The 56,474-nt window shown below is 72.5% G+C and carries 56 protein-coding genes and 2 tRNA genes (2 of these 58 cut by a window edge); 26 read left to right on the top strand and 32 right to left on the bottom strand.

Features of this window, described 5'->3' with window-relative positions; translation table 11 throughout:
- From FB454_RS18180 to FB454_RS18160, 4 genes are all read left to right on the top strand, one after another.
- Window positions 1–671, top strand: partial view of a helix-turn-helix domain-containing protein gene (locus FB454_RS18180; protein ID WP_030271678.1) — the 3' portion only. The gene continues 208 nt to the left of window position 1, outside the view; the window shows 671 of its 879 coding nt (coding positions 209–879); the start codon falls outside the window, past its left edge; its stop codon occupies window positions 669–671.
- Window positions 664–864, top strand: coding sequence for a DUF397 domain-containing protein (locus tag FB454_RS18175; RefSeq protein ID WP_030271680.1), 201 nt, complete (start codon window positions 664–666; stop codon window positions 862–864). The genes FB454_RS18180 and FB454_RS18175 overlap by 8 nt, the downstream gene beginning before the upstream one ends.
- Before the next feature lie 232 nt (window positions 865–1,096).
- Complete coding sequence (locus FB454_RS18165) at window positions 1,097–1,303, top strand: DUF397 domain-containing protein (RefSeq protein ID WP_030271682.1); 207 nt, start codon at window positions 1,097–1,099, stop codon at window positions 1,301–1,303.
- Between the two features lie 83 nt (window positions 1,304–1,386).
- A complete protein-coding gene (locus FB454_RS18160; RefSeq protein WP_145754795.1) occupies window positions 1,387–2,526 on the top strand; it encodes a site-2 protease family protein in 1,140 nt (379 codons plus the stop codon).
- A gap of 61 nt (window positions 2,527–2,587) precedes the next feature.
- Here the strand turns inward: FB454_RS18160 and FB454_RS18155 are convergent, their stop codons facing one another.
- Entirely contained in the window at window positions 2,588–3,814 is a 1,227-nt protein-coding gene (locus tag FB454_RS18155; protein WP_145754797.1) for an FAD-binding protein, read from the bottom strand.
- A gap of 67 nt (window positions 3,815–3,881) precedes the next feature.
- On the opposite strand from FB454_RS18155, the gene FB454_RS18150 reads away from it, so the two are divergent.
- The gene (locus FB454_RS18150; RefSeq protein WP_145754800.1) at window positions 3,882–4,295 is read left to right on the top strand and encodes a hypothetical protein; all 414 of its coding nucleotides are present in this window, start codon (window positions 3,882–3,884) and stop codon (window positions 4,293–4,295) included.
- A gap of 292 nt (window positions 4,296–4,587) precedes the next feature.
- Here the strand turns inward: FB454_RS18150 and FB454_RS18145 are convergent, their stop codons facing one another.
- Window positions 4,588–5,517: an LLM class F420-dependent oxidoreductase gene (locus FB454_RS18145; protein WP_145754803.1), complete on the bottom strand. Its 930-nt coding sequence runs from the start codon at window positions 5,515–5,517 to the stop codon at window positions 4,588–4,590.
- Window positions 5,518–5,604: 87 nt separating this feature from the next.
- On the opposite strand from FB454_RS18145, the gene FB454_RS18140 reads away from it, so the two are divergent.
- Entirely contained in the window at window positions 5,605–5,913 is a 309-nt protein-coding gene (locus tag FB454_RS18140) for a metalloregulator ArsR/SmtB family transcription factor (protein WP_186461614.1), read from the top strand.
- A gap of 3 nt (window positions 5,914–5,916) precedes the next feature.
- On the top strand, window positions 5,917–6,447 hold the full coding sequence (locus FB454_RS18135) for an SRPBCC family protein (RefSeq protein ID WP_145823206.1): 531 nt from the start codon (window positions 5,917–5,919) through the stop codon (window positions 6,445–6,447).
- 9 nt (window positions 6,448–6,456) lie between these two features.
- On the opposite strand, the gene FB454_RS18130 is transcribed toward FB454_RS18135, so the two are convergent.
- Both FB454_RS18130 and FB454_RS18125 read right to left on the bottom strand, forming a co-directional pair.
- Window positions 6,457–6,840, bottom strand: a complete 384-nt coding sequence (locus FB454_RS18130) for a hypothetical protein (protein ID WP_013287882.1) — start codon at window positions 6,838–6,840, stop codon at window positions 6,457–6,459.
- Window positions 6,841–6,920: 80 nt separating this feature from the next.
- Complete coding sequence (locus tag FB454_RS18125; protein WP_145754812.1) at window positions 6,921–7,682, bottom strand: GNAT family N-acetyltransferase; 762 nt, start codon at window positions 7,680–7,682, stop codon at window positions 6,921–6,923.
- Between the two features lie 158 nt (window positions 7,683–7,840).
- On the opposite strand from FB454_RS18125, the gene FB454_RS18120 reads away from it, so the two are divergent.
- Both FB454_RS18120 and FB454_RS18115 read left to right on the top strand, forming a co-directional pair.
- A complete protein-coding gene (locus FB454_RS18120) occupies window positions 7,841–8,308 on the top strand; it encodes an SRPBCC family protein (protein WP_145754815.1) in 468 nt (155 codons plus the stop codon).
- Between the two features lie 369 nt (window positions 8,309–8,677).
- Window positions 8,678–9,112, top strand: coding sequence for a hypothetical protein (locus tag FB454_RS18115; RefSeq protein WP_047892035.1), 435 nt, complete (start codon window positions 8,678–8,680; stop codon window positions 9,110–9,112).
- Window positions 9,113–9,256: 144 nt separating this feature from the next.
- Here the strand turns inward: FB454_RS18115 and FB454_RS18110 are convergent, their stop codons facing one another.
- Both FB454_RS18110 and FB454_RS18105 read right to left on the bottom strand, forming a co-directional pair.
- Complete coding sequence (locus tag FB454_RS18110) at window positions 9,257–9,742, bottom strand: hypothetical protein (RefSeq protein WP_047892036.1); 486 nt, start codon at window positions 9,740–9,742, stop codon at window positions 9,257–9,259.
- On the bottom strand, window positions 9,739–10,245 hold the full coding sequence (locus FB454_RS18105) for a SigE family RNA polymerase sigma factor (RefSeq protein ID WP_013475583.1): 507 nt from the start codon (window positions 10,243–10,245) through the stop codon (window positions 9,739–9,741). The genes FB454_RS18110 and FB454_RS18105 overlap by 4 nt, the downstream gene beginning before the upstream one ends.
- A gap of 136 nt (window positions 10,246–10,381) precedes the next feature.
- On the opposite strand from FB454_RS18105, the gene FB454_RS18100 reads away from it, so the two are divergent.
- Window positions 10,382–11,173 carry an AAC(3) family N-acetyltransferase gene (locus FB454_RS18100; protein WP_145754818.1) on the top strand — a complete coding sequence of 264 codons (792 nt, stop codon included), beginning with the start codon at window positions 10,382–10,384 and terminating at the stop codon, window positions 11,171–11,173.
- A 24-nt stretch (window positions 11,174–11,197) separates the two neighbouring features.
- On the opposite strand, the gene FB454_RS18095 is transcribed toward FB454_RS18100, so the two are convergent.
- Window positions 11,198–11,638 (bottom strand): hypothetical protein, encoded by a 441-nt coding sequence (locus FB454_RS18095; RefSeq protein ID WP_235437459.1) that lies wholly within the window; start codon window positions 11,636–11,638, stop codon window positions 11,198–11,200.
- A gap of 19 nt (window positions 11,639–11,657) precedes the next feature.
- On the opposite strand from FB454_RS18095, the gene FB454_RS18090 reads away from it, so the two are divergent.
- On the top strand, window positions 11,658–12,182 hold the full coding sequence (locus FB454_RS18090; protein WP_235437460.1) for a hypothetical protein: 525 nt from the start codon (window positions 11,658–11,660) through the stop codon (window positions 12,180–12,182).
- Here the strand turns inward: FB454_RS18090 and FB454_RS18085 are convergent.
- Window positions 12,114–12,497 carry a hypothetical protein gene (locus FB454_RS18085; protein ID WP_186461613.1) on the bottom strand — a complete coding sequence of 128 codons (384 nt, stop codon included), beginning with the start codon at window positions 12,495–12,497 and terminating at the stop codon, window positions 12,114–12,116. The two genes, FB454_RS18090 and FB454_RS18085, sit on opposite strands and share 69 nt — an antisense overlap.
- Before the next feature lie 335 nt (window positions 12,498–12,832).
- The gene (locus FB454_RS35430) at window positions 12,833–13,108 is read right to left on the bottom strand and encodes a hypothetical protein (RefSeq protein ID WP_278090924.1); all 276 of its coding nucleotides are present in this window, start codon (window positions 13,106–13,108) and stop codon (window positions 12,833–12,835) included.
- Between the two features lie 13 nt (window positions 13,109–13,121).
- Between FB454_RS35430 and FB454_RS35425 the strand changes: the two genes are divergently transcribed.
- Window positions 13,122–13,454, top strand: a complete 333-nt coding sequence (locus FB454_RS35425; protein ID WP_278090925.1) for a hypothetical protein — start codon at window positions 13,122–13,124, stop codon at window positions 13,452–13,454.
- A 1,136-nt stretch (window positions 13,455–14,590) separates the two neighbouring features.
- On the opposite strand, the gene FB454_RS18075 is transcribed toward FB454_RS35425, so the two are convergent.
- Window positions 14,591–15,658 (bottom strand): helix-turn-helix domain-containing protein, encoded by a 1,068-nt coding sequence (locus tag FB454_RS18075; RefSeq protein WP_047892040.1) that lies wholly within the window; start codon window positions 15,656–15,658, stop codon window positions 14,591–14,593.
- Window positions 15,659–16,239: 581 nt separating this feature from the next.
- On the opposite strand from FB454_RS18075, the gene FB454_RS18070 reads away from it, so the two are divergent.
- The 5 genes from FB454_RS18070 (at window position 16,240) to FB454_RS18050 (ending at window position 18,711) form a co-directional block, all read left to right on the top strand.
- On the top strand, window positions 16,240–16,650 hold the full coding sequence (locus tag FB454_RS18070) for a helix-turn-helix domain-containing protein (protein ID WP_474568981.1): 411 nt from the start codon (window positions 16,240–16,242) through the stop codon (window positions 16,648–16,650).
- On the top strand, window positions 16,596–16,907 hold the full coding sequence (locus FB454_RS18065) for a hypothetical protein (protein ID WP_486481563.1): 312 nt from the start codon (window positions 16,596–16,598) through the stop codon (window positions 16,905–16,907). Before FB454_RS18070 ends, FB454_RS18065 begins: the two co-directional genes overlap by 55 nt.
- Before the next feature lie 187 nt (window positions 16,908–17,094).
- Complete coding sequence (locus tag FB454_RS18060; protein WP_145754821.1) at window positions 17,095–17,886, top strand: hypothetical protein; 792 nt, start codon at window positions 17,095–17,097, stop codon at window positions 17,884–17,886.
- A gap of 114 nt (window positions 17,887–18,000) precedes the next feature.
- On the top strand, window positions 18,001–18,498 hold the full coding sequence (locus FB454_RS18055; protein ID WP_047892043.1) for a DUF5956 family protein: 498 nt from the start codon (window positions 18,001–18,003) through the stop codon (window positions 18,496–18,498).
- Between the two features lie 18 nt (window positions 18,499–18,516).
- Window positions 18,517–18,711: a hypothetical protein gene (locus FB454_RS18050; protein WP_145754824.1), complete on the top strand. Its 195-nt coding sequence runs from the start codon at window positions 18,517–18,519 to the stop codon at window positions 18,709–18,711.
- Window positions 18,712–18,758: 47 nt separating this feature from the next.
- On the opposite strand, the gene FB454_RS18045 is transcribed toward FB454_RS18050, so the two are convergent.
- The 4 genes from FB454_RS18045 to FB454_RS18030 form a co-directional block, all read right to left on the bottom strand.
- Window positions 18,759–18,835 (bottom strand) — tRNA-Ile (locus FB454_RS18045).
- Window positions 18,836–18,959: 124 nt separating this feature from the next.
- The gene (locus FB454_RS18040; protein WP_145754826.1) at window positions 18,960–20,195 is read right to left on the bottom strand and encodes an NAD(P)/FAD-dependent oxidoreductase; all 1,236 of its coding nucleotides are present in this window, start codon (window positions 20,193–20,195) and stop codon (window positions 18,960–18,962) included.
- Window positions 20,188–22,323: an MMPL family transporter gene (locus tag FB454_RS18035; protein WP_145754829.1), complete on the bottom strand. Its 2,136-nt coding sequence runs from the start codon at window positions 22,321–22,323 to the stop codon at window positions 20,188–20,190. Before FB454_RS18035 ends, FB454_RS18040 begins: the two co-directional genes overlap by 8 nt.
- Window positions 22,324–22,499: 176 nt before the next feature.
- Window positions 22,500–22,572, bottom strand: a tRNA-Asn gene (locus FB454_RS18030).
- Window positions 22,573–22,839: 267 nt separating this feature from the next.
- Between FB454_RS18030 and FB454_RS18025 the strand changes: the two genes are divergently transcribed.
- Both FB454_RS18025 and FB454_RS18020 read left to right on the top strand, forming a co-directional pair.
- Complete coding sequence (locus tag FB454_RS18025) at window positions 22,840–23,226, top strand: hypothetical protein (protein ID WP_013287896.1); 387 nt, start codon at window positions 22,840–22,842, stop codon at window positions 23,224–23,226.
- 96 nt (window positions 23,227–23,322) lie between these two features.
- Window positions 23,323–24,507, top strand: coding sequence for an ROK family transcriptional regulator (locus FB454_RS18020; protein ID WP_145823205.1), 1,185 nt, complete (start codon window positions 23,323–23,325; stop codon window positions 24,505–24,507).
- A 4-nt stretch (window positions 24,508–24,511) separates the two neighbouring features.
- Here FB454_RS18020 and FB454_RS18015 read toward each other — a convergent pair whose 3' ends face one another.
- The 17 genes from FB454_RS18015 to FB454_RS17935 form a co-directional block, all read right to left on the bottom strand.
- The gene (locus FB454_RS18015) at window positions 24,512–25,522 is read right to left on the bottom strand and encodes a sugar phosphate isomerase/epimerase family protein (RefSeq protein ID WP_145823204.1); all 1,011 of its coding nucleotides are present in this window, start codon (window positions 25,520–25,522) and stop codon (window positions 24,512–24,514) included.
- 172 nt (window positions 25,523–25,694) lie between these two features.
- Entirely contained in the window at window positions 25,695–27,803 is a 2,109-nt protein-coding gene (locus FB454_RS18010; RefSeq protein ID WP_013287899.1) for a ThuA domain-containing protein, read from the bottom strand.
- Between the two features lie 17 nt (window positions 27,804–27,820).
- Window positions 27,821–30,655 (bottom strand): RICIN domain-containing protein, encoded by a 2,835-nt coding sequence (locus FB454_RS18005; protein WP_013287900.1) that lies wholly within the window; start codon window positions 30,653–30,655, stop codon window positions 27,821–27,823.
- 275 nt (window positions 30,656–30,930) lie between these two features.
- On the bottom strand, window positions 30,931–31,998 hold the full coding sequence (locus FB454_RS18000) for a polyprenyl synthetase family protein (RefSeq protein ID WP_145823203.1): 1,068 nt from the start codon (window positions 31,996–31,998) through the stop codon (window positions 30,931–30,933).
- Complete coding sequence (locus FB454_RS17995; RefSeq protein ID WP_145823202.1) at window positions 31,995–33,389, bottom strand: alkaline phosphatase family protein; 1,395 nt, start codon at window positions 33,387–33,389, stop codon at window positions 31,995–31,997. The genes FB454_RS18000 and FB454_RS17995 overlap by 4 nt, the downstream gene beginning before the upstream one ends.
- Entirely contained in the window at window positions 33,386–34,573 is a 1,188-nt protein-coding gene (gene eboE, locus FB454_RS17990; protein WP_145823201.1) for a metabolite traffic protein EboE, read from the bottom strand. Before eboE ends, FB454_RS17995 begins: the two co-directional genes overlap by 4 nt.
- The gene (locus tag FB454_RS17985; RefSeq protein ID WP_013287904.1) at window positions 34,573–35,424 is read right to left on the bottom strand and encodes a TatD family hydrolase; all 852 of its coding nucleotides are present in this window, start codon (window positions 35,422–35,424) and stop codon (window positions 34,573–34,575) included. The genes eboE and FB454_RS17985 overlap by 1 nt, the downstream gene beginning before the upstream one ends.
- A gap of 1 nt (window position 35,425) precedes the next feature.
- Window positions 35,426–36,031: an EboA domain-containing protein gene (locus FB454_RS17980; RefSeq protein WP_145823200.1), complete on the bottom strand. Its 606-nt coding sequence runs from the start codon at window positions 36,029–36,031 to the stop codon at window positions 35,426–35,428.
- A gap of 34 nt (window positions 36,032–36,065) precedes the next feature.
- Window positions 36,066–36,962 (bottom strand): sugar phosphate isomerase/epimerase family protein, encoded by an 897-nt coding sequence (locus FB454_RS17975; protein WP_013287906.1) that lies wholly within the window; start codon window positions 36,960–36,962, stop codon window positions 36,066–36,068.
- A complete protein-coding gene (locus FB454_RS17970; RefSeq protein WP_013287907.1) occupies window positions 36,959–37,867 on the bottom strand; it encodes an SCO3242 family prenyltransferase in 909 nt (302 codons plus the stop codon). Before FB454_RS17970 ends, FB454_RS17975 begins: the two co-directional genes overlap by 4 nt.
- A complete protein-coding gene (locus FB454_RS17965) occupies window positions 37,864–39,012 on the bottom strand; it encodes an inositol-3-phosphate synthase (RefSeq protein WP_013287908.1) in 1,149 nt (382 codons plus the stop codon). The genes FB454_RS17970 and FB454_RS17965 overlap by 4 nt, the downstream gene beginning before the upstream one ends.
- Before the next feature lie 210 nt (window positions 39,013–39,222).
- Entirely contained in the window at window positions 39,223–40,395 is a 1,173-nt protein-coding gene (locus FB454_RS17960) for a Gfo/Idh/MocA family protein (RefSeq protein ID WP_369752285.1), read from the bottom strand.
- A 53-nt stretch (window positions 40,396–40,448) separates the two neighbouring features.
- On the bottom strand, window positions 40,449–41,501 hold the full coding sequence (locus FB454_RS17955; RefSeq protein WP_013287910.1) for a substrate-binding domain-containing protein: 1,053 nt from the start codon (window positions 41,499–41,501) through the stop codon (window positions 40,449–40,451).
- A gap of 93 nt (window positions 41,502–41,594) precedes the next feature.
- A complete protein-coding gene (locus FB454_RS17950; RefSeq protein WP_145754862.1) occupies window positions 41,595–42,683 on the bottom strand; it encodes an ABC transporter permease in 1,089 nt (362 codons plus the stop codon).
- On the bottom strand, window positions 42,680–44,248 hold the full coding sequence (locus FB454_RS17945) for a sugar ABC transporter ATP-binding protein (RefSeq protein ID WP_145754865.1): 1,569 nt from the start codon (window positions 44,246–44,248) through the stop codon (window positions 42,680–42,682). The genes FB454_RS17950 and FB454_RS17945 overlap by 4 nt, the downstream gene beginning before the upstream one ends.
- Window positions 44,245–45,423, bottom strand: coding sequence for an ROK family protein (locus tag FB454_RS17940; RefSeq protein ID WP_013287913.1), 1,179 nt, complete (start codon window positions 45,421–45,423; stop codon window positions 44,245–44,247). Before FB454_RS17940 ends, FB454_RS17945 begins: the two co-directional genes overlap by 4 nt.
- 208 nt (window positions 45,424–45,631) lie before the next feature.
- A complete protein-coding gene (locus FB454_RS17935; RefSeq protein ID WP_091331000.1) occupies window positions 45,632–46,723 on the bottom strand; it encodes a YihY/virulence factor BrkB family protein in 1,092 nt (363 codons plus the stop codon).
- 1,027 nt (window positions 46,724–47,750) lie between these two features.
- Here FB454_RS17935 and FB454_RS17930 point away from each other — a divergent pair.
- The 5 genes from FB454_RS17930 (at window position 47,751) to FB454_RS17910 (ending at window position 54,792) form a co-directional block, all read left to right on the top strand.
- Window positions 47,751–50,042, top strand: a complete 2,292-nt coding sequence (locus FB454_RS17930; protein WP_013287915.1) for a TRAP transporter fused permease subunit — start codon at window positions 47,751–47,753, stop codon at window positions 50,040–50,042.
- Window positions 50,018–51,037: a TAXI family TRAP transporter solute-binding subunit gene (locus FB454_RS17925; protein ID WP_013287916.1), complete on the top strand. Its 1,020-nt coding sequence runs from the start codon at window positions 50,018–50,020 to the stop codon at window positions 51,035–51,037. The genes FB454_RS17930 and FB454_RS17925 overlap by 25 nt, the downstream gene beginning before the upstream one ends.
- A 64-nt stretch (window positions 51,038–51,101) precedes the next feature.
- Complete coding sequence (locus tag FB454_RS17920; protein ID WP_013287917.1) at window positions 51,102–53,438, top strand: sensor histidine kinase; 2,337 nt, start codon at window positions 51,102–51,104, stop codon at window positions 53,436–53,438.
- Complete coding sequence (locus tag FB454_RS17915) at window positions 53,435–53,827, top strand: roadblock/LC7 domain-containing protein (protein WP_013287918.1); 393 nt, start codon at window positions 53,435–53,437, stop codon at window positions 53,825–53,827. The genes FB454_RS17920 and FB454_RS17915 overlap by 4 nt, the downstream gene beginning before the upstream one ends.
- On the top strand, window positions 53,824–54,792 hold the full coding sequence (locus FB454_RS17910; protein ID WP_013287919.1) for a TAXI family TRAP transporter solute-binding subunit: 969 nt from the start codon (window positions 53,824–53,826) through the stop codon (window positions 54,790–54,792). Before FB454_RS17915 ends, FB454_RS17910 begins: the two co-directional genes overlap by 4 nt.
- A 15-nt stretch (window positions 54,793–54,807) precedes the next feature.
- Here FB454_RS17910 and FB454_RS17905 read toward each other — a convergent pair whose 3' ends face one another.
- On the bottom strand, window positions 54,808–55,347 hold the full coding sequence (locus FB454_RS17905; RefSeq protein ID WP_013287920.1) for a GNAT family N-acetyltransferase: 540 nt from the start codon (window positions 55,345–55,347) through the stop codon (window positions 54,808–54,810).
- 78 nt (window positions 55,348–55,425) lie between these two features.
- Here FB454_RS17905 and FB454_RS17900 point away from each other — a divergent pair, with 78 nt between their 5' ends.
- Together FB454_RS17900 and FB454_RS17895 are read left to right on the top strand one after the other, a co-directional pair.
- Window positions 55,426–56,349 (top strand): ABC transporter ATP-binding protein, encoded by a 924-nt coding sequence (locus FB454_RS17900; RefSeq protein ID WP_013287921.1) that lies wholly within the window; start codon window positions 55,426–55,428, stop codon window positions 56,347–56,349.
- Between the two features lie 36 nt (window positions 56,350–56,385).
- Window positions 56,386–56,474, top strand: the 5' end (the start) of a protein-coding gene (locus tag FB454_RS17895) for an ABC transporter permease (RefSeq protein WP_013287922.1). Its footprint extends 703 nt past the window's final position; the window shows 89 of its 792 coding nt (coding positions 1–89); its start codon is at window positions 56,386–56,388; its stop codon lies beyond the right edge, outside the window.

Here is a 56,474-nt window from a genome sequence, read left to right as displayed (position 1 = left end):
TTGCCCTGACGGCAGCCACCAGAGAGAACAAGAACTGGTGGCACGACTATGTCGGCTCGGGCCTACCGCGCTGGTTCCAGCTCTACATCGGGCTCGAAGCTGCCGCATCCACCATCCGGCAGTACGAGGCCGAACTGGTTCCCGGCTTGCTCCAAACACGCGCCTACGCCGAGGAGGTCTTCCGAACGCCTGGCGGCTCGATCGACGCGAAGGACAGCAGCGAGCGTCAGCGGGCGGTCCAACTGCGCGTCGAGCGGCAGGCGCTTCTCACCCGGTTCTCCGCGCCGCAACTCAGCGTGATAATCAACGAGGCCGTGTTGCGTCGACGAGTCGGCAGCGCCACGATCATGGCCGAACAGCTTCACCAGATCCTGAAGGCAGCAGAGCTACCCAACGTGACCGTCCAAGTTGTGGAATTTTCCGCCGGGCTGCATGCCGGGGCCATGGCGGGAGCCTTCTCGATCTTGGACTTCCCGAAGGACAGCAACGGCAAGGAGCTGGAACCACCGGTGGCTTACCTGGAGGCAGCGACCGGCGCCATCTACCTCGACAAGCCGCACGAGATTGCCGCCTACGACACCATCTGGGCCGACATGACGAGCCGCGCCCTCACCGAGTCCCGATCGAAGAGTCTGATCCAGCAAGTCGCAGAGGAGTACTCCCGTGCCTGACCTGACCGGCGCAGTCTGGCGCAAGTCGAGTCGCAGCAACAACGGTGGCAACTGTGTCGAGGTCGCCGACGGCCTGCCCGGCGTCGTGGGGCTACGTGACAGCAAGGAACCCGCCGGCTCGGCCCTCGCCTTCCCGCCTAGCAGTTGGACCGCCTTCATCCGGGCCGTCAAGAACGAGACGCTCGGCCAGTGACCGGCCGTCTCGGCTGGTGGCAGGCGTACGACGACGTGCTGCCGGACGATGCGGACCGGCCCGGCCGCACCATCCAGATCCTGATCTTCGGCGCGGACGAGTGCGGGTCGATGGGCAGCACCTTAAGCGTGCTGACCTTCCCGAGCCGGCCGATCCGGGGGTCGTCTACGTCGAGACCCGCGCGGGTAGCCTCATCCTGGGGGCGATCGACGAGCTGTGAGAGGACGCGCGGGTGGAAGAGGTCAACCAGGCGGCGGTGACCTGGCGCAAGAGCACCCGCAGCAACGGCTCTGGAAACTGCGTCGAAGTCGCCGACGGCCTGCCCGGCGTGGTCGGGCTACGCGACAGCAAGGACCCCGCCGGTCCGGCCCTCGCCTTCGACCGGGCAGCCTGGTCGACCTTCATCGCGAGCGTCAAACAGCGGTCCTTCCGCCGCTGACGCCCTGAGGGCTCTGCCCTGGTGCCCTGTGAGATGCCACCCGGCCCTGGTGTGCGGGTGGGTCCGCCGGGTATGACGGGAACATGAGGGCGAGTTTCCGTCTGGGCCGGATCGCGGGCGTACCGGTCGGCGTCAACTGGAGTGTCCTGGTCATCTTCGTGCTGATCGCGTGGGCGCTGTCGGCGAGCCTGTTCCCATCCTCGTACCCCGGTCACTCCCCCGTCGCCTACTTCGCGGCCGGTCTGGCCGCCGCCGTGGTCTTCTTCCTCGGCCTGCTCGCCCACGAGGTGGCGCACGCCGTGGTCGCCAAGCGCAACGGCATCGAGGTCGAGGGCATCACGCTGTGGCTGTTCGGCGGCGTCGCCGAGCTGAAGGGCGAGGCGAAGGACCCGGGCGCCGAGCTGCGGATCGCCGGGGTCGGGCCGCTGGTCAGCCTGATCATCGGCGTGTTCTTCGCGGCGATCGCGGTAGCGGTCGCCGCCGCGGGCGGGCACGGGCTGCTGCTCGGCGCGCTGGCCTGGCTGGCGGGCATCAACGTGCTGCTGGCGATCTTCAACGTGCTGCCGGCCGCCCCGCTGGACGGCGGGCGGCTGCTGCGCGCGGCGGTCTGGAAGTTCACCGGCGACCGGACCAAGGCGTCCGTGGTGGCGGCCCGCGCGGGCTGGGTGCTCGGCGTCGTGCTGATCGGGCTCGGGCTGTGGCGGTTCTTCACCGGCGCCGGGTTCGGCGGGCTGTGGCTGGCGCTGATCGGCTGGTTCCTGCTCGGCGCCGCCGGCCAGGAGGAACGCGCCGCACGGATGGGCGACGCGCTGCGCGGCATCCGGGTGGGCGACGTGATGACGCCGCAGCCGCAGACCGCGTCCGGCGACCTCACAGTGGCCGACTTCGTCGACCACTACCTCTTCGCGTACCGGCACTCCGCGCTCCCACTGACCGTCGACGGCAGGCCGGTCGGCCTGGTCACGCTCGATCGGGTACGCAGCATCCCGGCGGACCGCCGCGCGTCGACCACCCTGGCCGAGGTGTCCTGCCGGACTGACGAACTCGTGCTCGCCCGCCCGGAGGAGCAGCTCACCGACCTGCTGCCCCGGCTCAACGAGTGCACCGACGGCCGGGCGCTCGTGGTGGTCGGCGACCAGCTGGTCGGCATCGTCTCGCCCAGCGACATCAGCCGGGCGGTGCAGCGTGGCAGCCTGCGCCAGCAGGTGCCGGCCGGGCGCTGACCCGCATGAGTGACCGCACCGAGCGAAGCGAGGGCCGGGAGCGCATGCCCAGTCGGCGCCGTCAGTCCCGGGGGAAGTAGCGGTCCATCTCGGCGGTGCGGAACTTCCCCTTCGGGTCGAACTCGCGCAGCAGCGCGGCGAAGTCGGCGTGCCGGGGGTACGCGGCGGCGGGATCGCGGTCGAACAGCTTCCCCCAGTGCGGGCGCGGCGCGAACGGGGCGAGCCGCGTCTCCACCTCGGCCAGCACCGGCGCCACCGCCACCGGGTCGCCGATCCAGGTGAAGTGCAGCGCCAGCGAGTGGCGCCGGTAGTTCGGGCTCAGCCACAGCTCGTCGGCGGCGATCGTCCGCAGCTCGCAGATCTGGAGCACGGCGGCGATCCGGTCGGCGACCGGGTCGAGCGCGGCGAGCGCCGCCGCCGCGTCGTCCCGGGCCACGTGCCACTCGGACTGCAACTCGTCGCCGCTGCTCGGGGTGAAGCCGAGCCGGAAGTGCGGCAGCCGCTCGTGCCACGGCCCCGGCTCGCCGAGCTGCGCCGTGCAGTGCTCCGGCGACATGCCGGGCACCGGGTGCCGGGGGGAGTCGGCCGCCTCCGTGTCCAGCCAGTCGGCGGGCGGCGGCGCCTGGTCGGCGTACTGCTTCACCCACACCTGGTCGAAACGCTCCGAACGCCACGAGGTGAAGACGCTGACGCTGTACTCGGCGTCGAGCGCCTCGTCCAGCGCCGCGCGGGGCAGGCCGAGCCGGACGTATTGCCGGATCTCGTACGTGGGCACCACGTCGAGCGTGAGCCGGGTGACCACGCCCAGCGCGCCCAGGTTGACCACCAGCCCGGCGAACCGCGGGTCGGCCCGGTCGACGGTGATCAGGTCGCCGTCGGCGGTGACCAGTTCCAGCGCGGCGACGGCGGCGGCGAGGTTGCGGTTCCGCACGCCGGAGCCGTGGGTGGCGGTGGCGACCGAGCCGGCCACCGAGATGTGCGGCAGCGAGGCGAGGTTCGCCAGCGCGTACCCCTGAGCCTGCAGCGCGGTGGCCAGGTCGCCGTAGCGGACGCCGGCCGCGACGGTGACGGCGCCGCGGTCCGGGTCGAGCGCGACGGCGGGCGGCAGGCCGTCCAGCGCGATCTGGGTACCAGTGGTGTCGCCGAGCCGGTTGAACGAGTGGCCGGTGCCGACGGCCCGGACCAGGTCGGCCTCCGCGACCAGCCGGCGCAGGTCGTCGGTCGAGGTCGGCCGCGATCGGGTACGCGCCGACCAGCTGACGTTTCCGGCCCAGTTGGTGTCCGTCATGCGCTGCATCATGCGCCATCATGCGCCCGCAGGGTTGCCCCGGCCACTCGGCGGGAATCCTGGCGGGATGAGCAGCTACCGCGACCCGAGCCTCCGCGGCGACGTGTACCCGTCGGAGGAGGAGATCGACCCGACCGGCGTGGACCCCGACGCCGCGGAGATGCCGCCTGCCGCCGTGGGGATGCCGCCTGCCGCGGCCGGGGCGGGGCCCGTGGGGACCGCGCCGGTGCCGGGGCCCACGCCCGAGCCCGAGCCGGACCCGGTGCCCCATCCGGGGCCGCCGCCGCGCCAGGTGTCGGGCCGGTCGATCGTGACCCGGCACCTGGACGGTTCCGTCGAGGTGGTGACCGACCTCGACGGCGACGGCGTGGCCGACGTGGTGCAGGTCGACCTGGACGGCGACGGTGTGCCCGACGTGACGTACCTGGACAGCGACCGCGACGGCCGCCTCGACACCGTCCGCCGCGCAACCCCACGCTGACGCGCCCGGCGCTCACGCGACTCGGCGACGATCTTGGAGTTCTGGCGCCCACACCGTTGATCATGCAGTTGCTGCCCCGACAAGAGCCGTAAATCCGGCACTGAAAGGGCCGCAACCGCAAGATCGCGGGGTTGCGGCGGTGGTGCGGGAGTGCCTCCCGTAACGCGAGATAGTCGTTTCGCAAGGTGGGACCGATGGAGATCTTGGTAAGAAAGGGCCCCTATGGGGGCCGTTTGGTACCAAGATCTCGACGGGATCCGGGAGGCGCGACGGGCGGCGGGCAGGGGCCGGGTCAGATCTTGGGCATCACCTCGGCAGCTACCAGCTCCAGGTGGTCCAGGTCGCTCACGTCGAGCACCTGGAGGTAGGCGCGCGAGCTGCCCGCCTCGGCATACCGGCCGAGCGTCTCGACCACCTCGGCGGGCGTGCCGGCGGCGCCGTTGGCGCGCAGTTCGTCGGGGTCACGGCCGATCGCCTCGGCGCGGCGCTTCACCTCGGCCTCGTTGCGGCCGCAGCAGAGCACGAGCGCGTTGGACCAGGTCATCGTGGACGGGTCGCGGTCGATCCGGGCGCACGCGTCGCGTACCCGCCCGAACTGCGCGACGGTGTCCTCGACCGAGGCGAACGGCAGGTTGAACTCGTCGGCGTACCGGGCGGCCAGGCGGGGTGTGCGCTTCGGGCCCATGCCGCCGAGCAGGATCGGCGGGCGGGGGCGCTGCACCGGCTTGGGCAGCGCGGGCGAGTCGCTGACCGGGTAGTACGTGCCGGGGAAGTCGAACGTGGAGCCCGCCGGGGTGGACCAGAGCCCGGTGATGACGGCGAGTTGTTCCTCCAGCCGGTCGAACCGCTCCCCCAGCGACGGGAACGGGATGCCGTACGCGGAGTGCTCCTCGGCGTACCAGCCGGTGCCGATGCCCAGCTCGACCCGGCCGCCGCTCATCTGGTCGACCTGCGCCACGGTGATCGCCAGCGGGCCCGGCAGCCGGAACGTGGCGGCTGTCATGAGCGTGCCGAGCCGGATCCGGGTGGTGTCGCGGGCCAGCCCGGCGAGCGTGGTCCACGCGTCGGTCGGGCCGGGGTCGCCGCTCACCGAGCCCATCTTCAGGTAGTGGTCGGAGCGGAAGAACGCGGCGAAGCCGGTCTCCTCCGCGCGGCGGGCCACAGCGAGGAGCTGGTCGTATGTGGCCCCCTGCTGGGGCTCGGTGAAGATCCGCAGTTCCATCCCCCGAGCATATGGAGCCGGCCGGGCCGGGGCAGCGCGACCTGTCATTCCTTGCCAGGCATATAACTGATGAGGCATATTGCAGGGGTGACCGTCGACGCCTTCACAGTGCTGGCCGAGCCGTCCCGGCGCCGCATCCTCGACCGGCTGCGCCGGGCGGAGAGCAGTGTCGGCGAGCTGGTGGACGCGCTGGGCATGAGCCAGCCGGCGGTCTCCAAGCACCTGCGGGTGCTCCGCGACGCCGGCCTGGTCACCTGCCGTACTGCCGCGCAGCGGCGGATCTATCGGATCGACACCACGCCGCTACGGGTAGTGGACGACTGGCTCGGGCCGTACCGGTCGATGTGGACCGCACACCTCGACGCCCTGGAACGCCATCTCGACAGTCAGGAGTGACCGATGGACCGCGACACGTTCCGTCCCGGCCCGCCCGCCCGGGTGCATCTGGAACCCGCGAACGACAGGTGGGACCTGGTCTTCGTCCGCGCCCTGCGGCACCCGCCGGAGACGGTGTGGGCCGCGCTCACCGACCCGGATCGGCTCGCCGAGTGGGCGCCGTTCCTGGCCGACCGCGACCTGGGCCGTACCGGTGACGCCGTGCTCAGCACCGTCGACGGCGACCAGACCCACCCGGCGGCGGCCCGGGTGCTGCGCGCCGACCGGCCGCACCTGCTGGAGTACACCTGGGGCGACGACAGGCTCCGCTGGGAGCTGACCGCGACCGCCGACGGCACCACGCTCACGCTGCGGCACCGGGTCGGCGGTCCGGACCTCGCCCCGATGACGGCCGCCGGCTGGCACCTCTGCCTCGACGTCGCCGCGCACCTGCTCGACGGCGACCCGGTCGGCCCGATCCGGGGCGCGGAGGCGAAGGACTTCGGCTGGGCGGAACTGCGCGACGCGTACGCCGAACGTCTGGACCGCGACTGACGACGCCCGTCACGCGGTCCGGCGGCGCAGCCACCCGGCGGCGCCGCCGACCAGCGTCGTCCCGATGGTCGTGCCGATGGCCACCAGCGCCGCCCCGACCGCCCACAGGCCGGTGTCGTCGGTCGAGGCGGCGTGCACCGCCCACGGGACGGTGAACGCCACTGTCATCACCGTTGCCACCAGCCAGATGTTCAGCCACCAGCCGCCTACCGCGGCCAGCGCGCCCAGGGTCAGCACCGCGGCGGCGACCTGCCAGACCGCGTACGGCCCGCTCATGTCGCCGGTCTGCGGGTCCACGGTCCAGCCGGACTCCCAGCTCAGCCACGCCACCCAGGCACCGGCCGTGGCCAGCGCCAGGAGCAGACCGCCGAGCAGCGTACGTCTCGTTGTCACGCATTCGATCCTGCCCGGCCGACGGGCCGGGCGAATGAGCACGCGTACTCGGTTCGCCACCTCGGGACGCATCGAGCGGGCTACGCGTCGGGGATGCGGACCGTGAGCACCCGGGTGAGGACGCGGAAGCCGACGGCGTCGTACATGCGGCGGGCCGGGTTGCCGTCGACCACCGACAGGCCGACTGACGGCAGCCCGACCTCCCGCGCGCCGCGCAACGCGTGCACGAGCAGCGCCCGGCCGAACCCGCGCCGCTGTGCGCGGGGCGCCACGCCCAGGTTGAGGATCCAGACGCAGTCGTCGTCGGTCCACGGCACCGGCCCGGCGCACAGCACGTGCCCGGCGCTGCGGCCGTCCGGGTCGATCAGCCGGGCCGAGGCGGGCACCAGGGGTGGCACCGGCTCGCCGGTGTCGAACATCGCCCGTACCTCGTCGGTGTCGCTCGGCTGCCAGCGGCCGTCCGGGTGGTCCGGGCCGTACGCCGCGTCCAGCCCTTCGGCGAGGTCGTCGTCCCAGCCGGGGGCGCCGAGCGACCAGCCGTCCGGCAGTGCCACCGGTTCGGGTACGCCGGTCAGGTCGTGTCGCATGTCGGTGGCGGCCCGGTCCAGCTTGAGCCCGTCGGCCACCAGTGCCGCCGCCAGCGCCTCGTCCGGCGTCTCCAGCCGGTGCCCGGCGAGGTCGCGCCGCACCTGCGCGACGAGCCGGGTGAGCGGCGCCTCGGGCAGCGGCCGGACGTCGGCCGCGACCGCGGTGCCGTCGTCGTCCCGCAGCCGCATTCGGGCCAGCGGCGTGTCGTCGTCACCCAGCAGCAGCGAGTCGTGGAGGTGTTGTCGTACCGGCATTCGCGGCAGCGTACCGGGCGCGCCCCGCTCCCGCTCCCCGCCGATCTTGGACTTGTGGCGCCTGAATCGCCCTTCTCAGCCGCATTCGTTCACGACCACAACTCCAAGATCGACGAGGAGCACCCGCGGGCGGGAGGGCGCGGGCCTAGGGTTGGGGGGTGAGCAGGATCGACCGGGGCAGCAGGACGATCGCCGCACCACCGGCGGCGGTGTACGACGCGCTCGTCGACCGGGCCGCCCTGGAGGCATGGTTGCCGCCGGACGGGATGCGCGGGCGGATCGAGCGCTGGGATCCACGGCCGGGCGGCGGGTTCCGGATGGTGCTCACCTACCTCGACCCGGCCGGCAGCCCTGGCAAGACGTCGGACGCGACGGACGTGGTCGACGTCGGGTTCGCCGAACTCGTACCGGCGCACCGGGTGGTGCAGACGGCCGTGTTCCAGGCCGACGACCCGGCGTACGCGGGCACCATGACCATGACCTGGCACCTCACGGCGGCCGGCGACGGCACCGCTGTGACGGTCACCGCCACCGGTGTGCCGCCGGGCATCGACCAGAGGGTGCACGAGGAGGGCATCGCGTCCTCGCTGGCGCACCTGGCCGCGTACCTCGAACCGGGCGGCTGACCACGACGGAGGCCGGGAATGGCGGCGGCTTTTGCGGGTAGCCGCCGGCGGTGACCGGGCAGCGTGCGGGGCGCGGCGGCCGGCGGGGGTCGTCGCGGCGCGCCGGCCTGGACGCGGAACGGTTCGACGAGGCGTGGGAACGCGTGAACGAGCGCGGCCGCGCGGCCGGGCGGGACCGGATGCAACAGCTGCGGATCAAGTCCGTACTCGCCGTGCAGGCCGGACTTGCGGCGGCGCTGGCCTGGGCCGCCGCGCGCTGGCTCACCGGCATGCCGAGCCCGATCTTCGCCCGCGGACGCGGGCGTGCAGGTGCATGTCGTGCCGTCCGTCGTCGTGCACGGCAGCGCTGCGCTCGGCTAGGGTGCGCCTGTGGCAGTGACGGCAGCGGGCGTCTTCCGGCGTACGCCGCAGGAGCGGGCCGACCAGCGACTCGCCTGGGATCGCGCCGACCAGCCGTTCTTCGCCGCCGGGGCCTGCCACATCCTGGCCTGGGTGTGCCGGGACACCTACCCGGATCGGCCGATCGGTCTCGCGGGGTTGCGGTTCGCGGGTCAGAGCCAGGTCTTCCACGTGTACGCGACCTGGGCGGACCGGGCGTTCGACCACGCCGGCTGGAACCCGGAGGCGGATCTGCTCGCGGCCAACCGGGAGTTCGAACGGCGCCCCCTGGAGCGGATCGCGATCGTCGACGATCTCGCCACCTTCTGCCGGGAGCACTTCTCCCGCATGCCACACCAGTACTGGGGTGATCCGCTCCCCCGCGCCCGCGACTACGTGAACCGGCACGCCCCGCCGTGGGAGTGACGCCGAACGTCGGTAGGGCCGTCTCCACCCGGCTCGGATCGGTCGGGCGTACCCGCATGGACTGACCGCGCCGAGGGCCGGGCCCGCCACGGTCGGGGCGGGCCCGGCCCTCGCACCGGCCCGGAGGGTGCCGGCGTACGACGGTCAGCGCCTGATGGGGCTGGGCGACGGAGCCGCACCGCCCGGCGGGCTCGTGCCCTCCGGACCCAGCGGGACGGGCGACGGCATCGCACCGCCCGACGGGCTCGTGCCCTCCGGGCCTACCGGGACGGGCGACGGTGCGCCCGGGCGAGTCGGGTCCGCGCCGTCCGGCATCCGCCGGCCGTCCGGGCCGACCGGGACGGGCGACGCCAGGCCCGGCGGGGCCGGAACGGGCTCGGTCCGGTCCGGCTGCGGGGCGCTCGTGCCCGGCTGCGGCGAGATCACCGGGTCGTCGCCGCGGCCGGCGTAGGCGAACGGCGCCCCGATCACCAGCACCGCCAGGATGCCCGCCGCACCTGCCGCCACCGTGTTGCGTCGACGGTTACGCACGCGCCGTTCCGCCCTGGTCAATGAGTCCTGCACAGTCGGTGCCTCCTCGGCGATGTCGGTGAGGGTGGAGCGGAGCAGACCTTCGAACGGATCACTCATCGCCGCATCTCCAGAAGCTCGCTGTCCGGCAGGATCTGACGCAGTCGGGTGACCGCCCGGTGGGTCCGGCTGCGCACCGTCCCGACCGAGCAGCCCAGCAGTTCGGCGACCTGGGCCTCCGGCAGGTCCTCGTAGTAGCGCAGGACCACGACGGTGCGCTGCGCGGGCGGCAACTCCCACAGCGCCGCCCGCAACGCCAGCCGGAGATCCGTACCGCCGGCCGGGTCGGCCACCACCGGCTCCCGCACACCGGCCGGGGACTCCCGACGACGGCGCAACCGCCGCCACCAGCTCACCTGCTCCCGGTACATGACGGCACGGAGGTAGCCCTCCGGGTCGGCGTGCCGGATGCTCCGCCACTTCGGAATGATCTTCGACAGCGCCGACTGGAACAGATCCTCGGCACTGCTGCGGTCACCGGTGAGCAGGTAGGCGACCCGTATCAGCGCCGGGGCACGGCTCGCCACGAACTCGGCCAGCACCGCCCGCTCGTCCTCGTCCACCGCACCACCCTCGTCTCCTCGTTCACCAGTGACAGACGCCGGACGGCACCGCCGCTATCCCGGGATCGGCGAAACGGTTTCCGCGGGCGTCGGCACCGTCCCCGGTCCAGGCTCGGCCCCGCCTACACTGCGGCGGGTGGACCAGGCCGCACCGCACACCGTCAGCTCGATCGCGTACGACCTGCGCGTGCTCGGCATCGCCCCGGGTGACGTTCTGCTGCTGCACTCGTCGTACCGGAGTCTCGGGTTCGTCGCCGGTCGCACCGAGGCGGTGGTGCGGGCGCTGCTGGCGGCGCTCGGGCCGGAGGGCACCCTCGTCGTGCCGACGCACACCCCGGAGAACACCGACCCGGCCGAGTGGCGGCATCCGCCCGTACCCGAGGCGTGGTGGCCGGTCATCCGCGAGCAGACGCCCGGCTTCGACCCGGCGTGCACGCCGAGCCGGTGGATGGGCGCCGTCGCCGAGACGGTACGCACCTGGCCGGGCGCCCGCCGCAGCGACCACCCGCAGGTGTCCTTCGCCGCGCTCGGCGCGCACGCCGCCGACGTCGTGGAGGGACACCGCCTCGACGACGCGCTGGGCGAGCACTCACCGCTCGGCGCGGTGTACCGGCTCGACGGCAAGGTGCTGCTGCTCGGCTGCGACCACAGCTCCAACACCTCGCTGCACCTGGCGGAGTGGCGGCAGGCGTCGCCGCCGCGGGCGGTGACGGGCTCGGCGGTACGGCTGCCGGACGGCACGAGCCGGTGGACCACGTGGACAGACGTCGTCACCGACGAGGACGACTTCGACCGGCTGGGCGCCGACTTCGAGGCGACAGGCGGCGCGACGACCGGCCAGGTCGCCGGCGCGACGGCACGGCTGATGCGCCAGCGCACCCTGGTCGACTTCGCAACCGCCTGGATGGCCACGAACCGCGCGCACTGACCGCGCCTGCGGCGCGCCGCGCGCTCAGTCCGGCGGCTTGGGGGCGAAGGGGTTACGGCGGGGCTGGCGTAGTTCCCACTCCGCCGGGCAGAGGTGGGTCCACGCGGCTCCCGTCACCGATCGCCGGTCGGGCAGCTCGTCGCCCCAGGCCGGCAGGCGGTTCTCGACCTGCCGGACATAGCGCTCGTAGACGACAAGCTCGCGGTACTCCGGATCGTGCCGCCAGAGCGCGTACGGCTGCTCGCGCAACCAGTCGCATGCCGCGTCGCCCTCGGCGACCAGATCCGCGGTCGGCGGCAACACCGCCAGCGGCCGATCGTTCCGCCGGTCGCCGTACTGCTTCAGGTACGCCAGGTATCCGCTCTCGTCCCGCGGGTGGGTCGCGTGGACGCCGACGACGGTCACCGGCAAGGCGAGCAGCGCGGTCACGGCCAGTGCCGACACCACCCACAGGCGTCTGTTCACGCGGCAACCATAGACTGCGGTGCATCTGTCCGCCGCCCCCTGGCAGCGGCGCGCCACGCCTACGATCTCGCGCATGAAATCGCCGCGCCTGCGCCTTCTCAGCTGCCTCGCCGTGCCGTTGCTGGCAGCCTGCGGCGCCGAACCGTCCGAGATGGTGGCGGAGGTGCCGCCGACGTACACCTGCTGCGAGGACCTGGACGTCGACAAGCCGTATCAGCCTGGCCAGACCGTGACCGTCCACTGGACCGTCGAGTCCCCGGACGAGCCGGGCTCCGCCTCGCCGCAGGTCGAGCTGGCCGCACGGCTGACGGGTCCGTTCGGCACTGTGGACGACCTCAAGGCCGCTTCGGCGGTCCCGGGGCTGGTCACCTTCACGGCGACACCGGTCCGGCCGACCGGCACTCCGGGCGAGCGTCCCGCCAGCACGATCGTGATCGGCCCCGATGCCAAGCCGGGCTTCTACGACCTGGTCACCTCAGTGATCGACGGAGGCAACGCCACGTCCAGTGGCAGCAGCATCGTCCGGGTCGTGCCCGAGCAATGAGCGCCGGCTTCCAGGAGCAGGCATCTCCCGAGGCGGCCCCGGCTCGGCGCGGCACCAACCGCCTCGGAACTCCACTCCGGGGATTCCCTCGATCAGGCGGCTGATGTCGACCACCGCCCCGAGAGAGTCGGCGACGCTGCCGCGCAGTTCTCCGACCGCCGATTCGAGATCGTCGTCTTCCGTGCGCCACTCGACATCCGCATCTCGCAGCTCGGCCACTGCGCGATCGGTGAGAGCCTCCGCGTCAGTGACCAGGACGTCGACTCTGCAGTACAGGTGCAGAGCGAACGGCGTCGAGGCGTGCGGGTTCTCCATCCGGTCAGCATGCCGAAGCAGGCGTGAGTTGGGTAGAGCGCTCCCGACGGGCCCGGCCCTCGCCGTGGTAGAGGTCCGCCCGGTCCTGGAAGCTTATGACCCGGGCGAGTTCATCAGTGGGATGCGCGGGGCCACCCACTCGGCCAACCCGCGCCGTAGCAGGAACCGCTGATCCGAAGTGAGATCAACCGTTACGACGTCAGCAGCGCTCATGCGCGCGATTGTCACCCGGGCGGTCCATCTGGTTGATGGCCGCCACTGCGTCCGACATGTATCGTCACGCTCCCGCAAGATCGCGAGATGGGATACGACGTGACGGTACGACGGTTCGGGCTCTACGTGGCGGTCGCTGCGATGCTGCTCACCGCCTCGGCGTGTGGCCGCGCCGACGAGACGCCGGGCACGCCCACCGCCGTGGCGGCGAGCACCGCTACGGAGTCACCCACTCCCATGCCCTCGGCGCCGACGGCCACACCGAGCCTCGCGCCCGAGCCCTCGCAGACCTCACGGTCCTCGGGGACTCCCCGGTCCTCGACGGCCCCCGCGGCCGCGCCCACGACCAGGAAGGCCACGCAAGTGGCCACCGCCAGCAGCAAGGCGGCCTGCACCACCGTCAGAGGTCCCTTGGAGAAGGCCATCGCCGGGCTGATCACCCTGGTCGGGGTCGCCTCCAGTTCGACAGTGGAGGCCGAGCTCGTCAACGCCCGGGCGGAGGCGTCCACCCGATTGGTCAACCTCGAGGCGGTGGCGAACAGGGTGGCCGGCGAGCAGACCGACCGCACGCTGCGGAAGAAGTTCCAGGTGCTCACCATGGCCGCAGGCCGGAAGGACGTCGAGGTCCGCTCGATCAAGCCCAAGCTCGAATATGCGGAAGCGATCGTGAAGGTGGCGAGCGACACGGGCGACCTGGAGAGCGCGGTCGACAAGCTCGAGCCGACCTGCGGCAGGTACTGGTAGCTCGGCTGAGCAGGGCGTCTCGCGTGGCAGGGCGGGCGGCATCGAACGCATCCCGCCTTTCGGTACGGTGACGCTTCACGGGTCGCGCCCCAACCGTCGAAGGCCTCGCCGTTCAGGAGGTGACGCGCGTGCGATGGACCAGCCGCATGTTGTGGTGGCCGATCAGCGTCTGCCTGATGGTGACGCCAGCAGCCTGTACGTCCTCAAGCGGTTCCGGCCAGGGTGAGGCCCGACCACCCGCACCAACTGCATCTCTGGGTACTGACCCGAGCGCGTCCCCGTCAACTGACGGGAGCGCCAGGCAGGAGTCATGCACTGTATCGGTGGATGCGATGCAGGAACCGCCGGCGGGTTATCGGCTCGTGGGAGAGGACGTCGCGGTACCTGACCGGCCTGTGCTTCAAGCAGAGGAATCGGGGCAACCGGACCCGGCAGCCCGGCTGTTCGCCAAATGGGGATTGGTCGTACGCGGCGGCGCAGTGATCGATCTTCGGGTGGCATCCGGCTGGGAGGACAGGGCGCGTCTCGGATGGGGCTCGTCAGTGGTGCCGGCCGTGCGCGCCCGTGTGCGCGCCTGCGCACCTGTCGACGACCAATCTCAGTGGCTGGCCTTCGTCGGCGGCACGTGGGTTGCGCGGGCGACCTGCCTACCGCTCACAATTCGGTCGCGGGGGCAGACGGCGCAAGTACAGCTAGGTATCGGTGTCCCGTGCGACGGAACCGACCCGCCAAGTTCCTAGGAAGGCTTGCCAGGAACTTCGCTGTAAGGCGGATCTCCTCGTCGCAGTCGTAGACCGGCCTCAGTGCGGACCGAGAGCGTCGGACCGGACCTCGACGCGGTGCGTGCGGGTCGCCACCAGCATGGCCGACCAGGGAAAACGGGTGGTGGGGCGGGCGGGGTTCGAACCCGCGACCGAGGGATTATGAGTTAGATTTCCCGCGTGATCGCTAGTCCGAAGACGTGTTGAGGGGTGCCTATCCGTCCTGGTGGGCACCCTTCACCGTGGTTCCCCATCTAGCCCCGTGACGATCAATCCGGAGGCGTCCGGGCTCACACCGGGCTCACACCGGGCTCACGTTAGGCCCCCACGCCGGTCGGCTGAGTGCTCTCAGCCGCAGTGAGCTCCGCCTCGCTGTCAGGCTCGCTCGACCTCGCGCAGCATCAACGCGAGGCTCTGTGACCGCCGCTCGGCCGGGAGCGCGTCCCAAGCCCGCCGGGCGTACATGACGCCGCCAGCCTTGTCGCCGGCCTTTGCCATCGTCAGCCCCCGATGTAGCTCGATGTGCGTCGCGAAGCGCGGGAGCCCTGCCGGCCGTGTCCGGTCGGCCTCCTCTTGAGCCTCGCTTCCAGGTTCCGGCATCCCCAAGCGGGCGTACAGCATGCTACGGAAGGTCGCCATACGCCATGGCGGAACGGCGGTGTCGGAGATTTCCCCGTCCGGTGACGCGACGTGATCGAAGACGCGGCGCGCTTCGGTGTCAAGCGCAATCGCGCCGGCCTGGTTGCCGCGCCCCGCCGCGACGTGCGCGCCGGCCATGAGGGCTTGGACGCGGCCGAGCGAGGGCCGGTCGGACAGGGCTAGGGCCTGGTCGGCGTACCGCCGGGCCGTTGGAAGCGCCGCGCCTTCGTAGGCGAGTGCGATAGCTGCCCTGCCTCGAACCCATACGCGGACTCCAAGGTCGTCGGACCGGTCCGCCGCCGTTGCCGCTAGGTCGTACCAACGGATCGCTTCAGCCGGGTTGGGTGTGGTTTTCCCATAGGTGACCAGGGCTCGCGCGGCGTGCGACCACATGTGCGGCGTGTCGAGGTGCTGTTGAAGGATCACGAGGTCATTCGCAAGTCTGACCTGGAGAACGGCCGCTCCTACAGCCATGTAGTCCCGGCCGTACTGGTCAACCCGCTCGCGCCAGTCCTCCTCGGCCCCTCGGCCATCAAGTGCGGCGGTGAAGCCAGCTCGGATGAGTTCTCCAGCCACGACCGGACCCACGACGCCGGCTGCGAGTCCGAGTACTTGTCGGCGGTTCACGTCACCCTCCCCGAGCGCCCGCGCATAGGCGAGCACGATGTCAGGGGTCGCGGCCCTCCGTCCTGCCTCCACGTTGCTCAGGTGCGAAGCCGAGTAGCACGAGCGGGCCGCCACCGAGGCCAGCGTCGCGCCGGCCTCGGTACGAGCCTGCCGCAACTGCGCGCCAAGGTCGTCCACGGGGTCCCCCTGTTGAAAGCCTCTGAAAGCATCGACCTCCTTCCGAGCGTAGTCCGCTGATTGCAGGCTGAGACCAGACGGCCGACGCGACGGGAGGTAGAGCAACGTGCCTCGATGGAAGTGGTTTCGGCGCAAGCAGAACCCCGGAGATGCCTCAGAGCGCTCGGCGCGTGCGCAATGTAGCGGTCTACATGTCGGCCGCGTCCGTTCAGCGCCCGGCTGGAACGGTCCCACAATGCTGCTGGATGATCGGCCCTTGCTGACGCGGGGTGGCATGTGGCGGGCTGATCAGGCGGGCCGCCGGTCACGTGGAGATCGGCGGTGAACGTGGGAACGCCGCTGCCTGAACCCCCTTTCGCCGTGATGATGGCGGGTTTCGTCGTTGACTTCCATCACCGAGATGCGTGCTCTCGGTGCCAGCCGGACGGCAGTTGTGCTCGGCTCAGTCGCGCGGGCGAAACGCTGCTGGCGTGGAGAGCCAGGAACGGGCAGACGGCCGGCTTACTGCCGGCGCGTAGCGCTGCGGAGTACGCGCCGGCTCGGCCGCCGGGTCGTCTGTCGCATGAGGGTGGTGGGCGGCGGTGACCCTTTCTGTGGTGGCCGCGCTCGCCGCTCCTCAGCGCCTGGAGGCGGTCCCGTTGGAGGTGGTGGCGGACTCACGCCGGGTGTCGGGGCGTGCTCTGGCAGAGTCGCGGCGGTCGGCGGGGGTGACACAGGAGCGGTTGGCGCTCTTGGTGCGGCGGTCGCGCAGCAGCATCGCCAACATCGAGGTAGGGCGCCAGGTCGCGCCACGCGAGTTCTGGATGGCCTGTGACGTGGCGTTGGGATGCGAGAGTGCGTTGGCCGCGTGGGGCCGCACGGACGCCCTGCTGCGTCGGCTGAGGGAGCAGAAGAAGGAAGCGCAGATTCGGCAGCTCCTCGCCCAGCCGCCTCCTGGATGTGTCTGTCGGGAACTGCATCGGCTGTTGGCGGAGTCGGGGTGGTCGTCGTGACGCGCCGGCCGCATTCGCCGCTTCGGCCGATCCGGCTGTGTCGTGCCTGCGGCCATCCATGGCCGCGTGGGGACGCGAAGCTTGCGCTCTTGAGTGAGTACGAACGGAACAGGGTGAGCCTGTTCGTGTACCTGGCCGGGACGCTGGGTGATGCGGCGGACGACCTCGCCAAGCTGCGCGCCGAGGTGCCGAGTGCGAACGAGCTGTTCGATCGCTTTTTGGGGTGGCCGAAGTTACAAAAGAGGGAGCGAAGCTAGGCCGACCGAACAGGCCGAACGCGATTTCACCGCCGGGTCCGATCTCGCCCGTGCGGCAATTCCGCTTATGTATATTGATTGATGTTGGTGAATGTCAGTAAAGCGACGAAGCATTGATTGACCGTTCTAGATGTCGCAAGAATTCTCACGACCGCATTAACCGGCAGTTTGCGTGAGAGGAGAAAGCGTGAACATCCGTAGCCTCAGAAGGGGCGGCGCAATCGTCGCCGGCCTTCTCGCTGTCGTGCTCGGCGTCACGGCGGTGGAAGCTCCGGCGGTGGCCGGCGCGAGCGGGAAGAACACCTACGACGGCGCTCAGAAGGTGCTCGCGCCGTGCATCGCGCTGGCCATGCAGCAGAAGTCGCCGGATTGGGTCTGCACGAGCGCCGGTCTGGCCAGCACCCGCCGTGACCCCAACGGCACCCCCGTCACCACCTACACGCCCGTCGCCGCGACGATCGCCCCGGCCCCCGATCCCGTGTCGGTCCTCGCGGACGACTACGACACCTGGTGCGAGAGCAGCGGCACCTGTCACCGGATCATCGACGCCTCGCGCTACATCGGCGAGACGAAGGGCAACGCCACCTACGGCGACAGCAACGGGGTTATCGGCAGTTTCGACGTGATCATCCGCAACAGCCTCCAGGGTCGGCGCGGCCGGTGGACCGTCTCCCTGATCTGGGACTACGGCCCGTCGCTGACCTTCAGCGACTCCTGGATCAACTGCTACGAGGTCATCGACAACTGGCCGGACGCCGACTGCGGCGACCACGCTCTCTACCCGGGCCGAATCAGTGGCACGAACTGGCGCTGGAACAGCTCGACTCTCTACGGCAACTTCCTGGTCAACCCCAAGCCGTACTACGCGGCCTTCAACACCGACTTCACCCCCGGCGGCTACTCCGTGCGCACGCTGCCCCCGCTGGAGACGGCGCGCTTCAAGTGTTACGGGTCGACCGCCGACCCCTGCAAGTTCTGATCCTGTCCGGTCCGAAGTCGTACCATCACAGGTGAATGCGGATGTGTGACCACGGTCCCGACCTCTCCCCGGGGAGGCCGGGACCGTGCCGTAGCAAGCCTCCGGAGGAGCAGCATGGGCGACACCAGCGCCGCACCGAACGCCTGGGACACGGCCGCGCCGTTCCCCGGTTCACCGCCGGACATCACCGAGCGCCGCCACGCCATCCACACTCCTGATGGCAGGTACTGGGAGCTGAGCGTTTCCGGCTGGGATGCCATGCTCGGCTACCTCGCCGACCCCTCCACCCTGGCCCGGCTCCCTGAAACCCGGCAACACCAAGTGGAGGTGAAGATCATCGACCGTGCAGGAGAGCGTACGTCCTTCGAGCCGCGCACGGCCGATGACCAAGAGATCATCGATGAGGCCGCGAACTCGTTCCTACGCGATGTGGGATTGCCGGAGCGGCCGGCTGGCTATCGCTGGTTTCAACGCCTACCCGACGACCTCACCGTCAGAGACATCGATGAAGCGATCTACGAGGCGATCAAGCACCTACCCCTCGACCACCACCCCGCCGAGGCGGTGCCGGCCATCCGTGCGGCCCTCGCAGAGCTGTACAGCGGCCGATGAGGCGGCGACGAGGCCACCGTGACCGACATGGGTGAGCCTCGAAGAGTGCAGCGCCACTGGAACCCCGAGCTGGCGGAGGCGGCACCGGAGCAGCGTATCGGCGTCCCTCGTCCGGATCGAGGAGACGAGCCCAAGAGCGATGCCGGAAACCGCATCGTCGCTCTCGACGCCGACGGCTTGAAGGTGTCGAAGCGCCACATCAAACGAGTGTAAAAGATCGCAAAACTGGCAAGAAGTAGCAGGTCAAGCGCTCTTTCTGATGGTGGGGCGGGCGGGGTTCGAACCCGCGACCGAGGGATTATGAGTCCCCTGCTCTAACCGGCTGAGCTACCGCCCCGTGACCGCGCCGGATCGTAACCCGCCGATCGTTGCGCGGACCACCACCTACCGGGCGGAAACACGGCCGCGACAGCACGATGGGCAACGCGAGGATAACAACGCGCAACCCGTCGACCAACGCCTCACGCGCGCCGCAACTCCGCGAGGACCGCGCCGACCGCTCGCCACCCGCTGGCGAGCGCCCCCTGGATGGACGGGCTGTCGCGGTGGTCCCCGGCCACGTACAGGCCGTCGCCGAGCGCCACCGGCTTCCGCAGCCGGCCCTGTGGTGGCGGTGCGGCCGGGAGCGCGTCCGGCACGGCGACTGTGGTGAGGTGGGTCCAGTCGGCGGTGGAGCGGCCGTAGAGGCGGTCCAGTTCGCGCCGGATCACCGGTTCGGGCGGGGCCTGCGGGCCGACCACCGAGGTGGCGATCAGGTGTTCGCCGTCCGGCGCGTACGTGGGCGCGGCCCGGCTCACCACCACCGTGTTGGCCACGAGTTCGCGGCGGTCGCCGTCGAGCAGCAGGATCGGCTCGTCCAGCGGCGCCGCGCCGGTGCGGTGGTAGTAGGTGGTGTACGCGTGCATGCGTACCCTCGGCAGCCCTGGCAGCAGCGTGGCCGCCGCGGACGGGTCCACCGCGACCACGACGGCGCGGCAGGTGATCTCGCCGGACGGGGTGCGGACCCGGCCGGGCGCGACCTCGGTGACCGGGGTGTTCAGCTCGATCAGCTCGGCGGGCAGCGGCGCGGCGAGCGCCCGGGGCAGCGCCTGCATGCCGTCGGCCGGCAGGCCGATCCTCCCCCGGGCGAAGGAGCGCATGACGACGGCGAGCACGTGGCTGGAGGTGGCCAGCTCGCGGTCGAGCAGCACGCCGGACAGGAACGGCCGGAGCAGTTCCTCGATGATCGCGTCGGAGAGGCCGGCCCGGCGCAGCGCCTTCTCGGCGCTGCTCTCGGGCGTGTCGAGGAGCCGCCCGACCGGCACTGTGGCGTAGCCGGCGGCGAGTGTGGCGAACCGCAACCGGTCGGTCAGCGATCCGATGCCGGCGGTGAGCGTGCCGGGTGCGCCGGCAGGTTCTCGCAGCGGGTTGACCAGGCGTTCCAGCCGGTCGCCGCGGCGCACCAGCACGCCGGAGGTGAACCAGCCCATCTTGAGGGTGCCGACGTCGACCAGTCCGGTGAGCCGCGGGTAGGCGGTGTTGAGCACCTGGAAGCCCCGGTCGAGCAGGAACCCGTCGACGCGGTCGGTGGCGACCCGCCCGCCGAGCCGGTCGCCCGCCTCCAGCAGCCGCCACGGCACGCCGGCGCGGTGCAGCCGCCGGGCGGCGGCGAGACCGGCCAGGCCGCCGCCGACGATCACCACGTCCGTGTCAGGCACGGTCCACCCCCGCCCCGGCCCGGTCGCCCTCGCGGTGCGACCGCGACAACCGGCCCGGCCACCAGACCTTCGGCCCGATGTCGTACGCGAGCGCGGGCACCAGCAGCGAGCGGACCACGATGGTGTCGAGCAGTACGCCGACGGCGACCGCCACGCCCAACTCGACGAGCACCACGAGCGGCAGGACGGCGAGCGCGGAGAACGTGGCGGCGAGCACGATGCCGGCGGAGGTGATGACGCCGCCGGTGACGGCCAGTCCGGCGAGCACACCGGCGCGGGTGCCGCGGCGGACCGACTCCTCGCGGACCCGGCTCATCAGGAAGATGTTGTAGTCGATGCCGAGCGCGACCAGGAAGACGAACGCGAACAGCGGGAAGGACTGGTCGACGCCGGGGAAGTCGAAGACGTACCGGAACAGCAGCGCGCACAGGCCCAGCGTGGCCAGGAACGACAGCACCACTGTGGCGATCAGCAGCACCGGTGCGACCAGGGCCCGCAGCAGCAGGGCCAGGATGACCGCGATGACCAGCAGCACCACCGGGATGATGACGTCACGGTCGCGTACCGAGGCGTCGGCGGTGTCCACGTTGATCGCGGTGAAGCCGCCGACCACGGCGTCGGCGCCGGGTACCCGGTGCACCGCCTCGCGCAGGTCGCGGATGGTGCGTTCGGCGCCGTTGCTGTCCGGCGGGTCGGCGAGCGTGACGTCGAGCTGGACCCGCCCGTCGACCACCTTCGGGGGCGCGTCCGGGTCGGGCGGCGCGTTCTCGCCCCGCTGGCCGAGCGGCAGCACCGAGGCGACGCCCGGCACGCCCTGCGCCACCTGGGCGACCTGCCGCGCGGTGGCCTGGGTGGTGAAGATGGTGGCGGGGCTGCCGGTGCCGGCCGGGAAGTGCCTGTCGATGACCTCCTGCCCGGCCACGGAGTCGGTGCGCTGGGTGAACAGCTGGGACTGGCCGAGCGTGGTGGCGCCGAGCTGGGTCACCCCGATCGTGAGGGCGGCGAGCACCACGGCGGTGACGACCCAGACGGTACGCGCGCGGCGCGCCACGAAGCCGGCGATCCGCCCCCAGATGCCGTGTTCGGTGCGCGGGTCGGCCTGGTCGTAGCGGGGTCGCCGGGGCCAGAACGCCCAGCGGCCACCGAGGACCAGCAGCGCGGGCAGGAACGTGAGCATCACCAGCAGCGTGGCGGCGATGCCGACGGCACTGACCGGGCCGAGCGCGCGGTTGGAGTTGAGGCTGGACAGCAGCAGGCAGAGCAGGCTCACGATGACTGTGGCGCCGGAGGCGATGATGGCCGGGGCGGCGCCCTTCCAGGCGGTCCGCATGGCGTCCCACGGGCGCTCGTGCCGGTGCAGTTCCTCCCGGTAGCGGGCGATGAGCAGCAGCGCGTAGTCGGTGCCGGCGCCGAAGACGAGCACGGTGAGGATGCCCTGTGCCTGCCCGTTGAGCTTGACGATGTCGTGGTCGGCGAGCAGGTAGACGAAGACGGCGGCGAGCGAGTACGACATCCCGGCGGCCAGCAGTGGGAAGATCCAGAGGACCGGGCTGCGGTAGACGACGAGCAGGATGACCAGCACCACTGTCAGCGTGACCAGGAGCAGCGGCCCGTCGATCGCGCCGAACACCTCGATCAGGTCGCCGAGCAGCCCCGCGGGTCCGGCCACGTCGACGGTGAGCCCGTCGCGGTCCGGGCCGGCGATGTCGCGCAGGCGTTCCACAACGGACCGGATCTGTTCGCCCTCGGAGCTGTCGATCGGCACGATCACCTGGGCGGCCTGCTCGTCCTGGCTGACGACCGGTGGCGGCAGCGGACCGACCACGCCCGGCACCTCGGCGAAGCGGGCCGCGTCGGCCCGGATGCGCTGCTGGTCGGCCGGGGTGAGGCCGCCGGGTCGTTCGTAGACCACGAGTGCCGGGGTGGTCTCCCGGTCGACGAATCCGGCGGCCAGGTCCTGCGCCCGGGTGGCCTCGGCGTCGGCCGGCAGGAAGGAGGCGTTGTCGTTGGTGGAGACCTCGCCGAGCTTGCCGGAGTAGGGGCCGGCGATGCCGCCGACGATCAGCCAGCCGAGCACCACCGCCACCGCGATCAGCGTCGCGGTCCAGCGGCTGCGTCCTGCGGCCATCTCCACCGTCCTCGAATCGACGCATCAATCGACGCAGCGGGAGTCTAAGTCGACGCCGACCATCCTGCCGGGCGAACGAGGACTCGGGGGCGGAAACCGGGCAGCCGGGCACGCGAAGGGGACCAGCGACGACGAACGCCCGCCGGCGATGCCGACGGGCGTGACGTGGAGCGAAGCTCCCCCGATTGGACTCGAACCAATAACCTGCCGGTTAACAGCCGGCTGCTCTGCCAATTGAGCTACAGGGGACCGTGCACCGCTCGGTTCGGATCTCTCCGCTCCGTGCGACGGGGACAAGAGTACAGGACATCGGGGGGTGGTGCGCCAGGGGGTTACCGGAGGAGGACCGGACCGGCTGACGCGCCAGGATTGCGGACAAATCGTCATCTCGGCACAGGGAGGCATGAGCGGAGAGCAGGATGGGTAGTTAGCCGTCGACAGAGAAGCAGGCGCGAGACGGTCATTCCGCCGAGCTGGCGGAAACCGGCGAGAGCGTCAGGTACGGAAGGAGCCGCCATGCGCGGAAAGATCATGTTTCTTGGCGGGCTGGCTGCGGGATTCGTCCTGGGCGCCCGTGCCGGCCGGGAGAAGTACGAGGAGCTGGTGGTCCGCGGGCGCAAGGTGCTCGACCACCCGACCGTCCAGGAGGCGGCCGGGGTCGCGCAGGCCCAGGCGACCCGGCTCTACTCGGAGGGCAAGGACAAGCTGGGGCAGACCAAGCTCGGTGAGAAGCTCGCCACCAACGGCGGCAAGCCGGGCATGACCGACGCCGACAAGCCGTTCGCCGGCACGCCGGCCGCGGTCGGCAGCCGCAGCGCCAACGGGACGGGCTCGACCAGCGCGTCCGGCTCGACCACCACCGGCACGAGCACCAAGCCGTCCAGCACCGGCAACACGCTCTGACACCAGCGGACAGCGGGCCGGTCACCTCCGGGTGACCGGCCCGCTCCCGTGTGCGCGGGCGGCGATGTGGCACATTCTCCGTGGGGAGGTGACCAGATGCCGATGGTCGGACCGGAGACGGCGGATCAGGCGCGACTGCTGCGCCTGCTGCGCGACGACGGCCCACGCTCCCGGGTCGAGCTGGCCGACCTCCTCGGCCTGCCCCGGGCCCGGTTCGCCGCCGAGGTCGACCGGCTGACCACGCTCGGCCTGGTGGAGACCGCCGGACCGGCCGCGTCCCGGGGCGGACGCCGCTCGTCGCTGCTGCGCGTCGGCGCGCAGGTCCGGTTCGGCGCGGTGCTCGTCGGCGACGGCGTCCTGCGGGTCGCGCTCACCGACGGCGAACTGAACCCGCTCGCCCGGCACGACGAGCCGGTGGACGTCCGGCTCGGCCCGGACGTGGTGGTCGGGCGCATCGTCGAACTGCTCGGCAAACTGCGTGTCGAGGCGGGACTGTCGTCGCTCACCGGCGTCGGCGTCGCGCTGCCCGCGCCGGTCGAGGTCCGCGACGGCACGCCGGTGTCCGCGCCGGCCCTGGCCGGCTGGCACCGCTTCCCGGTACGCGACACGCTCGCCGCCGAGCTGGGCTGCCCGGTGCAGGTGGACAACGACGCCAACGCGATGGCCCTCGGCGAACGGCACGCCGGCACCGGCCGCCCGTTCGACGACTTCCTCTACGTCAAGCTGGGCGAGGCGATCGGCTGCGGGCTGGTGCTCGCCGGCGCGCTCTACCGGGGTGCGGCCAGCGGGGCCGGCGACATCGGCCACTTCCAGCTCACCGAGGACGGGCCGCTCTGCGGCTGCGGCAACAACGGGTGCGTCGAGGCGTACTGCGGGGATGTCGCACTGGTGCGCGAGGCGGTGAGCGCCGCGCGGGCCGGGCGCTCGACGGCGCTGGCGGACCGGCTGGCCGCGGCCGGGACGCTGTCGGTGGCCGACGTGGCGGCGGCGGCCACCGAGGGCGACCCGGCGGCGCAGACGCTGGTGCGCGACGCCGCCCGCCGGCTCGGGCGGGTGCTGGTCGGGCTGGTCAGCTTCGTCAACCCGGCCATCGTGATCATCGGCGGCGCACCCGGCGGGATCGGGCCGGTGCTGCTCGCGGAGATCCGGGGCGTGGTCTACCGGCGCTCCACGCCGCTGGCCACCGGCAGCATGCCGATCGTCCTGTCCGACCTCGGCGACACCGCCGGCCTGGTCGGGGCGGCGCGCCTGGTCAGCGACCAGGTCTACGCCGCCCGCTGACCGGTCAGTCGCGGCTGCTGCTGAAGGCGGCGTCGAAGGCCGCGGACGGGGCGTCGAACGCCAGGCGGCGGACGAACTGGAGCGCCTCCGGCGCGCCGACCAGGCGGTCCATGCCGGCGTCCTCCCACTCGATCGAAATCGGGCCGTCGTAGCCGATCGCGTTGAGCGCCCGGAAGCAGTCCTCCCACGGCACGTCGCCGTGGCCGGTGGAGACGAAGTCCCAGCCGCGCCGCAGGTCGGCCCAGGGCAGGTGGGAGGAGAGCCGGCCGCGCCGCCCGTCGCCGGTACGGACCTTCGCGTCCTTGCAGTCGACGTGGTAGATCCGGTCGGCGAAGTCGAAGATGAAGTTCACCGGGTCCAGTTCCTGCCAGACGAAGTGCGACGGATCCCAGTTGAGCCCGAACGCCTCCCGGTGCCCGATCGCCTCCAGCGTGCGCTTCGTCGTCCAGTAGTCGTAGGCGATCTCGCTGGGGTGCACCTCGTGCGCGAACCGCACCCCCACCTCGTCGAAGACGTCGAGGATCGGGTTCCACCTGTCGGCGAAGTCCTGGTAGCCGCGCTCGATCATGGCCGGCGGCACCGGCGGGAACATCGCCACCGTGTGCCAGATGGACGAGCCGGTGAAGCCGACGACGGTGTTCACGCCGAGCTTCGCCGCCGCCCGCGCGGTGTCCTTGATCTCCTCGGCGGCCCGCTGCCGCACCCCCTCCGGCTCTCCGTCGCCCCAGATCCGGGCCGGCAGGATGTCCTGGTGCCGCTCGTCGATCGGGTGGTCGCAGACGGCCTGCCCGACCAGGTGGTTGGAGACGGCGAACACCTGGAGGTTGTGCTTGGCCAGGGTGGCCCGCTTGCGCTCCACGTACGAGTCGTCGGCGAGCGCCTTGTCCACCTCGAAGTGGTCGCCCCAGCAGGCGATCTCCAGCCCGTCGTAGCCCCACTCGGCGGCGAGCCGGCAGACCTCGTCGAACGGCAGATCGGCCCACTGGCCGGTGAAGAGCGTGATGGGTCGCGCCATTGTCCTTCTCCCCTGTGGTGATGGGGGATTCCGTCGCGGACCGGGCGAGGACGACCGGAGGCGGCGGCGCGTGGGAACCGGTGGACGCCGGAGCGTCTGCTCCCGGACGGGTTGCGCCTCCCGCCGGGTCACCGGCCACCTCGCGGTCGCCGCCTCCACTCTATGGCCTCCGTCAGGGCAGGGTCCAGCGCTGGTTCGCCGCGCCCGTGCACGTCCACAGGTGCACCGCCGTGCCGTCGGCCGAGTTGTTGCCGGACACGTCCAGGCACTTGCCCGACTGCGGGTTACGTACCGTGCCGTCCGCCTGCGCCGACCAGTTCTGCGCCCCGGTGCCGTTGCACGTGTAGAGCTGGATCTTCGTGCCGTCCGCACTGCCGCCGCCCGACACGTCCAGGCACTTGCCGAGCGCCTTCACCGGCCCGTTCGGCGTCACCGTCCACGACTGCGCCGACGAGCCGTTGCAGGTGTAGAGCTGGATCTGGGTGCCGTCGGCCGACGATCCGCTCCGCACGTCCAGGCACTTGCCGCCGAGGCCCTTGATCGGGCCGGCACCGCCGGTGCCGGTCGAGCGGACCAGCGTGAAGTCGTCGACGTCGAACAGCCCGGAGCCGCTGCCGGTGAACGTCAGGTGGACCGTCTGCGTACCGGACGGCACGCCGGTGAGCGCGGTGCTCACGTCGGCGAACGTGGTCCAGCTACCGGTGTTCGGCACCGCCACCTGGCCGAGCACCGGGCCGCCCGGCGAGCCGGTCCGCACCTGGAGTGTGCCGCCCGGGCCGCCGGAGACCACCCGGGCGCGCAGCGACGTCACACCGGTCAGGTCCAGACCCGGGTACGCGGCCCAGTCGCCCGGGTCCACGTACCCCAGGGTCTGGCCGCCGTTGGCACCGGCCTTGGGGTACGCGCTGACGCCGCTCGCCGAACCGAACGCCTCGGCCTGGACGGTGGTGTTGCCGGTCGGCGGCGGCGTGCCGCCGAGTTCCTTGATCCGGATGTTGCGGAACGACACGTCGTCGCCGGTGCCGTGGTTCTGGATGCCGACGTGCCCGGCGAGCGACCGCACCGGGTCGGTGTTCGTGAAGTCGTTGATCCGCACGCCGTTGAGGAAGACCTGGAGCCGCTCGGACTCGACCAGGATCTCGTAGGTGTTCCACTCCCCCGCCGGGTTGAGCGCCGCGTCCCGGGCCGCCAGGTCGGCGGACTTGAAGCCGTAGACCGCGCCGGTGGTCCGGTCGGCCGCGTCGGTGGGGTCGATCTGGATCTCGTAGCCGTTGTTCACCGCCGAGTTCGGGTCGCTCGACGGCGGGAAGCCGACGAACACGCCCGAGTTGTCGTCACCGGCCAGCCGCCAGTCCAGCTTCAGCGAGTAGTTGGTGAACTGCTTCGCGCTGTACCAGTACAGGCCCATGCCGCCGACCGAGGTGAGCGTGGCGTCGGCGTTGGTGAAGCTGCCCGGCCCGGCCTGCGACCAGCCGGTGGTGCCGCCGTTGTAGAGCGCGGTGTAGCCGGTCTCCGGCCGGCAGTCGGCCTTCGTGCGCCCGGCGGCGTAGCGGATGCCGCCGAGCAGGTGCGCCCGGAACGCCGCGTCGGCGTAGGACGCCTGGGTGTGGCCGCCGCCGGTGTAGAAGGACCGGCCGCCGCTGTACGTCTTGCACCAGGCGTGCGGGTGGTCGCCGCCCATCGAGCCGCCGGAGTACGTGGACTCGTCCAGGCTGGCCAGCACGTGCGCGGTGGAGCGGGCGTTGGTGCGGTAGTCGTACCACTCGTCGGTGCGGTTCCACCGCTGCGGCAGGTGCGCGGTGGCGGCGTGCGCCCGGTCCTCCACCTTCACCGTGGCCGGCTGGATGGCCGGGTGGGAGGCGAACCAGGCGCCGACCAGGTTGCCGTAGAACGGCCAGTCGTACTCGGTGTCGGCGGCGGAGTGCACGCCGACGTACCCGCCGCCGGCGCCGATGTACGCCTCGAACGCCGACTGCTGGCTGGCGTTGAGGACGTCCCCCGTGGTGTTGAGGAAGATCACCGCCTCGAAGCGGGCCAGGTTGGCGGTGGTGAACTGGGCGGCGTCCTCGGTCGCGGTGACGGTGAAGTTGTTCGCCGCGCCCAGCTCCCGTACGGCCTGCGTGCCGACCGCGATGGAGTCGTGGCGGAAGCCGGCGGTCTTGGAGAAGACGAGCACGTCGTAGGGGGCGTCGGCGGCGGCTGCCGGGCCCGCGGGGACGGTGCAGGCGATGGTGGCGAGGACGGCGGTCACCGCCCCCAGTGCGGTACGCACGAGTTTCATCTGGTTCTCCTTCATCCTCACGGCAGGGTCCAGCGCTGGTTCGCCGCGCCGGTGCAGGTCCACAGGTGCACCGCCGTGCCGTCGGCCGAGTTGTTGCCGGACACGTCCAGGCACTTGCCCGACTGCGGGTTGCGCACGGTCCCGTCGGCCTGCGCGGACCAGTTCTGCGCCCCGGTGCCGTTGCACGTGTAGAGCTGGATCTTCGTGCCGTCCGCGCTGGCCCCGCCGGATACGTCCAGGCACTTGCCCAGCGCCTTCACGGTGCCGTTCGGCGTCACGGTCCACGACTGCGCCGTCGTGCCGTTGCAGGTGTATAGCTGGATCTGGGTGCCGTCGGCGGTGGCGGCGTTGCGCACGTCCAGGCACTTGCCGGCCAGGCCCTTGACCGGGCCGGTGCGCACGGCCGACGTGGTGAGCGTGAACGCGTCCAGGTCGTAGAGCGCCCCGGTGCCACCGGCGAACGTCAGGTAGAGCGTGGTGGTGCCGGCCGGCGGATTGGCGATCGTGCCGGTGACTGTGGTGAACGTGTCCCAGGCGCCGGTGACCGGGACGGTGGCCGAGCCGAGCACGGTGCCGGTGGCCGAGCCGGCCCGCACCTGGAGCGTGCCGCCGGCTCCGGCGGACGACACCCGGGCGGTGAACCCGGTGGCGTCGGCGAGCAGGTACGGCTGGAACGCGATCCAGTCCCCGTTGTGGATGTCGCCGACGGTCTTGCCGCCCTCGGCGGTGGCCTTGTCGAACGTGTTGATCCCGGACGAGGTCTTGAAGTGCTCGGCCTGGCGGTGCCGGGGCTGGAGCGTGTGCTGGGTGTGCGTGGTGAGGCCGCCGGAGTCGGTGTACTCGGCGTCGAAGACGGCGAAGATGTTCGCCGCGTCGTCGTGCTCACCGTCGACGGGTACGGCGATCGAGCCGGTGCAGCCGGTCGCCGAGGTGATCTGGTGGCCGTGCTGGTCGTGGCCGAGCACGTAGGTCATCTTGACCTTCGTGCAGTCGATCGTGGCGTCCTCCGGGTCGGTGACGGTGATCCGGAACGGCACGGTGTCGCCGAAGGAGAACAGCTTGCCGTTGCCGGGCGTCTCGATGACGACTGTCGGCGCGGTGTTGCCCACTGTGACCGTCACGCTCGCGGTGCCGGTGGCGCCCTGCGGGTCGCGCACGGTGAGGGTGGCGGTGTACCTGCCGTTGGTGGTGTAGGTGTGCGAGGGGTTCGCGGCGGTCGAGGTGCCGCCGTCGCCGAACGTCCAGGCGTACGTCAGCGCGCCGCCCTCCGGGTCGGACGAGCCGGCCGAGGAGAAGGCCACAGTCAGCGGCGCGGCGCCGGAGGTCCGGTCGGCCGCGGCGCGGGCCACCGGGGCGCGGTTGGCGCCGCCCAGGTAGTCGAAGCGGTACAGCGCCGAGTTGGCGTCGCCGTTGAAGTAGCCGGTGCCGTAGTCGAGCACGTAGTACGCGCCGTCCGGGCCGAACGCCGAGTCCATCACCTGCTTGCCGGTCCACGGGAAGCTGTCGATGGTGCCGGGTGAGCCGTCCGCGCCGACGTGGATCGGCTTGATCCAGCCCCGGCCGAACTCGGTGGCGAAGAACTGCCCGTCGAAGGACTGCGGGAACTTCGTGGTGGACGGGTTCGCCGCGTCGTACCGGTAGACCGGGCCGCCCATCGGCGACTCGGAGCCGCCGCCGAACTCGGGCGGGCTGCCGGCGTCACCGGCGTAGCGGATCCAGGACGGCTTCGCCGCCGGCAGCGTGGCCAGGCCGGTGTTGCGGAACGAGTTGTTCGTCGGCCCGCCGGTGCAGTTGAACTTCGGGCCGGCGGTACCGGCGGCGAAGTCCCACTCGGCGTACGTCTCGGCGGCGGTGTTGGTGCCGGTGCAGTACGGCCAGCCGTAGTTGCCGGGCCCGGTCACCCGGTTGAACTCGACCTGCCCGGACGGGCCGCGGGCCGTGGTGGTGCCGGCGTCCGGCCCGTAGTCGCCCACGTAGACGATGCCGGTGGCCTTGTCGACGCTGATCCGGAACGGGTTGCGGAAGCCCATCGCGTAGATCTCCGGGCGGGTCCGCGCGGTGCCGGGCGCGAAGAGGTTGCCGGCCGGGATCGAGTAGGTGCCGTTGGCGTTCACCTTGATCCGCAGGATCTTGCCCCGCAGGTCGTTGGTGTTGCCGGCGCTGCGCTGCGCGTCGTACCCGGGGTTGCGGTTGGTGCGCTCGTCGATCGGCGCGTAGCCGGCCGAGTCGAACGGGTTGGTGTCGTCGCCGGTGGACAGGTAGAGGTTGCCCGCGGCGTCGAAGTCGATGTCGCCGCCGACGTGGCAGCACAGCCCCCGATCGGCCGGTACGTCGAGCACGTCGACCTTGCTGGCCTGGTTGAGCGTGAAGTCGGCGTTGAGGGTGAACCGGGAGAGCCGGTTGACGCCCTGCCAGGCGGAGAAGTCGGTGCCGGTGGCGGGCGCGTCGCCGGCCGGGGTGGACAGCGGCGGCGCGTAGTAGAGGTAGATGTGCCGGTTGGAGGCGAAGCCGGGGTCGACGCCGACGCCCTGGAGCCCCTCCTCGTCGTGGGTGTAGACAGGCAGCGTGCCGATAACCGTGGTGGCGCCGGCCGCGTCGGTGCGGCGCAGCGTGCCGTTGCGGGCGGTGTGCAGGACCGACCGGTCGGGCAGCACCGCGAGCGACATCGGTTCGCCGGTCTCGGCGACACCGCGGGCGAGTTCGACCTGCTGGAAGTCGCTCGCCGGGATCGGGTGGGCGGACGCCGGGACGGACGCCGCGGCCACTGTGACGGTGCCGGCGGTGGCCGCGAGCAGCAGCGCTGCGGCAGCGGCGAACGGTCGTCGGGCACGGGGGTGGTGGTGGCTGGACATGCTGTGCTGTCCCTTCCTGACGCGCGCAGCCAGGAACGGGCGCGCGTCGCGCCGGATGCCGAGCAGGGGGATGCTGCGCCGGCCTGCCGGGGAGGTCGGCGGGCCGCGACCTCCGGTCGGGACCGGAGGTCACCTCGCCGAGGCGGGCGGTGCGGGGCGGTCGCCTCGGCGAAACAGCGTTGTGCTGTGCACGACATTAAGACCTTTCGATCAGCCTGTCCATAGCTTCTGATCGATTGGCTTTGACTTTCGGCGCTCAGCGACAAAAGTAGGTGTCACTCGTGGCGGTCGACCGCCCGCTCCGCGAGCGCCGCCAGCACCCGCCGCGCCGGTTCCGCCAGCGGCAACGCGTCCAGCGCGACAAGTGCCGCGTCGGCCCGGGTACGGATCATCCGCTCCACCGCCTCCCGGGCACCGGACTCCTCGACGATGCCCCGCACCTCGGCCGCGGCCGACTGGTCGAGGCCGGGATCGCCGACCAGCTCCCCCAGCCGGGCCGCACCGGCCGGCGAGGCGGACGCCCGGGCCAGCGCCAGCAGCACCGTCGGCTTGCCCTCACGCAGGTCGTCCAGGTTGGACTTGCCGGTCACCGACGGGTCACCGAAGACGCCGAGCAGGTCGTCGCGCAGCTGGAACGCGTCCCCGAGCGGGTCGCCGAACCCGGCCAGCGCGGCCACCTCCTCCGGCGCCGCACCGGCGAGCGCGGCACCGATCTGCACCGGACGGGTCACCGTGTAGCGGGCCGTCTTCAGCCGTACCACTGTGAGCGCGTTCGCCACCGAGCCGTCCCCGGCCGCCCCGACCACGTCCAGGTACTCCCCCGCGATCACCTCCGAGCGCATCCGGGCCAGCAGCACGTGCCCCCGGCGCAGCCGCTCGGGCGGCAACCCGCACCCGTGGAACATCTGCGCCGACCAGGTGGCGCAGAGGTCGCCGCAGAGCACCGCGGCCTGTCGCCCGTACGCCACCGGGTCGCCCGGCCAGCCGGACGCGGCGTGCAGCTCGGCGAAGAACCGGTGCAGCGTCGGCGCGCCCCGGCGGCGGTCGCTGCGGTCCACGATGTCGTCGTGGATCAGCGCGAACGCGTGGAACAGCTCCAGCGACGCCGCGGCGACCACGATCGGCGAGGCGTCCGGGCCGCCGAACCCCCGCCAGCCCCAGTAGCAGAACAGCGGTCGCATCCGCTTGCCGCCGGCCAGGACGAACCAGCGCAGAGCAGTGTGGACGGCCCCCGTACCGTCATCCGGCCGATCCGGCTCTCTCGCGTCCAGGAACGCGGCTAGCGCGGCGTCGAAGCGGCCCCGCAACAGGGCCGGATCGGTCGGTGCGACGGTTACGGTCATGGTGCCTCCCTGGCCAGTCCGGCGAGTTCGAGCAGCAACGCCTTCACATCGGTGGCCTCCACCCGGGGCCGGATCGCGGCCCGGTCGGAGCAGAGCAGCACCGGGCCGTCCGCCGGGTCGGCGGGCAGGCGCCCGTGTGAACCACGCACCGCACGCGCGCCCGCGTCCAGCCCCACCACTGACATCAGGTAGCGCAGCCCGAGCTTCTTGCGGGCCAGCGCCACCGCCGCGCGGCGCTTCGCCGCACCCGGCGCGGCCGGGTCGAAGAACAGCTCGGCCGGGTCGTAGCCGGGCTTGCGGTGGATCTCCACCAGCCGGGCGAAGTCGGGCGCCCGCGCGTCGTCGAGCCAGTAGTAGTACGTGAACCAGGCGTCCGGCTCGGCCACCAGCACCAGCTCACCCGAGCGGGGGTGATCCAGCCCGTACCCGGCCTGCCCGGCGGCGTCGAGCACCTCGGCCACGCCCGGCAGCGACGCGCAGAGCTTCGCCACCGCCGGCACGTCCGCCGGATCCTTGACGTAGACGTGCGCCACCTGGTGGTCGGCCACCGCGAACGCCCGCGACGTCCACGGGTCGAGATATTCCATCCCGGCCTGGGTGTAGACCCGCAACAGCCCCTCGGCGCGCAGCATCCGGTTCACGTCCACCGGGCGGGACACGTCGGTGATGCCGTACTCGGACAACGCCACCACTGTGGCGTCCCGCTCCCGCGCGGCGTCGAGCAGCGGACCGAGCACGGTGTCCAGCTCCGCCGCCGCGGCGGCTGCCTGCGGGCTGGACGGGCCGAAGCGTTGCAGGTCGTAGTCCAGGTGCGGCAGGTAGACCAGCGTCAGGTCGGGAGCGTGATCGGCGAGGATGCGCTGCGCGGCCCGGCTGATCCACGCCGAGGACGGCAGCCCGGCACCCGGCCCCCAGTAGCTGAACAGCGGGAACGTGCCGAGCGCGTCGGTGAGGGTGTCCCGCAGCTCGGGCGGGTCGGTCCAGCAGTCGGGCTCCTTGTGCCCGTCGGCGTGGTAGACCGGGCGCGGCGTGACCGTCCAGTCCACGTCCGCGCCCATCGCGTACCACCAGCAGACGTTCGCCACCCGGTAGCCCGGCTCGACGCGACGGGCCGCCTGCCACACCTTCTCGCCGCCGACGAGCCCGTTGTGCTGCCGCCAGAGCAGCACCTCGCCCAGGTCGCGGAAGTACCAGCCGTTGCCCACCACGCCGTGCCCGGCGGGCAGCTCGCCGGTGAGGAACGTGGACTGCGCTGAGCAGGTCACCGCCGGCAGCACGGTGCCCAGCTCGGCGGCGAACCCGGCGTCGGCCACCGCGCGCAGCCGGGGCATGTACGCCAGCAGCCGCGGCGTCAGCCCGACCACGTCGAGCACCACGAGCCGCCGGCTCACGAGGGCGTCCCCACCGTCGTGGCCAGGCCGAGCGCGGTCAGCTCGTCGCGGGCGAACGCCAGCTCGGCGGCGATGCCGGCGGCCAGCTCCGCGTCGCCGCGCGGCCGCCGCGCCTCCGGCAGCACCCCCCAGGTGTACGTCTCGACGTCGAGGTGGTCGCAGCCGGCGACGGGACCGGCGTACAACGCGGCCAGCGCCTTGCGCAGCACCGGGACCGTGGAGCGCAGCGGCGGCTCGGGCGGTGCGTGCAACGGCACGTGGTAGTGCACCCGCCACGCCCCGGGCAGCCGCGCGTCGAGTGCGGCGTCGAGGTCGTCGGCCGCGTACGCCGGATCGGCCGGATCGGCGGCGCCTGCGCAACCGGCAGCCCGCGTCTGGTGCAGGAAGCGCGGTTCGACGAACCGGCGCAGCGCCGCGCTCGCGGCGGGCGGGTCAGGGGCCTCGACCGCTGCGGACACCTGGACCTTCACCACGGGGAGACCGGCGGCACGCAACCCGGCCAGGGCATCCGCCGGCTGCTCCCAGGCACACGCCAGGTGCGCGAGATCCACGCAGATCCCGAGCCGGTCGGTATCCATGTCTGAGAATACCTCGCGTGCTTGTCCCGTCGACTCCACCAGACAGCCCGGTTCCGGTTCGAAGCCGACCCGGATCACCCGGCCGGTCTCCCGCTGCACCGCGGCCAGGCCCCCGGCCAGCGCGTCCAGGCGACGCCGGGCGGTGGCGGCCCGCCCGGCGTCCCACGGGGTGCGCCAGGCGATCGGCAGCGTCGAGATCGAACCCCGGACGGCGTCGTCGGGCAGCAGGTCGGCGAGAACCCGAGCCAGGTCCAGCGTGTACGCCGACCGTTGCGGCGTGGTCCAGTCCGGGTGGTACACCGCGCCCTTGACCACAGGGGCCTGGAACGCGGCGTACGGGAAGCCGTTGAGCGTGACCACCTCCAGCCCGCGTACCGCCAGCTCGTGGCGCAGCCGGCGCCGGGCCGGCGGGTCGGCGGCGAGCGCGGCGGCCACCGGCGCGGCCAGCCAGAGTCCGAGCCCGAGCCGGTCCACGTCGAGCGCCCGGCGGACCGCCACCGCGTACGTGTCGAGCTGGGCGACGATGCCCGGCAGGTCCTCGGCCGGGTGCACGTTCGTGCAGTAGCCGAGATGGACGGTCGTGCCGTCGGCGTGGCGCAGCCGCATCACTGCCCCCCACGGGCGATCGAGTTGCCGGCGAAGGTGGGGTCGCTCGTCTCCAGGTCGGTCAGGTCGAGCCGGCCGGACTGGCCGTAGAACTCCACCGGGTTGCGCCACAGCACCCGGTCCACGTCGTCGGCGTCGAACCCGGCCAGCAGCATCGCCTCCCCGGTGGCCCGGGTCAGCAGCGGATCCGACCGGCCCCAGTCGGCCGCCGAGTTCACCAGCATCCGTTCGGTGCCGTACCGCTTCAGCAGCTCCACCATCCGCGGCGGCGACATCTTCGTCTCCGGATAGATCGAGAAGCCCAGCCAGCAGCCGGTGTCCCGGACCAGCTCGACGGTCACCTCGTTGAGGTGGTCGACGAGCACCCGTCCCGGCGCGATGCCCGACTCGGCGACCACCGCGAGCGTCCGCTCGACGCCGCGCGCCTTGTCCCGGTGCGGCGTGTGCACCAGCGCCGGCAGGTCGTGCGCGACGGCCAGGGCGAGCTGACCGGCCAGCGCGGCGTCCTCGGCCGGCGTCATCGCGTCGTAACCGATCTCGCCGACCGCCACCACGCCGTCCTTGTCCAGGTAGCGGGGCAGCAGGTCGAGCACCGGGCGGCAGCGCGGGTCGTTCGCCTCCTTCGGGTTCAGCGCCACAGTGGCGTGGTGCCGGATGCCGAACTGGCCGGCCCGGAACGGCTCCCACCCGATCAGCGAGTCGAAGTAGTCCACGAAGCTGTCCACGCTCGTACGCGGCTGGCCCAGCCAGAACGCCGGCTCGACCACCGCGCGGACGCCCGCGGCGGCCATCCGCTCGTAGTCGTCGGTGGTGCGGGACGTCATGTGGATGTGCGGGTCGAAGATGCGCATGTCACGCCTCCGTCGTGGGGATGGTCAGCCGGCGCAGCAGGTCGGTCGCGTCGGCGGGCATGTCGCGGCCGGCGGCGTGCCGTTCGGCGGCGAACGCGGCGAGCATCCGGGCCAGCTCGCCGCCGGCCCGCTCCGGCAGGCCGTCGACAACCGCCAGCGGCACGCCGGTGAACACGCACTTGAGCACCGCCTGCCGCCAGGTCGCCTGCTCCAGGTGCCGGGCGTACGGGCCGAGCGCCGCGGCCACCAGCCGGGTGTCGTTGGTGCGGGTCGCGTCGTGCAGCAGCGGCACGCACTCCGCGCCGATCGGCAGCAGCGGCAGCGCACGCAGCACGGCGCGTTTCTCGGCGGCGTCGCCCTGCCGGTACAGCGTCTCCGCGGCGGCGGCGTGGCCGTGCGGCAGCGCGGTCAGCAGCAGCGCCCGGGCCGCCTCGTCCGCCGTCCAGCCGGGCGGGTCGGGCAGCGGCAGGCGACCGCACCGCCGGGCGGCGGCGGCGAAGAACCGCCCGATCGCCGTGGGTTCGGTCGCGACGCGGCGCAGCGCCGCGTCCAGCCACTGCGGATCGGGTACGCCCCGAAGCGCGGCGCGCAGTCGGTCGGGTGTCATGCCGTCTCCCCTCTGCCGGGTGGAAGGTGGTGGGTCACCGCCCCTCGCCGCGCGAGGCGGCGGCGCGCAGGAAGTCCAGTGAGCGGGCGGCGACGGCCGGTGCGGCGTGCGAGTGGCGGGGCAGTTCCACGGCCACCAGCCCGCGGTAGCCGGCGTCGGCCAGGGCGCGCAGCACCGGCGGGAAGTCGATCTCGCCGGTGCCGAACTCCAGGTGCTCGTGCACGCCCCGGCGCATGTCGTCGATCTGCACGTTGACCAGATGCGCGGCGACCGCCGACACGCACTGCGGCACCGGCATCGGCTCCAGGCAGCGACAGTGCCCGATGTCGAGCGTGATGCCGAAGCCGGGCGGCGCGCCCAGCGCCTCGCGCAGCCGCCACCACCCGGCGATGTCCTCCACGAACATGCCCGGCTCCGGTTCGAAGCCCAGCGGCACACCCGCCTCCGCCGCCGCGGCGCACACCGTCGCGCAGCCCGCCACCAGGCGGTCGGCGGCGACGCCGGGTGGTACGCCGGGTGGGCGTACCCCGGCCCAGAAGGAGACCGCCTCCGCGCCCAGGTCGGCGCCGATCCGGACGGCCCGGCGCAGGAACTCCACCCGCCGGGCCGGGTCGTCGTGCAGCAGCGTCGGCGCGTGCTTGTGCCGCGGGTCGAGCAGGTACCGGGCGCCGGTCTCGACCACCACGGCCAGCCCCAGCGCGTCCAGCCGTCGACGAACGGCGGCGACCCGGCGGGCCAGGCCGGGGGCGAACGGGTCCAGGTGGTCGTGGTCGAGGGTGAGCGCGACGCCCACGTAGCCGAGGTCGGCGAGGACCGCGAGCGCGTCCCCGAGCCGGTGGTTGGCGAAGCCGTTGGTGCCGTACCCGAAGCGCAGCGCGCCCGGCCCGGACAGCGGGCCGGCGGTGGGCCGGGTGGCCGGCGCGGCGGTCATGTCGGTGAGATCAGTCGGGCCAGGCGGCGGCCGAGCGGCGCGGCGCCGGCCACGGCGAGGCCGAGCAGCCGGGCCCCGGCGCGGGCGGTGAGCGCGCCCTGCAACGCGGGCAGCCCGGTGATCCCGGCGCCGACCGCGGCTCGCACCCGGGCCGGTGACGGGTCGGCGAGCACGCGGGCCTGCGCCCGGCCGTAGCGGACGGCGTACCCGGCGGCGAGCACCGCCGGAACCAGCTCCCCGAGCCGAAGGAAGGGCCCCCTCTTAACGCATCCGGTAGAGGAGGGGGCCCCGCTTAACACGGTCGGCCGGGCCGAAGTGGTGAGCGCGATCAGCGCGGTGCCGGCGAGCGTGAGGCCGGGCAACCGCCGGTCCGCGCCGGTCACCTCGCGGCGGGACAGCGCGGTCACGGTCCAGGTGTGCGCGGCGACTGTGAGCGCGGCCGGGAGCGCCCGGACCACCCGCCCGCCGGACGCGCCGAGCAGCACGTCCAGCCCTCGGCACGCGGCCATCACCGCCGGCCCGGCGGCGGTGTTCTTCGCGCGCAGGTCGTACCCCCAGATCGTGGCCGCGAGCGGCAGCGCGACTGCCGCCGCCCGGCGGCCCCCGGCGGCGGTGGCGACCGCGAGCCCGGCGGCGGTCAGGCCGGACGCGACGCCGAGCGCGACCGACGGGCGCACCCGGCCGGACGGGATCGGCCGCTCCGGCCGCTCGACCGCGTCCAGCCGCCGGTCAGCCCAGTCGTTGGCGGCCATCCCGGCCCAGTACAGCAGCACCGACGCGCCGGCCAGGGCCGGTGTACGCGGACCGAGCGCACCGGCGGCCGCCGCGCCGGAGAGCACGTCCCCGGGTACGGAGAGCGCGGCGGGCGCCCGGACCAGCTCGGCCAGGTCGGCCAGGCGGGTCACGGCGTCACCCGGGCGTGCAGGGCGGCGGCGAACTCCCGCAGCACCGTCCACTGTTCACCGAGCGCGTGGCCGGTCGCGCCGAGCGGGTCCTTGAAGAAGAACGCCAGCTCGGTCAGCGGGCCGTGGCGGCCGGCGGCGTGCGCGGCGGCGGTGAGCCGGGCCAGGTCCAGCACGAGCGGCGCGGCGAGCGCCGAGTCGCAGCCGTGCCAGGTGAACTCCATCCGCATTCCGGTGCCCAGGAAACCGGCGAACGTGACCAGGTCCCACGCGGTCTTGAAGTCGCCGAGTTCCTCGACGTACTCGATCCGGGTGTGGCCCTGCGGCAGGTAGCCGAGCGTCTCGGCGAGCACCCGCTGTTTGCTGCCCACCTTCGCGGCGTTGGCGGCCGGGTCGGCGAGCATGGCGCCGTCGCCGCCGCCGAGCAGGTTCGTGCCGGACCAGGAGCGCACGGCCAGGTGCCGCATCGCGAACATCGGCGCGAGCACCGACTTGAGCAGCGTCTCGCCGGTCTTGCCGTCGTGCCCGGCGTACGGCAGCTTTCGTTCGGCGGCGAGCGCGGCCAGGGCCGGCAGGCGGGCGCCCGTGGACGGGGTGAAGTCCACGTACGGGCAGCCCGCGGTGAACGCCGCGTACGCGTATCCGGAGCTGGGCGGCAGCACGTCGGCCGGGCCGGTCAGCGCGTCGCGCAGCGCGGCCAGGTCGCTGTGGGCCGGGTGCGGGGCGGGCGCCGGTTCGGTGGCGGCGACGTTGACCACCACCACCCGGTCCAGCCCGTTCCGGCTGCGGAAGTCGGTCAGGTCGCGCACCACCGCGGCGATCCGCTCGCCCTGGCCGCCCTCGGTGGGCGCGGGCCGCAGCGACGCCTCGACGGCGGCCAGGTCGGGCGCCACGGCGTCGGCCAGCCGGGCGGGCAGCACGCCTGCGGCGGCGAGCGCCTCGGCGCGTTTGGTGAGCGGGGTGGTGACCACGTCGTGGCCGCCGAAGACGAGATCGGCGAAGCCCGGCAGGGCGGGCCCGCGCAGGTCGGGCAGCTCGGTCACGCAGCCGGTCGGCGCGGTGAGCCCGGCCCGCAGGGCCAGTCCCCCGACCACGCTCGTGGTGGCGACCGAGCCGCGCGCACCCACCAGCCAGACACCCGTACGCATTCGCGCTACCTCCCCAGGTATGGCCGGTCCACCGGTGCGGCCGGGGAATCCCGGTCCGGCCGCACCGGAGGGCCGTGCTGGTCGTGCCGGCGGACACCGGCGGCACGCTCCCCGGAGCCGGCCTCGTCCCCGCCGCGGGGCGCAACCGCGGCGGGCCCTCGCCGGCCGGCGCCGGTGAGTGTCGACGGACCCCGTAGGGGCCGTCTCGGGTCAGGCGGAAGCTTCGGCCAGAGCGGGCTCCACCTCCGTCCAGGCGGCCCGCTCGGCCGAGCGGGTCACCGCGTCGAGCACGAGCTGGACCTGCAACGCGTCGGCGAACGACGGGGCCGGGTCGGCGCCGGTGGCGACCGCCTCGACGAAGTCGCGCGCCTGGTGGGTGAAGGAGTGCTCGTAGCCGATGATGTGGCCGGGCGGCCACCACGCACCCAGGTACGGGTGGTCCGGCTCGGTCACCAGGATCCGGCTGAAGCCCTGCTCGGCGGCCGGCCGGGTGGCGTCCAGGAACTCCAGCTCGTTGAGGCGTTCCAGGTCGAACACGACGCTGCCGCGCGAGCCGTTGATCTCGACCCGCAGGGCGTTCTTGCGGCCGGTGGCGAACCGGGTCGCCTCGTACGTGGCCAGCGCTCCCCCGTCGAGCCTGGCCACGAACACCGCCGCGTCGTCAACTGTCACCTGGCCCGTCGCGCTGCCGTTGCCGTCGGCCTGCGCGGCCAGGCCGCTCGACCCGGCGACGAGCGGCCGCTGACGCACGAACGTCTCGGTGAGCGCGCTGACCCCGGTGACGAGCTGGCCGGTGACGTACTGGGTCAGGTCGATGATGTGCGCGCCGATGTCACCGAGCGCGCCGGAGCCCGCCCTGTCCTTCTGCAACCGCCACACCAGCGGGAACTGCGGGTCGACGATCCAGTCCTGGAGGTAGGTCGCCCGGACGTGCCGGATCTCGCCGATCCGCCCGTCGGCCACCAGCTGCCGCATCAGGGCGACAGCGGGCACCCGCCGGTAGTTGAAGCCGCACATCGCGCGTACCCCGGACTCGCGTGCCCGGGCCGCGGCCTCGGTCATCTCGCGGGCCTCGGCGACGCTGTTCGCCAGCGGCTTCTCGCACAGCACGTGCTTGCCCGCGGCGAGCGCGGCGAGTGCGATCTCGCGGTGGCTGTCCCCCGGCGTGCAGATGTCGACCACGTCGATCTCGTCGGACTCGACGAGCCGCCGCCAGTCGGTGGTGTAGCCGTCCCAGCCGAGCCGGTCGGCGGCCTCGGCCACCTTCGGCTCGTCGCGGCCGCAGACGAGCGCCATCCGCACCCGCGCCGGCAGGTCGAACACCCGGTTCACGGTGCGCCACGCCTGGGAGTGCGCGGCGCCCATGAACGCGTAGCCGACCATGCCGACCCGCAGGATGCTGTCGTGACTGGACAAGGTGGGTCTCCCCCCGTGTGTCAGAACCCGAGCTTCAGGTAGTCGCTCGCGTTCTCCTTGGTGATCGTCTCGGAGGCGAGCACGATCTCCTTCGGTACCTGGAGTTCGACCAGGTCGGACATGCCCTTGCCCTGGCCGATCAGGCGCGCCAGGGAGATGGCCGAGGAGGCCATCGACGGGCTGTAGGTGACTGTGGCCTTGAGGACCGTGTTGTCGGCGGCGATGTCCTCCATGGCCTTCTTGGAGCCGGCGCCGCCGACCATGACGAATTCCTTGCGGTTGGCCTGGTTGACCGCCGCGAGCACGCCGATGCCCTGGTCGTCGTCGTGGTTCCAGACCGCGTCGATCTTCGGCAGCGCCTGGAACAGGCCGGTGGCGGCCTGCTGCCCCGAGTCCACAGTGAACTCCGCAGGCCGCCGGTTGGCGACCTTGAACCCGTACGAGGCGAGCGTGTCGGCGAACCCCTTCGAGCGTTCCTGGGTCAGCTCCAGCGACTCGATGCCGGGGATCTCGCCGATCACCGGGTTGCTGACGCCCTTGGCCTTGAGCTGCTCGGCGATGTAGGTGGCGGCGGCCACCCCCATGCCGTAGTTGTCGCCCTTGATCTGCAGCCGGTAGGCCCGCGCGTCCGGGAAGGCCCGGTCCAGGTTGACCACCGGGATGCCGGCCTTCATCGCCTCCAGGCCGAACGCGTTGAGTTCCTTGCCGTCGTGCGGCAGCAGCACGATCACGTCGGGCTTCTGCGAGATCAGCGTGGACAGCGCCGCCCGCTGGGCCGCCGCGTCCGCGCCGGCCTCGACCGACTTCAGCTCCACGTCCTGGTACGCCCCGGCCTGGGCCTTGGCGTTGTTGGTGATGGCGGCGATCCAGCCGTGGTCGGCGGCCGGGGCGGAGAAGCCGATGCTCACCTTCTTGCCCGTCTCGGTGTTGGCGCCGGAACCGGCCGCCTTGGTCTGCGCCTCGGTCGGGTTCTGCTCGTTGCTGGTGCAGCCGGCGAGCAGCACCCCGGCGGAGACGGCGGCCCCGCCGAAGAGCAGCCGGCGGCGGGACAGGTCATGGCGCGGTGTTCTCATGACGCCTCCTGGGATGAGGTGGTGGGGTGGTTTCGGGTGTGGCGGGCCGGACCACAGTCGGTACGACGGCAGCCGGGGTGTGCGCGGGTGGGGTCAGGTGGTGGTGGCCCGGTTGCGGGCGAGGAACTGGGTGAGACTGCCGAACTGCACCTGCTGGACCAGGACGGCGGCGACGATGATGCCGCCCTTGACCATGTTCTGGGCCTCGGCGGAGAGGTTGTTGATGGCGAACAGGTTGGTGATGGTGGAGAAGATGATCACCCCGAGCAGGGAGCCGATGATCGTTCCCCGCCCGCCGCTGAGCAGCGTGCCGCCGATGATCGCGGCGGCGATCGCGTCCAGCTCGTAGAGGTTGGCCATCGCCGCCTGCGCGGAGGTGGCCTGCGCGGTCAGCATGACCGCGGCGATGCCGCAGCACAGGCCGGACAGCGCGTAGAGGAGCACCGTGTGCCGGCGGACGTTGATGCCTGCCAGCCGGGCCGCCTCCGGGTTGCCGCCGACCGCCACCGTACGGCGGCCGAACGTGGTCCGGTTCAGCAGCACCCAGCCGGCCGCCACCACCGCCACCAGGATGTAGACCAGCAGCGGGATGCCGAGCACGTTCGTGCTGGCGATGCCGTTGATGAACGTGCTGCCCGACACCTGGGTCTGCTTGTCGGAGATCTCCGCCGCCAGCCCCCGGGCGGCCACGAGCATGGCGAGCGTGGCGATGAACGGCACCAGCCGCCCGTACGAGACGAGCAGCCCGTTCACCACGCCGACGGCGAGCCCGACTGTGAGCGCGGTGAAGATCATGCCGCCCGCGCCGTAGCTCTGCGTGGCCACTGTGGTGCACCAGACCCCGGCGAGGGCGACGATCGCGCCGACCGACAGGTCGATGCCCCCGCCGATGATCACGAACGTCATGCCGACTGTGACCACGCCGACCACCGAGGCGAGCTTGAGGATGGTGAGCGTGTTGCCCCACACCCAGTTCGGGTCGCCGTAGAGGTCGGGGCGGGTCAGGACGCCGATGACCACCAGCACGACCAGCGTGGCGAGCAGGCCGAGGTTGCGCTTGACGCCCTCCCCGCCGTCACCGCGCCACCAGGAGAGCTTCGCCGGCGCGCCGACCTTCGCGGTCTCCGTCCGCTCCACCGGCGGCGACTGCGCGGGCAGCGAGGATTCTCTGACATCGCTCATGCCGGTGCGCCTTCCATGAGAGACCCCGCCATGACGAGGTCGAGCACTGTGTTCTCGTCCAGTTCGCCGGCCGGGGCCTCGCGGACCACCCGGCCCTCCCGCATCACCAGCACCCGGTCGGCCAGGCCCAGCACCTCGGGCACCTCGCTTGAGACCAGCAGCACCCCGACGCCACGGGCGGCCAGATCGCGGATCACCTGGTACAGCTCGGCGCGGGCGCCCACGTCCACGCCCCGGGTCGGCTCGTCGAGCAGCAGCAGCCGGGTGTCTCCGAGCAGCCACCGCCCGACCACCACCTTCTGCTGGTTGCCGCCCGACAGCGTGCGCACCGGCCGGCGTACGTCCCGGGGCCGCAGCTCCAGCGACGCGGCGATCCGGTCCGCCTCGGCGCGCTCCCGTCCGGTATCGGTGAAGCCGAGGCGGGCGTACCTGCTGAACGTGGCGAGCGTGACGTTGCGGTAGATCGGTTCGCCGAGCAGCAGCGCCTGACTCTTGCGCTCCTCCGGCGCCATGCCCATCCCGGCCCGTACCGCCGCGCCCACACTGCCGGGACGCAGCGCACGGCCGTCCACCCGGACCGTCCCGGCGTGCGCCCGGCGCGCGCCGAAGATGGTCTCCAGCAGCTCCGACCGGCCGGAACCGACCAGCCCGGCGATGCCGACGATCTCTCCCGCCCGGACCCCGAGCGAGACGTCGGCGAACTCGCCGTGCCGGGTCAGCCCGTCCACCCGCAGCAGCTCCGCGCCGTCCCCGTGGTCGGCCGGGCGCTGCGGGAAGACGTACTCGATGGTCCGCCCGGTCATCCGGGCGACCAGGTCGCGGGTCGGCGTCTCGCGGGCCGGCAGGCTCGCCGCCGTGGTCCGGCCGTCCTTGAGTACGGTGACCCGGTCGCCGATCTCGCGGATCTCCTCCAGCCGGTGCGAGATGTAGATGACCGCGATGCCCTGCGCGGTGAGTTCCCGGATGATCCGGAACAGGTTCGCCACCTCGTCGTGGGCCAGCACCGCGCTCGGCTCGTCCATGATGATCAGCCGCGCCTCGTGGGACAGCGCCCGGGCCATGCTGACGATCTGCTTGCCGGCGGCGGGCAGGTGCCGCACCAGCCGTCCCGGCGGGATCTCCGGGTGGCCGAGCCGTGCCAGGATCTGCCGGGCACGCCGGGCCATGTGCCCCCGCCGGACGAAGCCGAACCGGCGCGGCTCGTGGCCGAGGAACGCGTTCTCCGCCACCGACAGGTCGTCGACCAGGTCGAGTTCCTGGTAGATCGTGGCGATGCCGGCACGCATGGCGGCCTGCGGGTTGGCGAACGAGGCCGGCTCGCCCCGCCAGAGCACCTCGCCGGAGTCCGGCCGGTGCACCCCGGCCAGCACCTTGATGAGTGTGGACTTACCGGCGCCGTTCTGCCCCAGCAGGCAGTGGACCTCTCCGGCCCGCACCTCCAGTTGCACGCCGTCGAGCGCGCGTACCCCCGGGAACGTCTTGACCACGTCGGTGAGGCGCAGGACCACCTCGCCCGCGACGGCGTCCGCGGGCGCCTCGACGAGCGGCTTGCCGGTGTCGTTCACGCTGCCTCCCCGAATGCGAGGTCACTGGCCAGCACCGCCGCGCCGGCGACGCCGGCGCGCGGGCCCAGCTCGGACAGGACGACGGGCAGGTTGCCGGTGGCCAGTGGCAGCGAGCGGCGGTAGACCACGCTGCGGATCTCGGCCAGCAGGATGTGCCCGAGCTGGGCGAGCCCGCCGCCGATCACGATCATCGACGGGTTGGTGAAGCTGACCAGCCCGGCCAGTACGCTCCCGACCCGCCGGCCGCCGTCGCGGATGAGCTGGATGCAGGTGACGTCCCCCTCGATCGCCCCCTGCGCCACGTCCAGCGCGGTCACCACCCCCCGGGCCGCGAGCCGCTCGGCCAGTGCCGGGGACACCTCGGTGCGGGCCGCGACTGTCGCCTCCCGGGCCAGCGCGGCGCCGCTGAACACCGCCTCCAGGCAGCCGAGGTTGCCGCAGCTGCACATCGGGCCGTTCGGGTCGACCTGGATGTGGCCGATGTCCCCGGCGCAGCCGTCGGTGCCCCGGTAGACCTCGCCGTGCAGGTAGATGCCGCAGCCGATACCAGTGCCGATCTTGATGAACAGGAAGTCGTCGACCGAGTGGGCCACGCCGCCGTGCCGCTCGCCGATCGCCATGATGTTGACGTCGTTGTCGACCACGGCCGGGCAGCCGTGCTCGCGGGTGAGCAGCTCGCGGACCGGGAACCGGTCCCAGCCGGGCATGATCGGCGGGGAGACCGGCACGCCGTCGCGGAAGCTGACCGGCCCCGGTACGCCGATGCCCACCGCGTCGAGCCGCTCGTACGCGCCGTCCACCTTGGCCTTGTGCAGCAGCTCGTTGACCCGCTGGAGCGTCACCTTCGGGCCGGAGCGGATGTCGGCGGTCTCGGTGTAGGCGGCCACCGTCTCCAGCCGGCCGTTCACCACCTCCACGTCGATCGAACTGGCGCCCAGGTCGACGGCGGCGAACCGCAGGTGCGGGCTCAGTTCGACGAGGGTGGAGCGCCGCCCGCCCCGGGAGGCGGCCAGCCCCGCCTCGGCCACGTAGCCGAGGGAGACCAGGCGTTCCAGCTCGGCGAGCAGGCGCGGGCGGGGCATCTGGAGCCGGTCGCCGAGTTCGGCGCGGGACACCGCGCCCTCGTCCCGGAGCAGTCGCAGAAGCCGTACGTGCAGGGGGTCGACCGTCCGCACCGGCAGTCACCTCCGCATCGGAAGTCCGTCACATCGACGACGGCGATGTGTGTTGTGTCCGACACAGTAGGAGCCTTCCGGGCCGCATGTCCATAGCTTCGGCACGTCTGATGCAAACTTTTGTCCATACGAACAAAAGCGAGTTCCGGATCATGAAAACGCATCGCCCCGCCGGGGATTCTTCCGGGCGGGGCGATGCCTTCTGGGGTCAGCGGGAGTGCGCGCGGCCCTTCTTGCGCAGCTTGCGGTCGTCGCGCAGCTCCACGTAGGGCTCCTCGTCGGCCGGGTGCCCGGCGGCGATGGCGCGGCTGCGCTCCAGCTCGGCGTCGAACTCGGCGCCGAGCAGGATGGCGACGTTGCTCAGCCAGAGCCACACCAGGAAGATGATCACGCCGGCCACCGCGCCGTACGTCTTGTTGTACGAGCCGAAGTTGCTGACGTAGAGCGCGAACAGGCCGGAGACCACCAGCCAGAGCACCACCGCGAGCACGCCGCCGGGGCTGACCCAGCGGAAGCCGCCGTGCCGGGCGTTCGGCGAGGCCCAGTAGAGGATCGCGAACATCAGGCTCACCAGCACCAGCAACACCGGCCACTTGGCGATGTTCCACACCGTCACGGCGGTCTCGCCCAGCCCGATCGCGTTCCCGGCCTGCTCGGCAAGCCCGCCGGTGAACACCACGATCACGGCGCTGATCAGCAGCATCACGCCGATCACCGCGGTCACGCCGAGGCGCACCGGCAGCGTCTTCCAGATCGGCCGCCCCTCCGGCACGTCGTAGATGCTGTTCGAGGCCCGCATGAACGCGGCGACGTACCCGGACGCCGACCAGAACGCCGCCACCAGACCGACGATCGCCGCGATGCTCGCCAGCCCGCCGGACTGGCCCGCCTGGTCGATAGCGCTCTCGATGATGCGGCGGATGTTCTCCTCCGGCACCGCCTGTCCGACGGTGTCCCGCACCCCCTCGGTGGCCCGGTCCCCGAGCAGGCCGAGCACCGAGATCAGCACCAGGACGCCCGGGAAGATGGAGAGCACGCCGTAGTAGGTGAGCGCGGCGGCCCAGTCGGTCAGGCTGTCGTCCTGGAACTCCCGCACGGTCCGCTTGAGGGTCGCCATCCAGCCCGTCGCCGACAGGTCGGCCGGGCTGTCCGGCCCGTCGTCCGGCCCCACCGGTCCGGCGTGCTTCCGCGCGTCCGGCCGGTCGTGCCCGGCGCGGGCGTCGTCGCGCGTGGTGGGGGCGTCCTCGCGCCCGTCGCGGGTGTCCTCGTGGACGTCGTGGGCGTCGTCGCGGGCGGCCATGGCACCTCCTCGTCGTCATGTCGTCCCGCACGACATGCCCTGACGAGGGCAGCGATAACCACCGCACCCGCAAACCGGCCGCTCGGCCGTCGGCGACCGCCCCCACCCACCTCCCTGCCGGCCTCTTCCGCGGCCCCGCCCTGCCCTCAACTCCCACCCGCTCCACTGCCCACGCCCTGTCGCCGCCTCCCCCGTCGGCACCTTCCGCCCGCTCGCCGCCTCCGGCTCTGCAGCCACGCGCGCGACAGACACGCTCCGTAACCATGTGCGCCGATGGATGCAGAGCAAAGGCGGCGGGAGCAGCGCTCCCACCGTCGCCCCACCACTCCCCGCCCGAAATCCCGGCGAGCCGTCGCTCCACCGCGACCACCGATCGCCGCCATCACGACGACCGTCACGACGAGTGGAACGTCATGGGTGTCAAACGGGGCCGGAAGCACCCATGACGTTCCACTCACCGAGGGTCGGCCACCGGTCGACCGGCCACCGTGTGCGGAAGCGAGAGCGCGGTGTACGGGCGGCGAAGGCCAGGGCGCTGAGGTAACGCGTGATCCGTCTTCCGATGCCACCACCTCGGCGAAGTGGAGTCGATCGTGGAAACGTGAGACGGCGAACACGCTTTCCAGCCATTTCCCAACCGGGTGAGCGTGGCGGGCGCGAGCGCACACAGCACGGCGCGAGCGGGGTGCTACGGGCGCCGTCCGCGCGAGCCGCCACGAAAGACGCACCCACCTCAGCGGACACGTTGCGTGACGACAAGCATCCCCGGCACGTTCATTCTTCATCGTTGTAAGTGATATCGGGAGAGAGCCGGGAGAACCCTTCTCCCGCCATTGCGAAACAGTTTCAAGAAATAAGTGACGCGAGTGAGCGAAGCTCCATTCCGTCACTCATTGCAATCACGATCGGCAATGTTCCCAACATGCGCGCTATTCGCGTATCGTGCCCCCTCGTGCCGCCCGTTCGCCCCTCCGACGCGACTCCCCCCAAACCCCGGCCGCCGTCCGGCGGACGACCGGGGTCCGACGTGGACGCCGAGGTGGTGTCGCTGCCGCCGGACGACGGAAGCGTCGCCGGACCCGAGTGGGCCGACGACGGGCCGGGCGAGACCCACCACCACAGCCGAGCAGCGCACCACACCGCAGGCGAGCACCACACCGCGGACGAGCACCACACCGCAGGCGAGCACGACACCACGGGCGAGAACGAGACCCGCGACAAGAGCGAGAGCCCGGAACAGACCCAGGACGCCCGCGAACTGGCCGCCCGGTTCGAGGAGGAGAAGCCGGGACGCGTACTCGCCGGACCGGTCGGTGTCCTCTTCACCGGCATCACCGTCGCGGTCGGGCTGCTGACGCTCTGGCAGGTGTTCTTCCCGCTGGCCCAGGGCAGCAAGTACTACCTGATCTTCTTCCTGGCCGGCGTCCTGCCGATCGTGTTCCTCGCGTACCCCTCGGGGGTGCGGCTGCGACGCGCCAAGGCTGACGCGGCCGACGCGGACGACCGGCGCGGACCGACGCCCGTGGACTGGCTGCTGGCCCTCGCGGCGCTCGTCGTCTGCCTCTACCCGGTGCTGCCGGTCACCATCGGCGCCGGTGGCGGCGGGTATGACGCCTTCCTCGACCGGCAGGGCCTGCTCGATCCGCTGGACGTGGCGTTCGGCACCGGGCTGCTGCTTCTGCTGCTGGAGGCGTGCCGGCGCACGACCGGATGGATCCTGCCGGCGGTCTGCGTGCTGTTCCTCGGGTACGGCTACTACGGCGGGCTGCTGCCGCAGTCCTGGCCGGTGGCGCACGCGGGGCTCGACTTCGGGCAGCTCGTCGACGCGTTCTACAACTCCGACAGCGGCTTCTACGGCACCCCGCTGGACGTGGCCGCCTCCTACATCGTGCTGTTCACCATCTACGGCGCGGTGCTCAACCTGTCCGGCGCGGGCCGGTTCTTCGTGGAACTGTCCGCCGCCGCGTTCCGCCGCTCCCGGACGGCCGCCGGGCGCACCGCCGTCGCCTCGGGTTTCCTGCTCGGCACGGTCTCCGGCTCCGGCGCCGCCACCACGGTCAGCATCGGCGCGGTGACCTGGCCGATCCTGCGCCGCGCCGGCTACCCGGCCGAGCGGGCGGGCGGCATGCTCGCCGCCGCCGGTGTGGGGGCGATCCTGTCGCCGCCGACGCTGGGCGCCGCGGCGTTCATCATCGCCGAGTACCTGGGCGTCTCCTACCTCCAGGTGCTCGGCTGGGCGACGGTGCCGACGATCCTCTACTACCTGGGCATCCTGCTCTCCGTCGAGATCGACGCCCGGCGCTCCGGGGTCCGCCCGGTGGTCATCGACACCGGCTCGGCCTGGCGGCTGCTGGCCCGCTTCGGCTACCACTTCCTCTCGCTCTTCGTGATCATCGTGGTGCTCGCACTCGGCGCGTCGGCGATGCGCGCGGTCGTCATCGCCACCGTGCTCGCCGCCGTGCTGTCCTTCCTGGACCGGCGGCACCGCCTCACGCCGGCCCGGCTGGTGGAGGCGCTGCGCGACGGCGTACGCGGGGTGCTCGCGGTGAGCGCCGTCTGCGCCGCGGCCGGCATCATCACCGCCACCACCACGAAGACCGGCCTCGGGCCGCAGGCCGCAGCGCTGCTGATCGACGGCGCGCAGGCGGTCAGCTCCGAGCCGGCAGTGGTGCTGGCCCTCACCGCCGTGCTCGCCGCCGTCGCGCTCAGCCTGCTCGGCCTCGCCGTGCCGGTCACCGCCTCGTTCGTCATCGGCTGGGTGATCATCGGTCCGGCGCTGCTCAACCTGGGCGTCGAAGCGCCCGCCGCGGCCATGTTCGTCTTCTACTTCGCGGTGCTGTCCGAGGTCTCGCCGCCGACCGCGCTCGCAGCTGTCGCCGCCGCCGCGGTCACCGGCGGCCGGCTGGTGCCGACCATGTGGCAGACCCTGCGGTACGCGCTGCCTGCGTACCTGATTCCGCTGGCCTTCGTGATCACACCGACCGGTCTCGGCCTGCTCGGCATCGGCGGCGCCGGGCGGATCGTGACGGCCGGCCTGGTGTCGGCACTGGGTGTCGCGGTGCTGGCGGTCGCGGCCGGCGGCTGGCTACCCGGTGTGGGCCCGGCCGGCGTGCCGGAGCGGATCGTCGGCGCGATCGCCGGGCTGGTGCTGCTCTGGCTGGAACCACTGCCCATGGCGATCGGCGCGGCGCTCGCCGCGCTCGCGGTCGCGGGCGTGTACGTCCGACGTGGCGCCGCCGGGCACCCCGGCCGCCCGGCGGTCGAAGAATCCGTGGACCTTGGGGAGGAGAGAGAGTGGGACGGATCGACGCGAGGATAGTGGCGGGTGTCGGGGCACTGGTCCTGGTCGCCGCCGGTGCCGCCGGCTGCGGGGGCCGTCAGGACGGCGCGGCGAAGGACGACGCCGCCCGCGAGGTCAGCTGCAAGGTCACCAAGGACACCCGGGTCGGCATCGCCACCGGCAACGCCACCGGCGTCTACTACGTGGTCGGCAACGCGCTCGCCGGTGAGCTGAGCAAGACCACCGACGGCAAGCTCACCGGGACGGCCGCCGAGACCGGCGCCTCGGTGCAGAACGTCGAGCAGCTCGTCGCCGGCCAGTACGACGTGGCGTTCTCGCTGTTCGACACCGCCGTCAACGCGGTGCAGGGCAAGGGGAGCTTCAGCTCGCCGCAGCCGGTGAAGGCGCTGGCCCGGATCTACGACAACTACACGCAGGTGGTGGTCCGCGCCGACGCGGGGATCACGTCGGTGGCCGACATGAAGGGCAAGAAGATCTCCACCGGCTCGCCCAAGTCCGGCACCGAGGTCATCGCCAACCGGCTGCTCACCGCCGCCGGACTGGACCCGGCCAAGGACATCCAGGCGCAGCGGCTGGACCTCACCAAGACCGTCGACGGCATGAAGGACGGCAGCATCGACGGCTTCTTCTGGTCCGGCGGCGTGCCGACCGGCGGGGTCACCGACCTGTTCACCACGTCGGGCGACAAGGTGAAGTTCGTCGACATCAGCCCGCTGCTGCCGAAGATGGCCGAGCTGAACCCGGCGTACCAGGCGGGCACCATCGGCAAGGACATCTACCGGACCCCGGCCGACGTGCCCACCATCGTGGTGCCGAACGTGCTGCTGGTGCGGGACAACCTGGACGCCGACGTGGCCTGCGCGATCACCCGGACGGTGTTCGACTCCAAGGACGCCCTGGCCCAGGCGAACCCGGCGGCGAAGGGCATCGAGCTGGGCAACGCCCGCAAGACCGACCCCGTGCCGCTGCACCGCGGCGCGGAGCGGGCGCTGAGCGACCTCGGCGCGAGCTGACCCGAACGGGCCGGGCCCGGACGCGCGTCCGGGCCCGGCCCACCGACCCGACCCGGAGACCCCCGTGCCGCTGCCCCACCCGGCCCGCGTACGCCGGCATCACCGCTCCGCGGACCGCACCGGACGCCTCCGCTCGGTCCGCGTCCAACTGCTGGCCCCGATCCTGGTGGCCACTGCCGGTCTGGTCGTGCTGGGGGCGGCGCAGACCGGCGCCGCGCTCGACGCGTCCGCCGACGCCGACCGGGCCCGCGTGCTGGCCGGCACCGCCACCGCGACCGTACGGCTGGTGCACGAGCTGGAACGCGAACTGGCCGAGACGGCCGCGTTGCGCCAGCGCGGCGGTACGTCCGGCCGCCCGCTCGTGGACGCGCAGCGCCGGCGGGTGGACACGGCGGTGGAGCGCTACCGCTCGGCGCAGGGTGACGCGCGCCGGGCCGCCCCGGATCTGGCCGGGGTGCTCGACGACGTGGGCGGGCGCCTGGCGCAGCTCGCACCCACCCGGGACCTGGCGTTGGCCGGTGAGCGCGGCGACCCGGCGTACGTGTCGCTCGTGGAGTCGCTGCTCGCGGTCGCGGACGCGCTGCCGAGTCAGCTCCGCGACGCCGACCTGGCCAACCAGGCGCGCGAGGTGGCAGCGGTGGCCGCCCAGGAGCACCTGTCCGCGCTGGAGCGCGACCTGCTGCGGGCGGTGTTCGTCAGGGGTGGACTGCAAAGTGGCGAGCTGGCCCGGCTGGGCCGGCTGCGGGGTGCCCGGGAGCAGCGGCAGGCCGAGTTCCTGCGGATCGCCTCCGCCCCGGCGAACAGGGCCTGGTACCGGCTGGTCGACGGCACCGACGTGACCACTGCCCGCCGGATGGGTGACGCCGTGCTCGACTCCGACGGCGCGCCGGGCACGGTGAAGACCGACGGTGACGCCTGGTACGTGGCGCAGAGCGGCGCGATCCGCCGGTACAACCTGCTCGGCCGGGACCTGACCGACGGGCTGGACCGGGACGCGGCGGACCTGGCCGGGACGGCCCGGTTGCGTGCGGTGCTGACCGCCGGCGCGACGAGCACCGTCGCACTCGGCTCGCTCGTCACCGCAGTGCTGCTGGCGGTACGCACCAGCCGCCGGTTGCGTCGGCTGCGGGTGGCCGCGCTCACCATGGCGAACCGGGAGCTGCCGGAACGGATCACCGCGATCGCGGCGGGCGAGCGGACCCCGGCGGAGGGTCCGGCGACCCGGATGACCGACGGGATCAGGCGCGGCAAGGACGAGGTGGCGCAGGTCGCCGAGGCGTTCGACACGGTGAACCGGGCCGCGTTGCGGCTGGCCGGGCAGCAGGCCGAGTTGCGGCTGGACGTGACCCGGATGGCGGAGGCGCTGGCCCGGCGCATCCGTACGCTCATCACCCGGCAGCTGCGGCTGCTCGACGACTTCGAGCGCGAGGAGACCGACCCGGACGCGCTGGCCCGCCTGTTCGCGCTGGACCACCTCGCCGCCCGGTTGCGCCGCAACGGCGAGAACCTGCTGGTGCTCGCCGGTGGCGAGCCCGGCCGGGGGCACGAGGGCGCGTTGCTGCTGGACGACGTGGTGCGGGCGGCGGCCTCCGAGATCGAGGACTACCCGCGGGTCGAGATCGACGTGCCGACCGCTGCGGTGCACGGCGCGGCGGCCGGCAACCTGGTGCACCTGCTGGCCGAGCTGCTGGAGAACGCCACCGTCTACTCGCCACCGGAGGCCCGGGTGCTCGTCGACGGGCGGCGCACCGTCGACGGGCTGGTGCTGCGCGTACACGACCAGGGCATCGGTGTCAGCGAGAGCCGGCTGACCGAGATCAACGATCGGCTGGCCGCGCCGGCCACGCTGTCCAGCGCGGCGGCGGGCAGCATGGGCCTGCACGTGGTGGCCCACCTGGCCGCCCGGCACGGGATCCGGGTGCAGTTGCACAACCCGGGCACCGGCACTGTGGCACAGGTCGACGTACCGGAATCGGTGCTGACCCGGGTCGAGTCGGTGGCGTCCCGGCCGACGGCCGAGCGGCGACAGCGCGCCGCGGCCTGGTTCAAGTCCGGGCCGGCCGGTGGCCGCAGTCTCGTCACCAGCGCCACGACCGTCGGCCCGGTGCGCGGCGTCGCCGCCGTCCGCACGCCCGGTGGCGCGCTGCTGGCGCCGAGCGCGGCGCGGATCCGGCCGGTGAGCGTGCCGCCGACGCCCGTCCCGACCACCGCCGCCGGGCTACCACGGCGGCAGGTGGGCGGCCACCTGCCCGAGCCGATGCCGGACACCACCGCGCCGCCGCCGGCGATCGACCTGCTCGACCCCGAAGTGGTACGTGCCCGGCTGTCCGCCCTCGCCGAGGGGGTGGCCAGCGCGACCCGCCGTGCCCCGAACACCACACCCAACGGGAGAAGACCATGACCTCATCGTCCTCCGCCGGCCTGGACTGGCTGCTGGCGAACTTCGCCGAGCAGGTGCCGGACGTCTCGCACGCGCTCGCGGTCTCCGAGGACGGGCTGCGGCTGGCGTCCTCACCCGACCTCGCCCCCGACCAGGTCGACCAGCTCGCGGCGGTGATCAGCGGGCTGGCGAGCCTGACAGTGGGCGCGGCCCGGCTGATGTCCGCCGGCCGGGTACGCCAGCAGATCGTGGACATGGACGGCGGGGTGATGCTGGTGATGGCCGTGGGTGAGCGGGCGCTGCTCGGCGTGCTGGCCGCGCCCGGCTGCGACCTGGGGCAGATCGGCTACGAGACGGCGACGCTCGTGCAGCGGGTGGCGGAGGCGCTGGAACCGGCGGTGCGACGGTGACCGGCCGCCCGCTGCGGCTGCTGGCCGCGCTGATGACGGCGGTGCTGGTGGTCGGCTGCGCGGCCGAGGACTCCGCCCCGGAGGCGTGGCACGGCGGGCGGATCTTCCTGGCCACCGGCAACACCACAGGCGTGTACTACCAGCTCGGCGGCGGGTACGCCGACCTGATCACCCGCCACCTGCCCGGGTACGAGGCGCGGGCGGAGCCGACCGGCGCGTCGGTGGAGAACATCACCCGGGTGGCGAGCGGGGACATGGAGATCGCGTTCAGCCTGGCCGACACGGCGGCGGACGCGGTCGACGGGCGAGGGGCGTTCGACAAGCAGCCGCAGCCGGTACGGGCGCTGGCCCGGGTCTACAGCAACTACACGCACGTGATCGTCCGCGCCGACGGAAAGATCGGCAGCTTCGCCGACCTGCGCGGCAAGCGCATCTCCACCGGTTCGCCGAAGTCCGGCACCGACATCATCGCCGGGCGCCTGCTCACCGCCGGCGGCATCGACCCGAACCGGGACATCCAGCGGTTCAACCTGTCGCTGCCGGAGACGGTCAAGCGGATGCGCGCCAAGGGCCTGGACGCCATGTTCTTCTCCGGCGGTCTGCCCACTCCCGGTGTCAAGGATCTGCTCTCGTCCGCACCGGGCACGTTCCGGCTGCTGCCGATCGACGAGCTGATCGAGCCGCTGAGCGCCCGCTTCGGCGCTGTCTACACCACCGCGACGCTGCCGAAGGAGGTCTACGACACGCCCGAGCCGACGCCGACTATCACCGTGTCGAACGTGATCCTGGTGGCGGCGGACATGCCGGAGCAGCTCGCGTACGACCTGACCCGGGTGCTGTTCACCTGGCAGGGCGAGTTGATCCAGGTGCACCCGGAGGCGGCGAACTTCAACCGGTCCAGTGCCGCGGCGACCCGCCCGATCCCGTTGCACCCGGGCGCGCAGCGGTTCTACCGCACCGGCTGAGCGCGGGACCGCCTGCTACGGCGTCCAGTCGCGCCGCAGCAGGCCGTAGATCACCAGGTCGGTGAAGCCGTCGCCGTCGTACTCGCGGTCCCGCTGGGTGCCCTCGTGGACGAAGCCGCACCGCTCGGCGGTACGCCGCATGGCCGTGTTGCCGGCGAGCGTCTCGATCTCCAGCCGGCGCAGGTTGCGGTTGCGGAAGCCGTACCGGCAGAGCAGCCGGATCACCTCGGTGCCGTAGCCCTGGCCGCGCGCCTCCGGCAGCAGCGTGATGCCGAGGTGGGCGTACCCGTTGAAGGCGTTGATGCCCCAGAGCACGCCGGTGCCGAGGAACGTGCCGTCGGCGACGGTCTCGGCCAGCAGCGACACCGGAGCGGCGGCCTCCGGCTGCTCGGCGGCACGCTTCTCCAGCCGGGCCCGGACCTGCCCGACGTGGTGCGGCAGGAACGGCTCGTCGTCGGTGACCAGGTGCAGCTCCGGGTCGCTGTGCAGCCGGAACATGTCCGGCGCGTCGTCGGGGGTGGGCGGACGCAGGCGGACCCGGTCGGTGGCGAACATGCCGCGACGCTAACGGCGGACGGGTGGGCCGACAACCGGATTCGGCCTCCCTACCGACCGGTCGGTAGGGAGGTGCGTATGACCCCGCTCGTGCTCGCCACCGCCCTGACCAAGACCTACGGGACGCGCGACGCCCTGCGCGCGCTCGACCTGACAGTCGCGCCGGGCAGCCGGTTCGTCGTGCTCGGCCACAACGGCGCCGGCAAGTCCACGCTGCTGGAGATCATCGCGACGCTGCGCACCCCGACGTCCGGCTCGGTACGCGTCGGCGGCTTCGACACCGTCACGCAGGCGCGGGACGGCCGGCGCCTGATCGGCCTCGCGCCGCAGTCGAACGCCCTGGACCCGCTGGCCACCCCCACCGAGGTGCTCGACTTCCACGGCGTGGCGCTCGGGCTCGGCCGCCGTGGGCGGGCCCGCCGTACGCGGGAACTGGTCGACCTGTTCGGCCTGGGCGAGCACCGCGCGGCCCGGGTCGCCACGCTCTCCGGCGGCACCCGCCGCAAGCTCGACCTGGCAGTGGCGCTCGTCGCCGAGCCCGCCGTGGTGATCCTGGACGAGCCGACCACCGGCCTGGACCCGCTCGCGCGCATCGACTTCTGGACCGAGCTGACCCGCCTCAACCAGGCCGGCACGTCGCTGCTCATCTCGACCCAGGACCTGCACGAGGCGGACGTGCTCGCCACCGAGATCGCGGTGCTCCGGGACGGCCGGGTGGTCGCCCAGGGTTCACCGGCGTCGCTCAAGCAGCGCGTCGGTGCCCGTACGCTCACGCTCGACCTGTCCGGCGCCGCCGCCGCTGCCGCGTTCGCCGCCGCGTCCGAGGCCGGGTTCCGCGCCGACCCCGACCGCCCGGACCGGGTACGCCTCAGCGTTCCCGACGATCCGCGCGCCCTGGCGAAGGCCCTGGTCGAGGCCGGAGACGCCGCCGCCGACATCACCCGGCTGCACCTCGCCGAGCCCTCCCTCGACGACGTCTTCGTCGCCCTCGCCGCCCGCTGAGGCGTGATCCCACCGCACCCCGAAAGGCCCGAACCCGTGCTCCCGCTCGCAGTCGCCCCGCCCCGCCACTCCCCGGCCCCTGTCGTCCTCGCGGCGATCAGACGTTCCACGCGCGCCGTGCTCCG

The sequence above is a fragment of the Micromonospora sp. CNZ297 genome (assembly GCF_007827625.1).
Note: the sequence above shows the minus strand (reverse complement) of the source record. Positions and strands in the feature narration are given on the sequence as shown.

Bases quoted from the DNA above. Each gene is read 5' to 3' on its own strand.
- FB454_RS17975 (WP_013287906.1), bottom strand. From the start codon at position 36,962: ATGACCGCCGCGCCGGCCACCCGGCCCACCGCCGGCCCGCTGTCCGGG.
- FB454_RS18110 (WP_047892036.1), bottom strand. From the start codon at position 9,742: ATGAGTGATCCGTTCGAAGGTCTGCTCCGCTCCACCCTCACCGACATC.
- FB454_RS18085 (WP_186461613.1), bottom strand. From the start codon at position 12,497: ATGGAGAACCCGCACGCCTCGACGCCGTTCGCTCTGCACCTGTACTGC.
- FB454_RS18125 (WP_145754812.1), bottom strand. From the start codon at position 7,682: ATGCCGGTACGACAACACCTCCACGACTCGCTGCTGCTGGGTGACGAC.
- FB454_RS17960 (WP_369752285.1), bottom strand. From the start codon at position 40,395: ATGGTCGGCTACGCGTTCATGGGCGCCGCGCACTCCCAGGCGTGGCGC.
- FB454_RS17950 (WP_145754862.1), bottom strand. From the start codon at position 42,683: ATGAGCGATGTCAGAGAATCCTCGCTGCCCGCGCAGTCGCCGCCGGTG.
- FB454_RS17980 (WP_145823200.1), bottom strand. From the start codon at position 36,031: ATGACACCCGACCGACTGCGCGCCGCGCTTCGGGGCGTACCCGATCCG.
- FB454_RS18135 (WP_145823206.1), top strand. From the start codon at position 5,917: ATGGACCGCGACACGTTCCGTCCCGGCCCGCCCGCCCGGGTGCATCTG.
- FB454_RS18015 (WP_145823204.1), bottom strand. From the start codon at position 25,522: ATGGCGCGACCCATCACGCTCTTCACCGGCCAGTGGGCCGATCTGCCG.
- eboE (WP_145823201.1), bottom strand. From the start codon at position 34,573: ATGCGGCTGCGCCACGCCGACGGCACGACCGTCCATCTCGGCTACTGC.
- FB454_RS17965 (WP_013287908.1), bottom strand. From the start codon at position 39,012: ATGCGTACGGGTGTCTGGCTGGTGGGTGCGCGCGGCTCGGTCGCCACC.
- FB454_RS18155 (WP_145754797.1), bottom strand. From the start codon at position 3,814: ATGACGGACACCAACTGGGCCGGAAACGTCAGCTGGTCGGCGCGTACC.
- FB454_RS17915 (WP_013287918.1), top strand. From the start codon at position 53,435: ATGACCTCATCGTCCTCCGCCGGCCTGGACTGGCTGCTGGCGAACTTC.
- FB454_RS18025 (WP_013287896.1), top strand. From the start codon at position 22,840: ATGCGCGGAAAGATCATGTTTCTTGGCGGGCTGGCTGCGGGATTCGTC.
- FB454_RS17955 (WP_013287910.1), bottom strand. From the start codon at position 41,501: ATGAGAACACCGCGCCATGACCTGTCCCGCCGCCGGCTGCTCTTCGGC.
- FB454_RS18020 (WP_145823205.1), top strand. From the start codon at position 23,323: ATGCCGATGGTCGGACCGGAGACGGCGGATCAGGCGCGACTGCTGCGC.
- FB454_RS17900 (WP_013287921.1), top strand. From the start codon at position 55,426: ATGACCCCGCTCGTGCTCGCCACCGCCCTGACCAAGACCTACGGGACG.
- FB454_RS17905 (WP_013287920.1), bottom strand. From the start codon at position 55,347: ATGTTCGCCACCGACCGGGTCCGCCTGCGTCCGCCCACCCCCGACGAC.
- FB454_RS18150 (WP_145754800.1), top strand. From the start codon at position 3,882: ATGAGCAGCTACCGCGACCCGAGCCTCCGCGGCGACGTGTACCCGTCG.
- FB454_RS17935 (WP_091331000.1), bottom strand. From the start codon at position 46,723: ATGGCCGCCCGCGACGACGCCCACGACGTCCACGAGGACACCCGCGAC.
- FB454_RS18000 (WP_145823203.1), bottom strand. From the start codon at position 31,998: ATGACCGTAACCGTCGCACCGACCGATCCGGCCCTGTTGCGGGGCCGC.
- FB454_RS18055 (WP_047892043.1), top strand. From the start codon at position 18,001: ATGGGCGACACCAGCGCCGCACCGAACGCCTGGGACACGGCCGCGCCG.
- FB454_RS18005 (WP_013287900.1), bottom strand. From the start codon at position 30,655: ATGTCCAGCCACCACCACCCCCGTGCCCGACGACCGTTCGCCGCTGCC.
- FB454_RS18010 (WP_013287899.1), bottom strand. From the start codon at position 27,803: ATGAAACTCGTGCGTACCGCACTGGGGGCGGTGACCGCCGTCCTCGCC.
- FB454_RS18145 (WP_145754803.1), bottom strand. From the start codon at position 5,517: ATGGAACTGCGGATCTTCACCGAGCCCCAGCAGGGGGCCACATACGAC.
- FB454_RS18035 (WP_145754829.1), bottom strand. From the start codon at position 22,323: ATGGCCGCAGGACGCAGCCGCTGGACCGCGACGCTGATCGCGGTGGCG.
- FB454_RS17985 (WP_013287904.1), bottom strand. From the start codon at position 35,424: ATGCGCATCTTCGACCCGCACATCCACATGACGTCCCGCACCACCGAC.
- FB454_RS18065 (WP_486481563.1), top strand. From the start codon at position 16,596: ATGTGTCTGTCGGGAACTGCATCGGCTGTTGGCGGAGTCGGGGTGGTC.
- FB454_RS18160 (WP_145754795.1), top strand. From the start codon at position 1,387: ATGAGGGCGAGTTTCCGTCTGGGCCGGATCGCGGGCGTACCGGTCGGC.